This is a genomic window from Micromonospora sp. II (genome assembly GCF_001709195.1).
Taxonomy (GTDB): Bacteria; Actinomycetota; Actinomycetes; order Mycobacteriales; family Micromonosporaceae; genus Micromonospora; species Micromonospora chalcea.
In genome coordinates, this window is record NZ_LYXF01000015.1 from 56,956 (window position 1) to 100,256 (window position 43,301).

The 43,301-nt window shown below is 73.3% G+C and carries 44 protein-coding genes and 1 riboswitch (1 of these 45 running past the window's edge); of the genes, 14 read left to right on the forward strand and 30 right to left on the reverse strand.

Going from position 1 to position 43,301, the window contains the following annotated elements:
• The 3 genes from A8711_RS09025 to A8711_RS09035 all read right to left on the reverse strand — a co-directional run.
• Positions 1-1,249, reverse strand: partial view of an MFS transporter gene (locus A8711_RS09025; protein WP_064446594.1) — the 5' portion only. It extends 119 nt beyond the left edge of the window; 1,249 of the gene's 1,368 nt are visible here — the first part of the coding sequence; it begins with the start codon at positions 1,247-1,249; the stop codon falls past the left edge of the window.
• A gap of 121 nt (positions 1,250-1,370) precedes the next feature.
• Complete coding sequence (locus A8711_RS09030) at positions 1,371-1,664, reverse strand: type II toxin-antitoxin system PemK/MazF family toxin (RefSeq protein ID WP_043328292.1); 294 nt, start codon at positions 1,662-1,664, stop codon at positions 1,371-1,373.
• Positions 1,654-1,911, reverse strand: a complete 258-nt coding sequence (locus tag A8711_RS09035) for a DUF6364 family protein (RefSeq protein ID WP_030501570.1) — start codon at positions 1,909-1,911, stop codon at positions 1,654-1,656. Before A8711_RS09035 ends, A8711_RS09030 begins: the two co-directional genes overlap by 11 nt.
• A 170-nt stretch (positions 1,912-2,081) precedes the next feature.
• Here A8711_RS09035 and A8711_RS09040 point away from each other — a divergent pair, with 170 nt between their 5' ends.
• Complete coding sequence (locus A8711_RS09040; RefSeq protein WP_043328291.1) at positions 2,082-2,549, forward strand: helix-turn-helix domain-containing protein; 468 nt, start codon at positions 2,082-2,084, stop codon at positions 2,547-2,549.
• A gap of 40 nt (positions 2,550-2,589) precedes the next feature.
• Positions 2,590-3,189, forward strand: coding sequence for a PIN domain-containing protein (locus A8711_RS09045; protein ID WP_083296964.1), 600 nt, complete (start codon positions 2,590-2,592; stop codon positions 3,187-3,189).
• On the opposite strand, the gene A8711_RS09050 is transcribed toward A8711_RS09045, so the two are convergent.
• The gene (locus A8711_RS09050; protein WP_043328289.1) at positions 3,162-3,872 is read right to left on the reverse strand and encodes a class I SAM-dependent methyltransferase; all 711 of its coding nucleotides are present in this window, start codon (positions 3,870-3,872) and stop codon (positions 3,162-3,164) included. The genes A8711_RS09045 and A8711_RS09050 overlap by 28 nt on opposite strands.
• Positions 3,873-4,019: 147 nt before the next feature.
• Here A8711_RS09050 and A8711_RS09055 point away from each other — a divergent pair, with 147 nt between their 5' ends.
• From A8711_RS09055 to A8711_RS09075, 5 genes are read left to right on the forward strand one after another with little or no spacing between them, the layout of a single operon-like run.
• A complete protein-coding gene (locus A8711_RS09055) occupies positions 4,020-6,128 on the forward strand; it encodes a molybdopterin oxidoreductase family protein (protein ID WP_069087947.1) in 2,109 nt (702 codons plus the stop codon).
• On the forward strand, positions 6,125-7,597 hold the full coding sequence (locus A8711_RS09060; protein WP_069087948.1) for an FAD-dependent oxidoreductase: 1,473 nt from the start codon (positions 6,125-6,127) through the stop codon (positions 7,595-7,597). Before A8711_RS09055 ends, A8711_RS09060 begins: the two co-directional genes overlap by 4 nt.
• Complete coding sequence (gene nirB, locus A8711_RS09065) at positions 7,594-10,101, forward strand: nitrite reductase large subunit NirB (RefSeq protein ID WP_069087949.1); 2,508 nt, start codon at positions 7,594-7,596, stop codon at positions 10,099-10,101. Before A8711_RS09060 ends, nirB begins: the two co-directional genes overlap by 4 nt.
• A complete protein-coding gene (gene nirD / locus A8711_RS09070) occupies positions 10,098-10,445 on the forward strand; it encodes a nitrite reductase small subunit NirD (protein ID WP_064446599.1) in 348 nt (115 codons plus the stop codon). Before nirB ends, nirD begins: the two co-directional genes overlap by 4 nt.
• Positions 10,445-11,533: a uroporphyrinogen-III synthase gene (locus tag A8711_RS09075; RefSeq protein ID WP_030501576.1), complete on the forward strand. Its 1,089-nt coding sequence runs from the start codon at positions 10,445-10,447 to the stop codon at positions 11,531-11,533. Before nirD ends, A8711_RS09075 begins: the two co-directional genes overlap by 1 nt.
• Before the next feature lie 11 nt (positions 11,534-11,544).
• Here A8711_RS09075 and A8711_RS09080 read toward each other — a convergent pair whose 3' ends face one another.
• Genes A8711_RS09080 through A8711_RS09095 form a run of 4 tightly spaced genes read right to left on the reverse strand, consistent with a single transcriptional unit; the run spans position 11,545 to position 16,038 of the window.
• A complete protein-coding gene (locus tag A8711_RS09080; protein WP_030501577.1) occupies positions 11,545-12,162 on the reverse strand; it encodes an ATP/GTP-binding protein in 618 nt (205 codons plus the stop codon).
• Entirely contained in the window at positions 12,143-12,505 is a 363-nt protein-coding gene (locus tag A8711_RS09085; protein WP_030501578.1) for a DUF742 domain-containing protein, read from the reverse strand. The genes A8711_RS09080 and A8711_RS09085 overlap by 20 nt, the downstream gene beginning before the upstream one ends.
• Positions 12,506-12,565: 60 nt before the next feature.
• Entirely contained in the window at positions 12,566-12,973 is a 408-nt protein-coding gene (locus tag A8711_RS09090; RefSeq protein ID WP_013288588.1) for a roadblock/LC7 domain-containing protein, read from the reverse strand.
• Complete coding sequence (locus A8711_RS09095) at positions 12,970-16,038, reverse strand: nitrate- and nitrite sensing domain-containing protein (protein ID WP_069087950.1); 3,069 nt, start codon at positions 16,036-16,038, stop codon at positions 12,970-12,972. Before A8711_RS09095 ends, A8711_RS09090 begins: the two co-directional genes overlap by 4 nt.
• A gap of 447 nt (positions 16,039-16,485) precedes the next feature.
• Here A8711_RS09095 and A8711_RS09100 point away from each other — a divergent pair, with 447 nt between their 5' ends.
• Positions 16,486-17,667: an ABC transporter substrate-binding protein gene (locus tag A8711_RS09100; protein WP_043328278.1), complete on the forward strand. Its 1,182-nt coding sequence runs from the start codon at positions 16,486-16,488 to the stop codon at positions 17,665-17,667.
• A gap of 158 nt (positions 17,668-17,825) precedes the next feature.
• Here A8711_RS09100 and A8711_RS09105 read toward each other — a convergent pair whose 3' ends face one another.
• Entirely contained in the window at positions 17,826-18,659 is an 834-nt protein-coding gene (locus tag A8711_RS09105) for an ABC transporter permease (protein ID WP_043328276.1), read from the reverse strand.
• Positions 18,660-18,761: 102 nt separating this feature from the next.
• A complete protein-coding gene (locus tag A8711_RS09110) occupies positions 18,762-19,790 on the reverse strand; it encodes an ABC transporter substrate-binding protein (protein ID WP_043328275.1) in 1,029 nt (342 codons plus the stop codon).
• A 284-nt stretch (positions 19,791-20,074) separates the two neighbouring features.
• Between A8711_RS09110 and A8711_RS09115 the strand changes: the two genes are divergently transcribed.
• The 4 genes from A8711_RS09115 to A8711_RS09130 all read left to right on the forward strand — a co-directional run bounded on the left by A8711_RS09115 (position 20,075) and on the right by A8711_RS09130 (position 24,823).
• Positions 20,075-20,860 carry an ABC transporter ATP-binding protein gene (locus A8711_RS09115; RefSeq protein ID WP_069087951.1) on the forward strand — a complete coding sequence of 262 codons (786 nt, stop codon included), beginning with the start codon at positions 20,075-20,077 and terminating at the stop codon, positions 20,858-20,860.
• A 2-nt stretch (positions 20,861-20,862) separates the two neighbouring features.
• Positions 20,863-21,813: an LLM class F420-dependent oxidoreductase gene (locus A8711_RS09120; RefSeq protein ID WP_069087952.1), complete on the forward strand. Its 951-nt coding sequence runs from the start codon at positions 20,863-20,865 to the stop codon at positions 21,811-21,813.
• On the forward strand, positions 21,810-22,118 hold the full coding sequence (locus A8711_RS09125) for a cupin (RefSeq protein ID WP_069087953.1): 309 nt from the start codon (positions 21,810-21,812) through the stop codon (positions 22,116-22,118). Before A8711_RS09120 ends, A8711_RS09125 begins: the two co-directional genes overlap by 4 nt.
• 74 nt (positions 22,119-22,192) lie before the next feature.
• Entirely contained in the window at positions 22,193-24,823 is a 2,631-nt protein-coding gene (locus A8711_RS09130) for a hypothetical protein (protein WP_069087954.1), read from the forward strand.
• Positions 24,824-24,869: 46 nt separating this feature from the next.
• Here A8711_RS09130 and thiC read toward each other — a convergent pair whose 3' ends face one another.
• The 7 genes from thiC to thiE all read right to left on the reverse strand — a co-directional run bounded on the left by thiC (position 24,870) and on the right by thiE (position 30,812).
• Positions 24,870-26,453 (reverse strand): phosphomethylpyrimidine synthase ThiC, encoded by a 1,584-nt coding sequence (thiC, locus tag A8711_RS09135; protein ID WP_083296965.1) that lies wholly within the window; start codon positions 26,451-26,453, stop codon positions 24,870-24,872.
• 17 nt (positions 26,454-26,470) lie between these two features.
• On the reverse strand, positions 26,471-27,259 hold the full coding sequence (gene thiD, locus A8711_RS09140) for a bifunctional hydroxymethylpyrimidine kinase/phosphomethylpyrimidine kinase (RefSeq protein ID WP_069087956.1): 789 nt from the start codon (positions 27,257-27,259) through the stop codon (positions 26,471-26,473).
• Positions 27,256-28,029, reverse strand: a complete 774-nt coding sequence (locus tag A8711_RS09145; protein ID WP_083296967.1) for a thiamine phosphate synthase — start codon at positions 28,027-28,029, stop codon at positions 27,256-27,258. The genes thiD and A8711_RS09145 overlap by 4 nt, the downstream gene beginning before the upstream one ends.
• A gap of 62 nt (positions 28,030-28,091) precedes the next feature.
• On the reverse strand, positions 28,092-28,865 hold the full coding sequence (locus tag A8711_RS09150; protein WP_069087957.1) for a thiazole synthase: 774 nt from the start codon (positions 28,863-28,865) through the stop codon (positions 28,092-28,094).
• A gap of 5 nt (positions 28,866-28,870) precedes the next feature.
• Positions 28,871-29,071 (reverse strand): sulfur carrier protein ThiS, encoded by a 201-nt coding sequence (gene thiS, locus A8711_RS09155; RefSeq protein ID WP_013288601.1) that lies wholly within the window; start codon positions 29,069-29,071, stop codon positions 28,871-28,873.
• Positions 29,062-30,192: a glycine oxidase ThiO gene (gene thiO, locus A8711_RS09160; RefSeq protein ID WP_069087958.1), complete on the reverse strand. Its 1,131-nt coding sequence runs from the start codon at positions 30,190-30,192 to the stop codon at positions 29,062-29,064. The genes thiS and thiO overlap by 10 nt, the downstream gene beginning before the upstream one ends.
• On the reverse strand, positions 30,186-30,812 hold the full coding sequence (thiE, locus tag A8711_RS09165) for a thiamine phosphate synthase (RefSeq protein WP_069087959.1): 627 nt from the start codon (positions 30,810-30,812) through the stop codon (positions 30,186-30,188). Before thiE ends, thiO begins: the two co-directional genes overlap by 7 nt.
• Positions 30,807-30,918, reverse strand: a riboswitch (TPP riboswitch). (Overlaps the previous gene by 6 nt.)
• Before the next feature lie 118 nt (positions 30,919-31,036).
• On the opposite strand from thiE, the gene A8711_RS09170 reads away from it, so the two are divergent.
• Positions 31,037-31,948 carry a DUF559 domain-containing protein gene (locus A8711_RS09170; RefSeq protein ID WP_043328255.1) on the forward strand — a complete coding sequence of 304 codons (912 nt, stop codon included), beginning with the start codon at positions 31,037-31,039 and terminating at the stop codon, positions 31,946-31,948.
• A 679-nt stretch (positions 31,949-32,627) separates the two neighbouring features.
• On the opposite strand, the gene A8711_RS09175 is transcribed toward A8711_RS09170, so the two are convergent.
• From A8711_RS09175 to A8711_RS09185, 3 genes are read right to left on the reverse strand one after another with little or no spacing between them, the layout of a single operon-like run.
• A complete protein-coding gene (locus tag A8711_RS09175; protein ID WP_176722774.1) occupies positions 32,628-33,590 on the reverse strand; it encodes an aldo/keto reductase in 963 nt (320 codons plus the stop codon).
• 37 nt (positions 33,591-33,627) lie between these two features.
• Positions 33,628-35,307 carry an ABC-F family ATP-binding cassette domain-containing protein gene (locus A8711_RS09180; protein WP_069087960.1) on the reverse strand — a complete coding sequence of 560 codons (1,680 nt, stop codon included), beginning with the start codon at positions 35,305-35,307 and terminating at the stop codon, positions 33,628-33,630.
• 41 nt (positions 35,308-35,348) lie between these two features.
• Positions 35,349-35,954, reverse strand: coding sequence for a class I SAM-dependent methyltransferase (locus A8711_RS09185; RefSeq protein ID WP_069087961.1), 606 nt, complete (start codon positions 35,952-35,954; stop codon positions 35,349-35,351).
• Between the two features lie 125 nt (positions 35,955-36,079).
• Between A8711_RS09185 and A8711_RS09190 the strand changes: the two genes are divergently transcribed.
• Positions 36,080-37,291 (forward strand): hypothetical protein, encoded by a 1,212-nt coding sequence (locus A8711_RS09190; protein ID WP_233607764.1) that lies wholly within the window; start codon positions 36,080-36,082, stop codon positions 37,289-37,291.
• A gap of 7 nt (positions 37,292-37,298) precedes the next feature.
• Here A8711_RS09190 and truA read toward each other — a convergent pair whose 3' ends face one another.
• From truA to A8711_RS09240, 10 genes are all read right to left on the reverse strand, one after another.
• Positions 37,299-38,132 (reverse strand): tRNA pseudouridine(38-40) synthase TruA, encoded by an 834-nt coding sequence (gene truA / locus A8711_RS09195; protein WP_069087962.1) that lies wholly within the window; start codon positions 38,130-38,132, stop codon positions 37,299-37,301.
• A 70-nt stretch (positions 38,133-38,202) separates the two neighbouring features.
• On the reverse strand, positions 38,203-38,763 hold the full coding sequence (gene rplQ / locus A8711_RS09200; protein ID WP_030501600.1) for a 50S ribosomal protein L17: 561 nt from the start codon (positions 38,761-38,763) through the stop codon (positions 38,203-38,205).
• A gap of 34 nt (positions 38,764-38,797) precedes the next feature.
• Positions 38,798-39,820, reverse strand: coding sequence for a DNA-directed RNA polymerase subunit alpha (locus tag A8711_RS09205; RefSeq protein ID WP_007073009.1), 1,023 nt, complete (start codon positions 39,818-39,820; stop codon positions 38,798-38,800).
• A 95-nt stretch (positions 39,821-39,915) separates the two neighbouring features.
• Positions 39,916-40,542, reverse strand: a complete 627-nt coding sequence (gene rpsD / locus A8711_RS09210; protein ID WP_018784565.1) for a 30S ribosomal protein S4 — start codon at positions 40,540-40,542, stop codon at positions 39,916-39,918.
• 14 nt (positions 40,543-40,556) lie between these two features.
• Complete coding sequence (rpsK, locus tag A8711_RS09215) at positions 40,557-40,964, reverse strand: 30S ribosomal protein S11 (protein WP_013288613.1); 408 nt, start codon at positions 40,962-40,964, stop codon at positions 40,557-40,559.
• An 18-nt stretch (positions 40,965-40,982) separates the two neighbouring features.
• Entirely contained in the window at positions 40,983-41,363 is a 381-nt protein-coding gene (gene rpsM / locus A8711_RS09220) for a 30S ribosomal protein S13 (RefSeq protein ID WP_013288614.1), read from the reverse strand.
• Positions 41,364-41,573: 210 nt separating this feature from the next.
• On the reverse strand, positions 41,574-41,687 hold the full coding sequence (gene rpmJ, locus A8711_RS09225) for a 50S ribosomal protein L36 (RefSeq protein ID WP_012184307.1): 114 nt from the start codon (positions 41,685-41,687) through the stop codon (positions 41,574-41,576).
• 92 nt (positions 41,688-41,779) lie between these two features.
• On the reverse strand, positions 41,780-42,001 hold the full coding sequence (gene infA, locus A8711_RS09230; RefSeq protein WP_007073013.1) for a translation initiation factor IF-1: 222 nt from the start codon (positions 41,999-42,001) through the stop codon (positions 41,780-41,782).
• A gap of 232 nt (positions 42,002-42,233) precedes the next feature.
• The gene (locus A8711_RS09235) at positions 42,234-42,752 is read right to left on the reverse strand and encodes a DUF1707 domain-containing protein (protein ID WP_069087965.1); all 519 of its coding nucleotides are present in this window, start codon (positions 42,750-42,752) and stop codon (positions 42,234-42,236) included.
• 83 nt (positions 42,753-42,835) lie between these two features.
• On the reverse strand, positions 42,836-43,301 hold a 466-nt coding region (locus A8711_RS09240; RefSeq protein ID WP_141707655.1), incomplete at its 5' end, for a M24 family metallopeptidase.

Below are 43,301 nucleotides of genomic sequence, written 5' to 3' on the forward strand. Positions count from 1 at the left end.
GGAACGACTGCCGGAACGCCACGTTCACCAGCACCCCGCCCGAGGCTCCGACCGCCCCGGCGATGCCGATCACCGCCCCGGACAGGCGCCGGGCCCGCCGCTGCGCCGCCTCCGGGTCGCCGGTCAGCTCGCTCTCCGCGACGGCCCGGGCCCGGAAGATCGCCGGGATCATCTTGTACGTCGAGCCGTTGCCGATGCCGGAGAAGACGAACAGCGCCAGGAACCCGGCCAGGTAGAGCGGGAACGAGCGCTCCCGGGCCGCGTACAGCACCAGCCCGGCTCCGGCGGCCATGGCCACGAAGTTCCAGAACGTGACCCGGGCCCCGCCCAGCCGGTCGGCGAGCTGGCCGCCCACCGGCCGGATGAGCGACCCGATCAGCGGCCCGAGAAAGGTCAGCCAGGCGGCGTCGACGGGCGTCGGGAACCGCTCGTGGAACTGGAGTTGGAGCACCTGGCCGAAGGCGAACCCGAAGCCGATGAACGAGCCGAACGTGCCCACGTAGAGCAGCGACATCACCCAGGTGTGCGGGTCGCGGGCCGCCGCGCGCAGCGCGCCCGGCTCGTTGCGCGCCCCCGGAACGTTGTCCAGCCAGCGGGCCGCGGCCAGCGTGGCCAGCACGATCAGCGGCAGGTAGACCGCCGGCACCAGCCGGGGGTACGCGGCGCCGGCCGTCGCCAGCACCGCCAGCCCGACCAGTTGCACGGCAGGTACGCCCAGGTTGCCGCCGCCGGCGTTGAGCCCCAGCGCCCGGCCCTTGAGCCGCTCCGGGAAGAACAGGTTGATGTTCGCCATCGAGGAGGCGAAGTTGCCGCCGCCGACGCCGGACAGGCAGGCCAGCACCATCAGCGTGGCGTACGACACCCCGGGCTCGATCAGCACCGCCATCGGCACCGCCGGCACGAGCAGCAGCAACGCGCTCACGATGGTCCAGTTCCGGCCGCCGAAGCGGGCCACCGCCAGCGTGTACGGCAGCCGCAGCACCGCCCCCAGCGCGGCCGGTACGGCGGTGAGCAGGAACTTCCCGGCCGGGTCGATGCCGTACTCGGGACCCAGGAACAACACGGTCACCGACCAGAGGCTCCACACGGAGAAGCCGACGTGCTCGGCGAAGATCGACACGTACAGGTTGCGCCGGGCGACCCGGGCGCCCCCGGCGGCCCAGAACGCCGGGTCCTCCGGCCGCCATTCGGTGAGCCGTCCGGCGGTGCGGGCCGACGGCCGGGTCGGTGCGGAAACGAGCGTGCTCACGGCGACTCCTCCTTGTCGATGACGAGGGGACGCTCTCAGCCGGCGGTTTCCCCGGCGTACCCCGCGCGCGTCGGCGCGGCAACGGAGATCGCACGTCCGCCGGAGGGCGCCGGTGAGGCGGTCACAGCTCCTGGAGGATCCGCAGGGCCCGGCCGACCCGCTGCATGGTCTCGGTGTCGGCCACGTCCACGCACTCGGCGAACCACTTCTTCATCGGTGCGGAGATCCGGTCGGGCATCACCACGTACGGGCCCATCGGCACGGCCAGCGGCGAGTCGCGCAGTAGCGACTCCTCGACCACCTCGGCCACGATCACGATGGGTACCGCAGTGGCGTTGTAGACGTCGGAGCTGATCACCAGACCGAACCGTTCCCGGGCGCCGGAGATGCGCCAGACCTCGCCCCTACGCAGCACGCGGACGCCCGCCGAACAGGGCGTCGTCGACGAGCGCGGCCTCCTGGGCGTCGGCCAGGGCGGCGGCTTCCAGGTCCAGGCCGGCACGGCCGACCGCGTCGGCGTGCGCGGTGAAGACCTCGCGCAGCGCCTTCTCCCGGGCGGCCTGGTCCATCCAGGCGGAGAGGGAGAGCCCTTCCCGCTTGGCGAACCGGCGCGCTTCCTCGATCGTCTCGTCGGAGAACGACAGTGTCACCTTGGCGGTCATGCCGGGAAGACTACCCAGCGGTATGACCAGCAGTCATCCTCGTTCCCGCCGGACGAGGAATCGGACACCAGCAGGTGAAACAAGTGAAGCTGGTTGCGGATATTGCACTTGGACGCGACCATGGAGGAGGTCCGAACGGACGCGAGCCACATCTGCCACAGGGAGCCGCGATGAGCCTCAGCACCGGCATGGCCGCCTCGGTCATGCCCACCGAGGGAGCGGAGCGCCGGAAGGCGGCCGCCATGGAGGAGTTCCTCGTACGGCATCCCCTCGCTGCGGGCGAAGGCGTGGCCCGACTCGTCTCGGCGGACGGCGAAGAGGTCGAGGTTCCCGCCCAGATGTTCGACGTCCTCCATCAGATCTCGGCGATGCTCGCCCGCGGCGACGGCGTCGCGATCAGCGCCATCTCCCGCGAACTGACGACGACCGAGGCGGCGAGGCTGCTGGGCATGTCCCGCCCCACACTCGTCCGTCTCCTGGAGAACGGATCGATCGCCTCCCACCGGGTCGGCAGCCACCGGCGCCTCTTCCTCCGCGACGTCCTCGCATTCCGGCAACGACAAATGGAAGAGCGACGGAAGTCGTACGAGGCCCTGATGTGGGAGTCCGACGCGCTGGGTTTCACCGACGACGTGTAGTTCCGGGCCCGGCCAGTGGGCGCTGGGTAGGGTGTCCACTGTGATCCCCAGCGCCCCACTGGTGTTCCTGGACGCGAACATTCTCTATTCCAGGACCCTTCGCGACTGGATCAGTCTTCTCGCGCTCGAAGGCGACTGCGCCGTCTTCGATCTGCGGTACAGCGAGGACGTTCTGGCGGAATGGATGTATCGCCTGCGCCGTAAGCGGCCCGAGCATTCCGAGCAGGCGATCGGCGGCCAGCGACGCCGCTTCGTCCAGGCGTTCCCGTACGGCCTCGTCACCGGCTATTCGCCGAACGACGTCCCGTGCCCGCCGGACCCGGACGACCGGCACGTGCTGGCCGCCGCCGTGCACAGCCGCGCCGACATCCTGGTGACCGACGACCGGCGCGCCTTTCCGCCGGAATGCGTACGGGAATCGCTGTCGGTCCGCACCGGCGACGAGTTCCTCAACTGGGTGGCCGACCGTTCGATGCCTCTGGTCATGAGGACGTTGGCGCGGCAGATCGACTACTACCGGCGCAGCCTGGTCGCCGAGGACAAGGACGCGGTCGAACTGATCACCCATCTACGGAAGGCCGGCGCGCCCCGTTTCGCCGATCGGCTCGAGAATCACCTCGCCGAACCGTCCGGCCGCTGACCGCCGAAGACCGCGAAACGCCATTCCTTGAAGAAGCAGTCCACGTCCACCAGACCCGCCTCGGTCAGCCACCGGCACTGGTCTGCCACCGTGGCCGGCCGGTCGTGCCGCATCCGCTGCCGGGCGCCGGCGATCTCCTCGGCGTCCGAGCCCAGCTCGGTGATCCGCGCCGTCCACACCTCGTCGTAGCGGCGGTCCAGCGCCGGCGTCGGCCCGGCCACCTGCTCGGCGTTGACGAACACGCCGCCCGGCGCCAGCGCGCCCGCGGCCCGCTTGTACAGCGCCCGTTTGCCCTCGTCGTCGAGGTGGTGGATGGCCAGCGCGGAGACCACCGCGTCGTACCGGCCGGCGGGCAGCGGGTCGGCCAGGTCGGCGTGCACAGTGCGGTGCGCCACGCCGCGTTCTGTCAGGTGTCCGGCGGCCACCGCGAGCATGCCGGGGGCGCCGTCCACGAGCGTCAGGCGGACGCCGGGCACGGCCGCGGTCAGCAGCAGGGACAGCAGGCCGGTGCCCGCGCCCAGGTCCAGCACCTCGGGGGTACGCCCGGCGGCGAGCGCGGCACGCAGCGGCGGCGCGGCCACCTCGACGGCGGTGCCGTAGAAGGCGTCGAAGCAGGGCACCAGGCGGCGTCGGGCCTGGTCGTAGCTGCCGGCCACCGCGTCGAACGCGTCCGCCACGCCCATCAGAGCCTCCCGTTATTTGAGACAATTTTCCCACATTGTAAACCCCGCCGGGGACGACGTCACCTACGTGCGGTGTGAAGCGCTCGTGACAGGACCGAAACAGAGCAGACCCGGACCGGAAACCGCCCGACGGCACGCTTTTCCGACATGACAGACGGTGCACGCACGGCGACGCGAACGGGTTCAGGCCCCGCGCAGGCCGCCACGCACTGCCCGTACTGCGCCCTGCAGTGCGGCATGGTGCTGCGCGCCACCGGCGACGGCGTCGAGGTCGGCGCCCGGGACTTCCCGACCAACCGGGGCGGGCTGTGCCAGAAGGGCTGGACCGCCGCCGACCTGCTCGACCACCCGGACCGGCTCACCACCCCGCTGCTGCGCGACCGGCCCGGCGGCGAGCTGCGCCCGGCGACCTGGGACGAGGCGCTCGACCGGATCGCCGCCGGGGTGCGGGACGTGCAGCAGCGCCACGGGCCGCACGCGGTAGCGGTCTTCGGCGGTGGCGGCCTCACCAACGAGAAGGCGTACGCGCTGGGCCGCTTCGCCCGGGTGACGCTGCGGACCCGGCACATCGACTACAACGGACGCTGGTGCATGTCCTCGGCCGCGGCGGCCGGCAACCGGGCGTTCGGGATCGACAGGGGGTTGCCGTTCCCGCTGGCGGACCTCGGCCGCGCGGACACGCTGCTGCTGGTCGGCGCGAACCCGGCCGAGACCATGCCGCCGCTGATGCGGCACGTCACCGACCTGCGGGAACGCGGCGGCCGGCTGATCGTGGTCGACCCGCGCGCCACGGCTACCGCCCGCCAGGCCGACCTGCACCTGCAACCGCTGCCCGGCACCGACCTCGCGGTGGCGAACGCGCTGCTGCACATCGCACTCACCGAGGGCTGGCTGGACCGGGCGTACGTGGCGGAGCGGACCACCGGCTTCGACGAGGTCCGGCGGACGGTGGCCGGCTACTGGCCGGCGGAGGTGGAGCGGCTCTCCGGCGTGCCGGTGGCCGACCTGTACGCGACCGCCCGCGCGCTGGCCACAGTGGACCGGGCGATCATTCTCACCGCGCGGGGCGCCGAGCAACACGCCAAGGGCGTGGACACGGTCACCGCCCTCATCAACCTGGCGCTCGCCCTGGGCCTGCCCGGCCGTCCCGGCTCCGGCTACGGCTGCCTGACCGGGCAGGGCAACGGGCAGGGTGGCCGGGAACACGGGCAGAAGGCCGATCAGCTCCCCGGCTACCGGCGTATCGACGACCCGGCGGCCCGCGCGCACGTCGCCGGGGTGTGGGGCGTCGACCCGGACTCGCTGCCCGGGCCGGGGGTGCCCGCGTACCAGCTCCTGGACGCGCTGGGCACGCCGTCGGGCGCGCGGGCGCTGCTGGTGTTCGGCTCCAACCCGGTCGTGTCCGCGCCCCGCGCCGCGCGGGTCGAGTCCCGGCTGCGCGCCCTGGACCTGCTCGTGGTGGCGGACTTCGTCCGCTCCGAGACGGCCGAGCTGGCCGACGTGGTGCTGCCGGTCGCCCAGTGGGCCGAGGAGAACGGCACGATGACCAATCTGGAGGGCCGGGTGCTGCGCCGCCGGGCGCTGCGTGAGCCACCCGCCGGGGTCCGTACCGAGCTGGAGATCCTCGCCGCGCTCGCCGGGCGGCTGACCGACGGCGCGCCACTGCCGAGCGACCCGCGCGAGGTGTTCGCGGAGCTGGGCCGGGCCTCGGCCGGCGGTCCGGCCGACTACGCCGGGATCACCTGGGACCGGATCGACGCCGACACCGGCGTGTTCTGGCCCTGCCCGGACCGGGACGGCCCGGACACCCCCCGGCTGTTCGCCGACCGCTTCCCCACCCCGGACGGCCGGGCCCGGTTCCACGCCGTGACCCACCGGCCGGCCGCCGAGCCGGTGTGCGCCGACTACCCGCTGCACTTCACCACCGGCCGGGTGCTCGCGCAGTACCAGTCCGGCGCGCAGACCCGGCGGGTCGCCGCGTTGCGCCGGGCCGCGCCGGGCGGCTTCGTCGAGCTGCACCCGGACCTGGCGGCACGGCTCGGCGTGACCGAGGGAGCGCCGGTACGTGTGGTCTCCCGCCGGGGCGAGCTACGGGCTCCGGCCCGGCTCAGCACCGCGATCCGGCCGGACACCGTCTTCGCCCCGTTCCACTGGCCCGGCGCGCAACGCGCCAACTCGGTCACCAACGACGCGCTCGACCCGGTCTCCGGGATGCCCGAGTTCAAGATCTGCGCGGTCCGGGTGGAGCCGGCATGAACGAGCGCATCGTCGTCGTCGGCCACGGCATGGCCGGCGCCCGGCTCGCCGCCGAGCTGCACGCACGCGGCGGGGACCGGCGGATCACCGTGCTCGGGGCGGAGCCGCACCGCGCGTACAACCGGATCATGCTCTCCACGCTGCTCGCCGGACGCATCGGCGAGCCGGACGTGGAGCTGGTCGAAGCGGTGGGGCCGGGCGTCGAGGTGCACACCGGCGCGGCGGTCACCGTCGTGGACCGCGCCGCCGGCGAGGTGGTCACCGACGACGGCGAGCGACACGGGTACGACCACCTGGTGCTCGCCACCGGCAGCCGGGCCGTGGTGCCGCCGCTGCCGGGCCTCGCGCCGATGCCCGAGCGGGTCGTCCCGTTCCGCACGCTCGGCGACTGCCGGCGGATCCTCGCCGCCGCCGAGGGCGCGCGCCGCGTCGTCGTGCTCGGCGGCGGGCTGCTGGGCCTGGAGGCGGCCCGCGGGCTGGCCGCGCGGGGTCTCGACGTGACAGTGGTCCACCCGGTCGGGCACCTGATGGAACGTCAGCTCGACCCACCGGCCGGCGCGGTCCTCGCGGGCACGCTCGCCGGCCTGGGCGTCCGGTCCCGGCTCGGCGCGGCGGCCACCGCCGTGACCGCCGACGCCGACGGCGTCCGCCTGCACCTGGGCGACGCCGGGACGCTCGACGCCGACCTGCTGGTGCTCTGCTGCGGGGTACGCCCCGACACCGCGCTCGCCGCGTCCGCCGGGCTCGCCGTCGAGCGGGGCGTGGTGGTGGACGACCGGATGCGGACCAGTGACCGGCGGATCTCGGCGATCGGCGACTGCGCGCAGCACGACGGCACGCTGACCGGGCTGGTCGCGCCGGCCTGGGCGCAGGCCCGGGTGGTGGCCGACGTGCTGACCGGCGCGGACCCGCTGGCCCGCTACCGGCCCCGCCCGGCGGTGACCCGGCTCAAGGCTGCCGGCATCGATCTGGCCGCGATGGGCGACGTGGCCGGAACCGGCGACGCGGGCGGGCCGGTCGAGGAGCTGACCTTCGCCGACCCGGCCCGGGGCACGTACGCCCGGCTGCGCATCCGGGACGAGCGGCTGACCGGCGCGATCCTGCTCGGCGACAACCCGGCGGTCGGCACTGTGGTGCAGCTGTTCGACAGGGGCGCGCCGGTGCCGGCGGACCGGCGTTCGCTGCTGCTCGGCCGCGCGTTCGGCGAGGCGCCGGCCGGGCCGGCCGCGTCCCCGGCGCTGATGCCGGACGCCGCGACCGTGTGCCGGTGCAACGACGTGAGCAAGGGCGCGCTGGTGGCGTGCTGGCGGGCGGGCACCCGGACGGCGGCGGCGTTGTCCGCGTCGACCCGGGCCGGCACCGGCTGCGGCAGTTGCCGGGACGCGGTGGCCGGCATCGCCGCCTGGCTCGCCGAGGCCGATCCGCAGGCGACCGACGCGGTACGCGAGACGGTGGAGGTGGCGTCATGAGTGAGCTGATTGTCGTCGGGAACGGCATGGTCGGGCAGCGCTTCGTCGAGGCGCTGCGGGCCCGGGACACCGGCGGGCGGTGGCGGGTCACGGTGCTGGCCGAGGAGCGGCGTCCGGCGTACGACCGGGTGCGGCTCTCGGCCGTCTTCGACGGGGTGGACGCCGACGAGCTGACTGTGCACACCCCCGACGCCGGAGTGGACCTGCGCCTGGGCGAACCGGTCACCGGCGTCGACCGGGCACGGCGTGTGGTGACCACGGCGGCCGGCGAGTACCCGTACGACGCGCTGGTGCTCGCCACCGGCTCGTACGCGTTCGTGCCGCCGGTCGACGGCACCGATCTGCCAGGCGTCTTCGTCTACCGGACACTGGACGACCTGGCCGCGATCCGGGAGCACGCCCGGGGCCGCCGCACCGGCGTGGTGATCGGTGGCGGGCTGCTCGGGCTGGAGGCGGCGAACGCGCTGCGGCTGCTCGGGCTCACCACGAGCGTGGTCGAGTTCGCGCCCCGGCTGATGCCGGTGCAGGTGGACGAGGCGGGCGGGTCGATGCTGCGCCGCTACGTCGAGGAGCTGGGCGTCACGCCGTACCTCGGGGTGGCCACCACGGCGCTGCGTCCCGGGCCGGACGGCACGGTGGCCGCGCTCGACCTCGCCGACGGGCGCACGCTGGACGCGGAGCTGGTGGTGGTGGCCGCCGGGATCCGGCCGCGCGACGAGCTGGCCCGGGCGGCCGGGCTGCCGCTCGGCCCGCGCGGCGGCGTGCTGGTGGACGCCTCCTGCCGTACCGCCGACGAGCGGATCTGGGCGGTCGGTGAGTGCGCCGCGGTGGACGGGGTCTGCCACGGGCTGGTCGCGCCCGGGTACGCCACCGCCGAGGTGGTCGCGGACCGGCTGCTCGGTGGCGCGGCCACGTTCCCCGGCGCGGACACCGCCACGAAGCTCAAGCTGCTCGGCGTCGACGTGGCCTCGTTCGGCGACGCGCACGGCGTCACCCCCGGCTGCCTGGACGTGACGTTCACCGACCCGGCCACCCGCGCGTACGCGAAGCTGGTCCTCTCCGACGACGCGCGGACGCTGCTGGGCGGCGTGCTGGTCGGGGACGCGAGCGCGTACCCGGCGTTGCGGGCCAGTGTCGGCGGGCCGCTGCCCGCTCCCCCGCTGGCGTTGCTGGCGCCGGCCGGCGGCGCGGGCGCCGGCGCGGGGGCGCTGCCGGCCGCCGCCCAGGTCTGCTCCTGCAACGCGGTGACCCGGGCCGACCTGGACGCGGCGATCGCCGGCGGGGCGACCGACGTGCCGGCGTTGAAGGCGTGCACCCGCGCCGGTACGAGCTGCGGCTCCTGCGTGCCGATGCTCAAGCAACTGCTGGACGCCGCCGGGGTGCGCCAGTCCACCGCGTTGTGCGAGCACTTCGACCTGAGCCGGCAGGAGCTGTTCGACCTGATCCGGGTGCGGGGCATCCGCACGTTCTCCCGGCTCGTCGCCGAGCACGGGCGCGGGAGCGGCTGCGACATCTGCAAGCCGGTGGTGGCCTCCATCCTGGCCTCGCTCGGGGCCGGTCACGTGCTCGACGGCGAGGCGGCGTCACTGCAGGACACGAACGACCACTTCCTGGCCAACCTGCAACGCGACGGCAGCTACTCGGTGGTGCCCCGGATCCCCGGCGGGGAGATCACCCCGGAGAAGCTCATCGCGATCGGCGAGGTGGCCCGCGACTTCCAGCTCTACACGAAGATCACCGGCGGGCAGCGGATCGACCTGTTCGGCGCGCGGGTCGACCAGTTGCCGCAGATCTGGCGCCGGCTCGTCGACGCGGGCTTCGAGTCGGGCCACGCCTACGGCAAGGCGCTGCGTACCGTGAAGTCCTGCGTCGGCGACACCTGGTGCCGCTACGGCGTGCAGGACTCGGTCGGGCTCGCCGTCGCGCTGGAGCTGCGCTACCGGGGGCTGCGCGCGCCCCACAAGCTCAAGTCCGCCGTCTCCGGCTGCGCCCGCGAGTGCGCCGAGGCCCGCAGCAAGGACTTCGGCGTCATCGCCACCGAGGGCGGCTGGAACCTGTACGTCGGCGGCAACGGCGGCTTCCGGCCCCGGCACGCCGACCTGTTCGCCACCGACCTGAGCACCGCCGAGCTGGTCACGCTGATCGACAGGTTCCTCATGTACTACATCCGCACGGCCGACCGGTTGCAGCGCACCGCCGCCTGGATCGAGGCGATGGACGGCGGCCTGGACCACCTCCGGTCGGTGATCGTGGACGACTCGCTCGGCCTCTGCGCCGACCTGGACGCGGCGATGGCCCGGCACGTCACGAGCTACTCCGACGAGTGGCGCGACGTGCTGGAGGACCCGGACCGGCTGCGCCACTTCACCTCGTTCGTCAACGCGCCCGGCGTGCCCGACCCGTCCATCTCGTTCACCCGGGAGCGGGGCCAGCCGGTGCCGGCCCGGGACGCCGGGCACCGCCGCCAACCCGTAGCGCTCGGACTGCCGGAGGTACGCCGATGAGCCCCGTCGTCACGCTGGACTGGACGCCGGTCTGCCCGCTGGACCGGCTCGACCTCGACCGGGGCGTGGCCGCGCTCGTCGACGGCGTGCAGGTGGCGGTGTTCCGCACCGCGCACGGCCTGTACGCGGTGGACAACCTCGACCCGGTCGGCGGCGCGTACGTCATGTCCCGCGGTCTCGTGGGCAGCCGGGGCGGCGTGCCGACGCTCGCCTCGCCGCTGCACAAGCAGGTCTACGACCTCACCACCGGGCGGTGCCTGGACCTGCCCGGCGTGACGTTGACGCGGCACCGGGTGCGCTGCCGGGACGGCCAGGTCGAGGTGCGGTTACGGCAGGAGCAGTGATGCGCGACGAGCTGGCCGGTTTCACCATCGGGGTCACCGCGGACCGGCGGCGCGACGAACTGGCCGCGCTGCTCCAGCGGCGCGGGGCGCGGGTGGTGCTCGCCCCGGCGCTGCGGATCGTCCCGCTCGCCGACGACACCGACCTGCGTGAGGCCACCCGGGCCTGCCTGGAACATCCGCCGGACGTGCTGATGGCCAACACCGGCATCGGCATGCGGGGCTGGCTGGAGGCGGCCGAGGGCTGGGGGCTGGCCGAGCCGCTGCGCGCCACGCTCGCCCGCGCGTACGTGGTGTCCCGGGGCCCGAAGGCGACCGGGGCGATCCGCGCCGCCGGACTGCGCGAGCACTGGTCGCCGGGCTCGGAGAGCTGCGACGAGGTGGTGGAGCACCTGGTCGCGCGCGGCGTGGCCGGCCAGGTGGTGGCGATGCAACTGCACGGTGAGCGGCAACCCGAGTGCACCGACGCGCTGGTGGCGGCCGGGGCCACGGTGATCGAGGTGCCGGTCTACCGGTGGGCGCCGCCGGCCGATCCGGCGCCGCTGCACCGGCTCATCGACTTGGTCGCCGGGCGGCTCGTCGACGCGGTCACGTTCACCTCGGCCCCGGCGGCCGAGGCCCTGCTGCGGGCGGCCGGGGACCGTACCGAGACGGTGCTGGAGGCGCTGCGCGGCGACGTGCTGGCCGGGTGCGTGGGCACCGTCACCGCCGAGCCGCTGGTCCGGCGTGGGGTGCCGGTGAGCGCGCCGAGCCGGGCCCGGTTGGGCGCGCTGGTCCGCACCATCGTCGAGGAGCTGCCCCGGCGCACGGTCTCGGTGAAGGCGGCCGGGCACGTGCTGACGCTGCGCGGCCACGCCGCGGTGGTGGACGGGGAACTGCGCCAGCTCGCGCCGGCCCCGATGGCCGTGCTGCGGGCGCTCGCCGCGTCACCCGGCAAGGTGCTCTCCCGCACCGCGCTGCTGCGTACGCTGCCGCGCGGCGCCGACGAGCACGCCGTGGAGATGGCCGTCGCCCGGCTGCGGGTCGGCCTCAAGGCGCCCCGCGTGGTGCAGACGGTCGTCAAGCGGGGGTACCGCCTGCGGGTCGACTGACCCGCAGGCGGTCAGCCCACCGAGGCCGGGTAGCCGTGCTCGGCCTGGAGGCGGAGCATCGCGTGCTCGACCACTGTCACCAGCACCTGCTTGACCGAGTCGCGCCGACGGGCGTCGCACAGGACCATCGGCACGTCCGGGGAGATGGCGAGCGCCTCCCGGATCTCCTCCATCTCGTAGTGCGGCGCGTCGTCGAAGCGGTTCAACGCCACGACGTACGGCAGCTTGCGGTTCTCGAAGTAGTCCAGCGGCGCGAACGCGTCGGTGATCCGCCGGGTGTCCACGAGCACCGCCGCGCCCACCGCGCCCCGGATGATCTCGTCCCACATGAACCAGAAACGGGTCTGGCCCGGGGTGCCGAACAGGTAGAGGATCAGGTCTTCGGCCATGGTGATACGGCCGAAGTCCATGGCGACCGTGGTGGTCTCCTTGCCCGGCACCTTCGACGGGTCGTCGATGCCCACGCCGGCGGCGGTCATCAGCGCCTCGGTGGTCAGCGGCTGGATCTCGGAGATCGCACCGACCAGCGTGGTCTTGCCCACGCCGAAGCCGCCCGCGACCACGATCTTCGCGGAGATGATCTCCCGGCCGCGGTTCACCCCGTCGGGGTCATAGTTCGCGAAGTCCACTTAGCACCCTTCCAAGCAGGTTCATCCGCGCCGCGAAACCCGTCGCGGGAGCGGCAGTGTGTAGCGTCAGCAGGCCCTCGGCCACCATGTCGGCGACCAGCACCCGGGTGACGCCCAGCGGCATCCGGGTGTAAGCGGCGATTTCCGCCAGCGACTGTGCCCGGCCTTCACAGACCGAGGAGATGCGGTACTTGTCGTGCCCGGCGAACCGCGCCTCGGCCGACTGCGTGGGCGTGCTGGACAGCACCGCCTCGAGCGCGATGTTCTGCAACGGCTCGGTGCGGCCCCGGGTGACCGCGTACGGTCGCACCAGCGCGCCACGCGGATCACGTCGCGGTTCCATCTCGCGATCACCTCCCCTCGTACGGAGCGCAGCGGCTCCGGCTCATGTCGGCGGGCCCGGTCAGGACCGGACGGCGTCCCTCGGCAGCGGGACCAGCGCCTGCCCGACCCGTTCCACGAGCAACGCCATCTCGTAGCCGACCTGGCCCACGTCGCAGCTGCGCGCCGCGAGCACGGCCATCGACGAGCCGTCGCTGATGGACATCAGGAACAGGTAGCCGCTGTCCATCTCGATCACGGTCTGCAGCACCCCGCCGGCGCTGAACATGCGCGCCGCGCCCTCGGTCAGGCTCACCACGCCGGAGGTGATCGCGGCAAGCTGGTCGGCCCGGTCCCCCGGCAGATCCCGGGAGGAGGCGAGCAGCAGCCCGTCCGCGGAGACCGCCACCACGTGGGCGATGCCCGCCACGCTGTCGGCGAAGTTGGTGAGAAGCCAACCCATGTCCTGCATGGCCGCCGGCCTGTTCATCGGTTCGTCTCCTTGGTCGAGGTGCTGTTCAGGTCGGCGCCGGCCGTACGGCCCCGCTGGACGCCACGGTGGTAGGCGGAGAGCAGCCCCCGGACCTCGTCCGGCGTGCGCCGGCTGCGGTCCCGGCCGCTCTTCGGCTCTATCCCACCAGGCACGAGCTGGGCCTGCGGCACCCGCTTGGGCAGGCCGGAACGGGTGGTGCCGCCGGTGGTGGGCTCCGCGGCCCGGCTGGCCCGCGTCCAGCCCTCGTCGGCCGCCGTACGCCAGGCGCTCGGGTCGATGGCGGGAGCAGGCTCGGCGGCGGGTGGCGGCGCCGGGGCGGCCGGTGGCGGCGCCGCGGCGACCGTGGGCGGCGAAGCGACGGCGGGCGACGACGGGGCGGCGTCCGCGGGTGACGCGGACGGCACGGCCGGTGCGTGGTACGCGGCCGGCGTGCTCAGCCCCGACGCCTGGGCGCCCGGGGTACGGGTGGGCAGGGGCGGGCGAGCCGACGCCGCGGGCGGCGGCACGGCCGGCTGGGCCGGCGCGGGCGGCTCGTCGAAGGTGGGCCGAGTGAAGATCGTGGTCTCGTCCTCTCCGTGCGAACGGAACCAGACCGCCTCCATCTCCCGGAATATCGGGGCCTCGGCCCGCTGCTCGGGACGGGCCACCACGGGCGTCGCCGGGGTGGTCTCCACCGCCGGCGCCGCGGCGAGCGGCTGGTAGGCCGGAGGTGCGACCGGCTGGGCGGCCTCGACGCCCGGCGACCGCTTGGGCAGCGGGTCCAGCGCCGGGTACGCCACCGTCGGCCCGCCGGCCGACCAGCCCGCCCCGGAGACCGGGGCCGGCGTTGCCGGAGGCGCCGGGACCGCCGGCAACGTGCCGGTCGCCCCGCCCAGCTGTACGGCGGGAGTGGTGTCCCGCGCCTCGGCGGGCGCCTGCCACCTGGCGGGCGGGGCGGTGGTCGCCCCGCGCCACCCGTCGGCGAGCGTCGCGGTGGCGGCGCCCCGGCCGGCGCCGGCAAGCGCGTCGGCGACGCCGACCTGGCTCAGCGGTGACTGCTCGACGGCCAGCGGCTGGCGCGGCCGGGTCAGCGGGGCCTGACCACGGTTGGCCGGCAGCACCACTGTCGAGTTCGGCAGCGTGACCTGGGCGACAGTGCCGCCCTCGACGTTGCGGCGCAGCTCGACCCGGATCCCGTACCGGGAGGCGAGCCGGCTCACCACGGCCAGACCCATCAGCCGGAACGCTGCCACGTCGACGGTCGGCGGCGCGGCCAGTCGCCGGTTGAGCGAGTCGAGCTGTTCGTCGCTGAGGCCGAGCCCCCGGTCCTCGATCTGGATCAGCACGTAGTCGCGGATCCGGCGGCCGTCGGCCACCACCGAGGTGTTCGGCGGCGAGAACCGGGTGGCGTTGTCGAGCAGCTCGGCGACCAGCCGGACGACGTCGTTGACGGCGTGGGCGGCCACCGAGATGTCGGTGTCGACGGTGCCGAACTCGATCCGGTTGTAGAGCTCCACCTCGGACTGCGCGGCGCGCAGCACGTCGACCAGGAGCGCGTCGTCGCGACGCGGCACCGCCGAGTCGGCGCCGGCGAGCACCAGCAGGTTCTCGTCGTTGCGGCGCATCCGGGTGGCCAGGTGGTCCAGCTCGAACAGCTGCGCGAGACGCTTCGGGTCCTCCTCGGACCGCTCGATCGCGTCCAGCTCGCCGATCATGCGGTCGACCAGGCTCTGCGAGCGGCGGGCCAGGTTGAGGAACATCGCCGAGACGCTCGTGCGCAGCGCGGCCTGCTCGGCCGCCACCCGCACCGCCTCCCGGTGGACCACGTTGAAGGCGACGGCCACCTGGCCGACCTCGTCGCGGTTGGTCAGCTTGATCGGGTCCCGGACCTGCTGGACGATCTCGTCCACGCCGCCGTCGCCGATGGCGTTGACGTTCTGCAGCCGGCTCACCGCGTCCGGCAGGTCGTGGTTCGCCACCGCGAGCGCGCCCTCACGCAGCCGGCGCAGCGAGTCGTTCAGCGACCGGGCGAGCACCACGGCGAGCGTCACCGCGACGGCCAGCGTGATCAGCACCAGCAGGCCCTCCACGACCGCCTGCTGGATCACGTCGGCGCGTACCTCGTCGGCGTCGGCGAGCAGGTCGTCCAGGAGCTGGATCTCCGCCCACCGCATCAGCTCGTCGACCGCGCCGATGGCGTCGGACGCCTCCTGGCGGGTGACGAGCGCGGGACGCCCGACCGAGCGGGACAGGTCGGCGGCGACCCGGTCGGCGAGCTGGACGGCGTCACCGGACACGGTGCGGTCCACCAGGGCCCGCTGGGCCGGCGTCGCGGACCGGGAGAACGTGAGCAGCGCCTCCTGCTGACCGGTCAGGGTGGCCACGAAGGAGGAGAACTGCTCCTCGTCGATCCGGCCGGCGCCGAGCGCGGTGAAGGCGACCGCCTGCTCCTCGGCCACCTCGGCCTTGGCGTGGGCGAACGCGGCCACCGCGCGGCGGGCGTCGGCCAGGCTCTCCGCGCCCGGCTGCTGGGCCAGCGCGTCGCTGTACGCGACCAGGTCGTCCAGGACGATGCCGTAGCGCAGGCTGGCCTCGGCCACCGGCATCTGCGACCGGTCCAGCACCTCCTGGCGCGTGCCGTTCAGCGTGGACAGGTGGGCGTCGATGACCTTGAGCTGGCTGCTCACAGCGCCCGGCACGTCGCCGAGGCGGCGCCGCTCCTCCTGGTACGCCGCGATCCGCTCGTCGGTCTGGCGCACCCGCAGGTTGTACGCGTCCGGCTTCTCGTCCGGCTTGGCCAGGAAGACCGCCGCGGCCATCCGCTCCTTGTGGAGGTCCTGGGTGAGCGCCGAGATGTCGACCGACACGGCCGTCAGCGACCGGACCCGGTCCGCCTCGTACGCGCCCTGACCCACCGAGACGAGTCGGATAGTTGCCAGTGCGATGACAGCCGCGACCGGAACGACCAGGATGAGGGCGAGTTTCGAGCGGATCCGCGCGTCGCGCAGCCTCGGCAGGCGCCGTCGCCGGTTCCGCTGTTCGGCGTTGGGGCTCCCGGGCAGGGTCGTAGGTCCGGTGCTCACGACATCGCCTCCGTCGTTTCTTCCACGCGCGACCCACTGACCCGTGCCTGGTGCAGCGGCCAGCGCCACGCGCGGCACGGCCGCGATTTCATCAGACGAGATCGTGTTTGGGAAGCCGCAGGGAGGCAGGAAACGGTCGGGGTCGGCGCAACCCGTGATCCGATCACCTAATACCTTCTTTTCTCCAACCCCCTGATCAGGGGATGTCACTCCAGAGTGGTCACACGCTTCTGTGCAGTAATTGTCAGTTAATGTTCCGTGTCCCCAGCATGTGGGATGGCTGTCCCGAAACARCACTCGAGATCCCGGCTTGACCACAGGCCCCGGCATTGGCAAGGTTTTGCAGGCTTCGCGCACACCGTACGGCACACCAATCCCGTTCCTCCACTGAGGACGGACTAGCGGCGGTGATCGGGCGTCGGCCCGCGCCGCACCTGGAGGACTGAGTTGAGCCCCATCCGCTCCGCGAGCATCGCGGCGCTCGCATCGGCCGTGCTGGCCACCACGCTCACCGGCTGCGGGATCGGCGGGGAACCGCAGGACACCAGCCCCATCGTCATCGCCGCCGACCTGGAACTCTCCGGCGCGTCGGCGCCGGTCGGCAAGGTGTACCAGCGGGCGCTGGAACTGAAGGTCGAGCAGTTGAACTCGTCCGGTGCGCTGGGCGGCCGGAAGATCGATCTGCGGGTCAAGGACAACCGCTCCGACGCTGCGGAGTCCTTGCGGAACATCAATGATTTCAGCGGCGACTCACGGGTGAGCGCCGTCATCATGGGCGGCTGCAACGAATGCGCGGTGGGCGCGGCCCGCACCATCGGCGAGAAGCGCATTCCGACGATCGCACTGGCCTCCTCGAGCGCGGTCACCGAACCGGTGGGCGAACGGCGATATGTCTTCAGGCTCGCCCCGAACGCCGCCGACAGCGCCGCCGCGCTCGCCACCGAACTGGACCGGCGCGACATCCGCAAGGTCGCGCTGCTGCACAGCGCCGACGGTTACGGCCAGGAAGGGCTCACCGCGCTGCGCCGGGAACTGGAAAAGACCACCGTGCGGCTGGTCGGCAACGAATCGGTGCGGCTCACCGACACCGAGGTCGGCACGCAGGTCAACGAATTGATCGCCGCCAAGCCGCAGGCCCTGATCCTCTGGACCACGCCGGAGCAGGCGACGCTGGCCGCGACCACGGCCCGGCAGAGCAAGTTCCGCGGGTCGCTGTTCTTCGACGCCGCGGCCGCCGGCGACCTCTTCCTGGGCCCGTCGGCCCGCTCCACCGAAGAGGCCACGCTGATCTTCACGCAGACCATGGTGATCGACGACGTGATCGCCACCACACCGGCCAAGGCGGCGCGCCGGCAGTGGTTCCAGGAGTACACCGCCCGCTTCGGCGGCTACAACGGCTTCTCCTCGTTCGCGGCCGACGCGGTCCAGCTGATCGTGGACGCCGAGCAGCGCGCCGGTGGCGAACCGGGCACTGTCGACCGGGACGCGCTGCGCGACGTGCTGGAGACCTCGCAGCTGGACGGGCTGTCCGGGCCGATCCGGATGACGCCGGACAACCACTCCGGGTTGATGCCGCAGGCGTTGACGACGCTGGTGGCGCGTGGTGGGCGTTGGCGGCTCGCCGGTTAGTCACTGTTGGGGCGTGGCCCCACCGCAACCGGCTCCGGGCGGTCAGGCTTGATCCCTGCGCCGGTTGCGGTGGGGCCACGCCTGTCGTGGTCGGCCGCCATCCGTGGGTTGAGGTTTCCTTCTGGGTTCTCGGCCGACGTCGGGTTACCTGGTTGTGGTCAGCGGGCTGAGGTGGTGGCCTTCACCCAGGGCAGGGCCAGGCGCTCGACGAGGCTGAGGGCGGCGTAGAGCGCGATGCTCATCAGGGCCACCAGCACGATCGCCGCCCAGGCGGTGGCGGTGTCGCCGACGCCGTTGTACTGCAGGATCTGGTAGCCCAGACCGGGACGGTCCGAGTAGAACTCGCCGATCACCGCGCCGATCGCGGCCAGCGGCATGGCCACCTTGAGCCCGACGAAGATCTGCGGCAGCGCGGACGGGAAGCGCACCTTGCGGAACGACTGCCACCACGAGGCGTTCAGCGACCGGCTCAGCTCCGCCAGGTCCGCCGGCGTGGTGGTCAGGCCGGTGGCGGTGGAGAGCACGATCGGGAAGAAGCAGAGCAGGAACACCATGGTCAGAATGGGTTTCTGACCCCAGCCGACGGCCACCACCAGCAGCGGCCCGAACGCGATCTTCGGGACCGCGTTCACGGCCACCAGCAACGGCGCGAACATCCGCTCGACCCGGCGGGACGCGGCCAGCGCCATCCCGATCAGCACCCCGGCGGCCGACGAGAGCAGGAAGCCGAGCACTGTCATCCAGGTGGTGATGCCCAACGCGGGCAGCAGCACGTCGGTGGCGTTCGCGAGGGACTCCCCCACCGCCTGCGGCGGCGGCAGCGCGGCCGGGTGCACCAGGTTCAGCCCCGAGGTGACCAGCCACCAGCCGGCCACCGCGATCACCAGGCCGAGCGCCGGCAGCCCGACCGCAGCCGGACGCTCGGCGAACCCCCGCCGGACCGCCGGGCGCGGCTGCGGCGCCTCCGGCCGGGCCTCGGTCAACTGTGTCAACGTGTCCTCCTCTCTGCGCCGGTCGGTGCGACCGGCACGGGAAGGGGGTGCGCCCCGCCGGGTGTCCGGCGGGGCGCACCCCCGTTGGCCCGAGCGGACCGGTCAGGCCTTCGGCGCGAGGTCGAAGTCGATGATCTGGTCCGGGGTGAGGTCCTGCTTGAGCGCGCCCGCGCCCTTCAGCAGGGCGATGCTCTTGGCCACCCGGCCACTGTCCAGCGTGCCGATCGCGGTGCCGGAGTTGCTCGACCGGACGTACGCGGCCATCAGCTGAAGCTCGGCGGAGGCCGCGGCCGGGACGGCGGCCGGCACGTTCTTCTTCAGGATCTCGGCGGCCTCGTCCGGGTTCGCCAGCGAGTACTCCAGGCCCTTGAGCAGCGCGGCGGTGAACTTCTTCACCATCTCCGGCTTCTCCTTGGCGAGCTTCGTGGAAGTGATCAGCGCGTTGCCGTAGAGGTCCTGCATCACGTTGCTGTACGGCAGGATGACCGGCTTCTTCTTGGTCACCGTCTCCACCGTCGGCTGGCCGACGACGAACTGGCCGATGCCGTCCACCGAGCCGGAGCCGAGCATCGGCATCAGGCTCTGCGCCTCACCGTTGACCCAGGTCACCTTGCTGCCGTCGATGCCGGCGAGCCGCGCGTACGTGGGGAAGAGGTTGCGCACGACGGAGGAGGGGGTGTCCGCGAGCTTCTTGCCCTCGAGGTCCTTCGGGGTGGCGATGTTCTTGCCCTCGACCGTGACGATCGCGGCCATGGTGCGCTGCTGGATCGCGGCCACCGCCACGAAGTCCTTCGCCAGGCCGTTGCCGAGCTGGAGGATGCCACCGGTCAGGTCGATCGGGCCGAACTGGGCCTGCCCGCCGGTGATGGTCTGGATGACGGAGCCGGTGCCCTGGCCGGGCTTGATGTCGACGTCGAAACCGGCCTCCTTGAAGAAGCCCTTGTCCTTCGCCACCCAGGCGTAGGAGTCACGGCCGAAGTTGCCGAACGAGGTGAGGTACGTCACCTTTTCCAGCGCGCCGCCGTTTCCGCCGCCGCTCTCGGACTTGTCCGAGTCGCTGCTGCAGCCGCCCACGAGGGCGAGGGCGGTAGCCAGAGCCGCGGCGGCGACCGTACGGGTCAGCCTTCTCATCAGTGCACCATGTCCTTTCCGACCAGGACTTTCTCGCCGGTCGGGTCGTGGGTCCGACGGGGCCGGCAGGAGGGTTGGGCCGACTGGACCGTCGTGAGGGGACTCTTCGCGCGCAACAGCGTACGAGAAGGCGGATGGTGTGCCCCCTCCGTCCCGGTTGCGGAACGGAAACGAAGTTGCGTGACGGAAAGCGGACTGACGTCCACCCCGGACAGTGCTATAAGCACCGTCCGCTACGCTAGCCCGGCTCGCATTCGGACGACGTGGAAGGGAGCCGGCGGAAGATGATCCGACTGTCCGGGGTGTCCCGCACCTTCGACGGCCGATCCGGGCAGGTGGAGGCGCTGCGCGGCATCGACCTCGACGTCGCCGAGGGCGAGTTCGTCGCCGTACTCGGCCGGTCCGGCTGTGGCAAGTCCACGCTCCTGCGCATGATCGCCGGCCTGCTCCCGGTCAGCGGCGGCGAGATCACCGTGGCCGGTACGCCGATCACGAAGCCCCGCCGCGACGTGGCCATGCTGTTCCAGCGGCCGGCCCTGCTGCCCTGGCGCACGGTGCTGGACAACGTGCTGCTGCCGGTGGAGATCTTCGGCTGGCGCCGGGCCGAGCACCGCGACCGCGCCCGCCAGCTGCTGGAGATGGCCGGGCTGGGCGGCTTCGAGAAGCGGCTCCCGCACGAGCTGTCCGGCGGCATGCAGCAGCGCGTCTCGCTCTGCCGGTCGCTCATCGGCTCACCCCGGGTGATGCTCATGGACGAGCCGTTCTCCGCGCTCGACGCGCTCACCCGCGAGGAGCTCTCCGGCGAACTCCAGCGGGTGCACATGGAGACGAAGGCCACCATCGTCTTCGTCACCCACTCGATCGACGAGGCAGTGCTGCTCGCCGACCGGGTCGTCGTGCTCAGCCCGCGCCCCGGCCGGATCCGCGAGGTGGTCGAGGTGAACATCCCCCGGCCCCGCACGCTCGGCCGGCACGAGCACCTGGCCGACGTCGCGCGGATCAGCGCCGAACTGCACGAACTGCTGATGGAGCGGGACGCCCCGGGCGTACCCGCGGCGGGAGGACGGTGACCATGCGGGTATCGGTCTTCACCGAACCCCACCGCGGAGCGGACTACGACGACCAGCTCCGGTTCGCCCGGCTGGTCGAGGAGACCGGCTTCGAGGGCTTCTTCCGGGCCGACCACTACCGGGCGATGGGGGACGAGCCGGCGCTGCCCGGCCCCACCGACGCCTGGCTGACGCTCGCCGCGCTGGCCCGGGAGACCTCCCGGATCCGGCTCGGCACCCTCGTCACGTCCGCCACGTTCCGGCTCCCCGGCCCGCTGGCGGTCATGGTCGCCCAGGTCGACCGGATGAGCGGCGGCCGGGTCGAGCTGGGCATCGGCGCCGGCTGGTACGAGCGCGAGCACACCGCGTACGGCATCCCGTTCCCGCCCGTCGCCGAGCGCTTCGACCGGCTCGCCGAGCAGCTGGAGATCGTCACCGGCCTGTGGCGCACCCCGGCCGACGAGACGTACAGCTTCACCGGTGAGCACTACCGGCTGGCCGACGCGCCGGCCCTGCCCAAGCCGGTGCAGCAGCCCGGCCCGCCGGTGATCGTCGGCGGCCGTGGACCGAAGCGCACGCCCGAGCTGGCCGCACGCTACGCCGACGAGTTCAACATGCCGTTCAAGAGCGTGGCCGAGACCGCCTCCGCGTACGACCGGGTCCGGGAGGCGTGCGACCGCACCGGCCGGGACGCCTCCGGCCAGGCCCCGCTGACGCTCTCCGCCGGCATCGTCGTGGCGATCGGGCGCACCGACGCCGAGGCGCAGCGCCGGGCCGCCCCGCTGCACGTCACCAGCGCGCTGCCGCCGGAGGACCCGGTGGTCGGCTCCCCCGCCCAGCTCGTCGAGCGGATCGGCGAGTTCGCCGCGATCGGGGCCACCCGGGTGCACCTGCGCCTGATCGACTTCGACGACCTCGACCACGTGGAGCTCATCGCCGCCGAGGTGCTCCCCCAACTGGACGGACCGCGATGACCGAACTCTCCGCCGACCTCGAACTCGGCCCGGTGGGCCAGGAGATCGTGTACGAGAACGACCGGGTACGGGTCTGGCACATCCGGCTGGAGCCGGGTGAGCGGCAGCCGCTGCACCGCCACGACCACCCGTACCTGGTGGTGGCGGTCCAGGGCGCGAAGAACGTGGTGCAGACGATCGACGGCACCACCATCGACGCCGACGAGCCGACCGGCGGCGTCGTCTACCGGGATCCGGGCGCGGTGCACATGCTGACCAACGTCGGCGACACCACCTACCTCGCCCGCCTGGTCGAGCTGAAGTAGCCACGCCGGCAGGTTCGCCGCGCCGCGCGGCGGCAAGGTGGCGATCGGGGGCACCGGGCCGTAACGTGCCCGACATGGCCTTTCGGACGTGGGGCAGGCTGCTGCTCACGGCGCTCGGGGTGAGCGTGCTGGCCGGGGCCGGCCAGTTGGGGATCGCGTACGGCTTCGGAGTCGTACGCCTCGACGGCGCGTTCGTGGACGTCTCGGTCAACCGGTGGCCCGCCCAGCTCGTCTGGGTGGGCTGGTTCGCCGCTGTCGCCACGGTCGCCGGAGCCGTCCTCACCGAGCGCTTCGCCCGCCGCGACGACAGTCCCGGCGGCACCACCGAACTGCTCTCCATCGCCGGCGTCAGCGCGCTGGGCGCGACGGTGGTCGCCCCGCTGTGCATGCAACCGGCCCGCGCGGCCGAGCTGGGCGGATCCGTCGACCCGGTCTGGGCCGCAGGCATCTGCGCCGCCCTCGGCGCGGTGGTCGGAGCGGGCGCCGCGATCGCCGTCCTGCTCAAGCCGCCGTTCGGCTGGGGCGTGGCGGTCACCGCCGGGATCGTCTGGCTGATGGCGCTGCTCTCAGTCGCGCCCACGATCGTGTCCAGCCGGCCGCTGGCCACGGTACGGCTCGGCGTCCTCGAACCCTCCTGGCTGGATCCGGAGGCGGCGCAACGCCTGTCCATGCTGCTGCTGCCGGTGCTCACGCTGCTGGCCGGCGGGGCGGTCGGCGTGCTCGCCCGCCGGGCCGAATGGCCGCCGCTGGTGGGCGGCGCGGCCGGGGCGGCCGGCCCGGTGCTCGTCGCGTTCGCCTACCTGACCGCCGGTCCCGGCTCGGCCACCGACCGCTACCAGGTCGCGCCCTACTACGGCGCGCTGATCGCCGTGATCGCCGGTGCGCTCGGCTCGACCGCCACCACAGTGCTGCCCCGGCCGGTCACCGCCATCGGTGACCCCGACGCCGTCGAGGCCACCGACATCCTCGCGCCGCTGCCGCACTCGTCCACTCCGGGCGTCCCGGCCGCCCCGCCCGCGCCTCCGGTGACGAGCGGCGCCGCCGCGCCGGCGCACTGGAACTGGCCGGAGCCCGGCGGCTCGGCCACGGCGACGGCTCCGGCCGGTACCGATCTTCCCGCCGCCGGCCGGCCGGCCCTCGCGGATCGGCCCGCCGTCGATCAGCCGGCCGTTGCGGAACGGCCGGCGGGTGAGCGCCCGGCCGTCGCCGACACGGGCCACGGCCAGCCCATGCCGGGTCTGCTGCCCCCGGGGCGCCGGACCTCGGCCATCGACGTCCTCGCCGCGGGCCGCCCCGACCCGGTCCCGGTCCCGGGTCCAGGTACGGACATGGGCACGGGTCCGGGCACGGACATGGGCACCGCCCACGCGGGCGGCACCGGCGAGGCGGTCATGACGGACCGCGCAGGCACCGCCGACCGGGCCGTTGCCGGTTCCGAACCTGCCGATGCAACGTCCGGGCAGGCGACCGGCGTCCCGGACAGCGAGGCCGCCTCAGGCACCGGCTCGGCAGCCGGCACGGACGATGCCGCACCGGAACCGCCCCAGGAAGCGGCGGCGACCACGCCACGGGTGACCCGGCCGCGCCGTACCCGCGCCAGCCGGTCCAGCGGCACCACCGACGGATCGACGTCACCCGCCGACGCCACAGCACCCCGCCCAGCGGATGCCGCCTCCCCGAGCGCCGCTGCGGGCACCACCTCGGAAGCCACGTCACCGGCCACCGGCGGCACCGCCGAGGGCCACGTTCCCGGCCCGCGTACTGACAGCGGCGCGCTCGCCGGACCGGTCACGGCCGACGCGGACAGCGACACCCCCGCCGCGCCACCGGCCGAGGCCACCGGAGACACCGGCGCCACGGGCCGCTCCACCCGCTCCCGGCGCCCCCGCGCCCCGAAGGCCGGACCGCGTGCCACCGGCCCGGCCTCCCCCGGCTCCGGCCCGGCCGACGTCGCGCCGACGCCGCCGATCGAGCAGGCCGACGCCAGGTCGACGACGCCGAGCAGCCCGGCTCCCCGCACCGATGCACCCACGGGGGATGTCGCACCGACCGGGCGTCCCGGACGCAATTTCTTCTTCGACGACCCGGCGCCGACCCCGTCGTCCCGGCCCCGGTTCCCGATGTTCGAGGACGTCACCGGAGCGCCCGGCGAGGTACGCCCGGCCTGGCCGATCACCCCGGCGGCCCGCCCGCACCGCGCCACCACCGAACCGGACGCACCGGCCCGGGACGACGCGGAGGCGTCCGCCCCGGCCGAGCCGGCGCCGCGCCCCCGCCACCGTGGCCTGCCCGAGCCGGGCGCGAGCACCGGATGGGACGCGCTCGCCACGAACGCCCGCCCGGCGGGGCCGCTCGCCCGGCCGGAGGCGGGGAGACCTGTCGCCCGGCCCGAGGCGGCGACCGCCGCACCGGGCGAGGCGGGTGCCGCGCTGCCCGAGGCCGCCGCCGCGGAGACGGAGGCGGACTCCCGGCGCGGGCGGCACGCCGAACCGGACGACGCCGACGCGTCCGGCGGGAAGCCGAAGACCCGGCGCGGCCTGTTCCGGCGCAACCGGGCCAAGGGCGACCCGGAGCCGACCGACCGTACGGCCGAGCCGGGTGCCGAGGCCGACGACGAGTACGTGGACTGGGTCGCCGGTCTCGCCTCGGACGACAACGCCGACGACGCCCGCTCGCTGCGTACCGGGCGGCACCACCGCGAGTGAACGGCGGCCCGGGGGCGGGCCGGAAGCGACCCGCCCCCGGCCTCGCTCACGCCAGCGGCAGGTAGACCCGTGACCCGGAGGCGACGAACTCCTCCGACTTGCCGCGCATGCCCCGCGCCGCGTAGTCCTTCAACTCCTGCGTGATCTTCATGGAGCAGAACTTCGGCCCGCACATCGAGCAGAAGTGCGCGGTCTTGGCGGGCTCGGCGGGCAGCGTCGCGTCGTGGTACGCCCGCGCGGTCTCCGGGTCCAGCGCCAGGTTGAACTGGTCTTCCCAGCGGAACTCGAACCGGGCCTTGGAGAGCGCGTCGTCCCACGCCTGCGCGCCGGGGTGCCCCTTGGCCAGGTCGGCCGCGTGCGCGGCGATCTTGTACGCGATCACGCCCGCCTTCACGTCGTCGCGGTCGGGCAGCCCGAGGTGCTCCTTCGGGGTGACGTAGCAGAGCATGGCGGTGCCGAACATGCCGATCATCGCCGCGCCGATCGCCGAGGTGATGTGGTCGTACGCGGGCGCGACGTCGGTGGTCAGCGGCCCGAGCGTGTAGAACGGCGCCTCGTGGCACCACTCCTGCTGGAGGTCCACGTTCTCCTTGATCTTGTGCATCGGCACGTGCCCGGGGCCCTCGATCATCACCTGGACGTCGTACTCCCAGGCGATCTTCGTCAGTTCGCCGAGCGTGCGCAGCTCGGCGAACTGCGCCTCGTCGTTGGCGTCCGCGATGGAACCGGGGCGCAGCCCGTCACCGAGGGAGAACGTCACGTCGTACTTCGCGAGCAGCGAACACAGCTCCCGGAAGTTGGTGTAGAGGAAGTTCTCCTCGTGGTGCGCCAGGCACCAGGCCGCCATGATCGAGCCACCCCGGGACACGATGCCCGTCACCCGGTCCACCGCCAGCGGCACGTACGGCAGCAGCACCCCGGCGTGTACGGTCATGTAGTCGACGCCCTGCTCCGCCTGCTCGATGACGGTCTCGCGGAACACCTCCCAGCTGAGCTTCACCGGGTCACCGCCGACCTTCTCCAGCGCCTGGTAGATCGGCACCGTGCCGATCGGCACCGGCGCGTTCCGCACGATCGCCTCGCGCGTCTCGTGAATACGCTTGCCGGTGGACAGGTCCATCACGGTGTCCGCGCCCCACCGCGTGGCCCAGGTCAGCTTCTCCACCTCCTCGGCCACCGACGAGGTGACAGCCGAGGTGCCGATGTTCGCGTTGACCTTCACCAGGAACGCCTTGCCGATGATCGCCGGCTCGCACTCCGGGTGGTTCACGTTCAGCGGCAGCACGGCCCGACCGGCCGCGATCTCGTCCCGCACGAACTCCGGCGACACCGACTCCCGGATCGCCACGAACTCCATCTCCGGCGTGACGATCCCGGCCCGCGCGTACGCGAGCTGAGTCGGACGGGTTCCGGCCAGCGGCGTGCCGGCACCGCGTACCGGGGCGACGTCGCCGCGCTCGGCGATCCACGGCCCGCGCAGCGCGGGCAGCCCCACCTCCGGGTCGGAGCCGGGACCGGAGGTGTCGTAGAGCCGTACCGGTGGGTTGTCCCCGGTCAGCGGCACCTCGGCGAACGGCACCCGGATGTCCGGGCGTGACCCTTCCACGTACACCTTGCGACGTGCCTGCATGACAGCCTCCCTGTCGCTCATGCGGACCAGCCGAAGTGGTCCAGCGGGCCGCGTCCCGCGCCCAGCTCCCAGGTCCGCGCGCCGGTCAGCGCGCGGGTGACGTACTCCTTGGCGGCCGCCACCGCGACCGGCACCGCGTCACCCGCGGCGAGCCGGACCGCGACGGCGGCCGAGAACGAACAGCCGGTGCCGTGGTTGTGCCGGGTGTCCACCCGGGGCGCGCGCAGCAGCCGAGTGGTTCCGCCGCCCGACAGCACGTCCACCGACTCGCCGTCGGCGTCCACGTCACCGCCGGTCACCACCACGAACGCCGGTCCGCGCGCCGCCAGCGCCTCGGCCGCCGCCACCATTTCCTCGACCGTGCCCACCGGGCCTCCGGTGAGGGCCGCGGCCTCCGCGCAGTTCGGCGTCGCCACTTCCGCGTACGGCAGGAGCCGCTCGACCGCCTCCACCACGCCGAGCCGGTGCCCACTGGTGGCGACCAGCACCGGGTCGACGACCAGGTGTGGCAGCCGCCCGGCCCGGGCCGCCTCGGCCACCGCGTCGGCGACCGCCGGGGTGCCGAGCATGCCGCTCTTCACGGCCCGCACGTCGAAGTCGCCGAGCACGCTGTCCATCTGGTCGCGCACCGTCTGCGGGGGCAGCGGCAGGACGGCGTCCACGCCCCTGGTGCTCTGCGCGGTGACAGCGGTGAGCACGCTCGTGCCGTACGCGCCGAGCGCGGCGAACGTCTTGAGGTCGGCCTGAATGCCGGCGCCTGCTCCGGAGTCGGAGCCGGCGATCGTGAGGACTGTTCTCGGCTTCACTGGTCTTCTCCGGTGGTTTGACGGCTGCGGCCGACAGTGGTTGCGGTTCGGGGCTGCGGCCGACCGTGCCCACTCCGGGCGGTCAGGCTTGATCCCTCCGTGGGCACGGTCGGCCGCAGCCCTGTCGCGTGCGGGCTTGCGTCGGATCGCGCGGGGTGGGTGCGCGCCAAGTGGGTGGCCGCCTCCTGGAAGGCTCTGCCCAGCGTGGTGGCGGTTTCTCTCGGGTCGTCCGCGCGCATGATCGCGCCCAGCACGGCTACTCCGGCGGCGCCCGCCTCGACGCATGCGTGGACCTGGTCCGGGTTCTCGATGCCGCCCAGCGCGAGGACGGGCACGGGGCTGACCGCGATCAGCTCGCTCAATCCGCCCGGTCCCAACACAGGGCCGTAGCCGGGTTTTGTCTTTGTCTCGTAGAGCGGGGACAGGGTGGCGTAGTGCTCGGTGGTGAGGCGGGCCAGCTCGGCGGTGTCGTGGCAGGAGCGGCCGACCAGGCCGACGGCGGGCGGCGGGTACGGGCCGGCAGCCGGTAGGTGCACCGCGTCCCCGTCGAGTGGGTCGGGTCCGGCGACGACGAGCGTGCCGCCCGCGTCGGCGAGGATCGCGCGCAGGTCGACGGCGAGCGCGAGGCGTTCGGCGCGCGGCAGGTCCTTTTCCCGCAGCACCACCCACCGCACTCCCCCACCCACGGCAGCCGCCACCACGTCGACGAGCGCCCCCCGGGCCACCCGCCGATCGGTCAGCAGCACGACCCCGCTCGGCCCGCCCTGGATCTTGGTACGCGGCCGCCCCTCGGGGGGCGCCTCCGTACCAAGATCCGCTACGCGTGAGGCGGTCACAGGTCGGGCCGTCCCTCGTCGGGGGTGGACGGCAGGGCGTGGAAGCGGCGGGTGATGCGGCCCGCGCCGTACGCGAGGCGGCCGGCCTCGACCGCGTAGCGCATCGCCGTGGCCATCGCGACCGGGTCGGCGGCCCGGGTCACGGCGCTGGCGAGCAGCACCGCGTCGCAGCCCAGCTCCATGGCGAGGGCGGCGTCGGAGGCGGTGCCGATGCCCGCGTCGAGCACCACCGGCACGTCGACCGCCTGTCGGATCAGCCGGATGTGGTGCGGGTTGCCGATGCCCAGCCCGGAGCCGATCGGCGACCCGGCCGGCATCACCGCCGCGCAGCCCACGTCGGCCAGCCGCCGCGCGAGCACCGGATCGTCCGACGTGTACGGCAGCACGGTGAACCCGTCCGCGACCAGCTCCTCGGCGGCGCGCAACAGCTCCACCCCGTCGGGCAGGAGCGTGCGCTCGTCGCCGATCACCTCAAGCTTCACCCAGTCGGTGTCGAACGCCTCCCGGGCCAGGTGCGCCGTCTTCACCGCCTCCACCGCGGTACGGCAGCCGGCGGTGTTCGGCAGCAGCCGTACGCCGCACCGCTCCACCAGGTCGAGCAGGCCACCCGACCCGCCGGGCGTGGTGTCGACCCGGCGCAGCGCCAGCGTCACCAGCTCGGTGCCGGACGCGCGGATCGCCGCCTCCAGCACGTGCAGGTTCGCCGCGCCACCGGTGCCGAGGATGAGCCGGGAGCCGAACCCGACCCCGCCGATCTCAAGCGTGGACATCCTGCTCACCCGCCCTGGGTGGCGCTGAGCACCTCGACCCGGTCGCCGTCGCGCAGGACGCTCGCCGACCAGCCGCCGCGCGGCACCACCTCGCCGTTCACCGCCACGGCGAGCCCGCGCTCCCGGTCGGTGACGGTGCGGACCACCTCGGCGACGGTGACGCCCTCGGGCAGCGTCCGGCCGGTGCCGTTGACGATCAGTTCCACGTGCGCTCCTTCCCGAAGCGGTCCGGGGTGAAGGGGGCGAGCGCGGGATCCGGCTCGCCGGTGACGATCAGCTCGGTGACCAGGTCGGCGGTGACCGGGGTGAGCACGATGCCGTGCCGGTGATGTCCGGTCGCGGCGAGCACACCCGGCTGCCCGGGCAGCGGCCCGATGATCGGCGCGTTGTCCGGCGTACCGGGGCGCAGCCCGGCGACTGCCTCCACCAGCTCGTACTCGACGAGTTCCGGCACCAGCTCCGTGGCGGCGCGCAGCAGTGTCAGCACGCCACCGGCGGTGACAGCGGTGTCCGCGCGCTCCTCGACCGTCGCCCCGACCACGACCTCGCCGCTGTCCCGGGGCACCAGGTAGACCGGCTCGCTGTCCGCGTACCCCCGGATCACGTGCCGGAAGCCCGGCGGACCGCCGCCCGGCGCGCGCAGCCGCAGCACCTGGCCCTTCACCGGGCGGACCGGCAGGCCGGTCAGCGCCGCCGCGCCGCAGCCGGCCGCGACCACTGTGACCCGCGCGTCCACCTCGGACAGCGCGCCGACGCGCGCCGGGCGCAGCTCCACGCCGGCGCGTTCCGCGGCCGTGCGCAACGCGGCGACCAGCCGCCGCGGGTCGACCTGGTGATCACCGGGGGCCACCGCGCCGCCGCGCACGCGCGGCGCCAACGCCGGCTCGCGGTTGCGCAGCTCCGACGGGCGCAGCGGCGTGATCGGCAGTTCCAGGCCCTGCTGGTACGACCACAGCCGCCTCGCCTCGGCCAGGTCGTCGGCGGTGAGCCCGACGACGAGCGTGCCCTCGGTGCGGTAGCCGATGTCGACGCCGCTCGCCTCGGCCAGCTCGGTCGCGAAACCGGGCCAGCGGGCGGCGGACTCGACGAGCAGCGCGGTGAGTTCGTGCTCACCGAAGTACGCCTCGGCGACCGGCGACAGCATCCCGGCGGCCACCGACGACGCGCCCGACCCGGGCCGGTCGTCGTGCACCACCACGCGCAGTCCACGTTGCGCGCACCGCCACGCGATCGCCCACCCGACAGGCCCGCCCCCCACCACCGCCACGTCGTTAAGGAAGGGCCCCCTGTTAACGCCTCCGGTAGAGGAAGGGCCCCCTGTTAACACGTCAGGGCCCGCAGCAGCTCGGCGGTGGCGTGCGCGGGATCGGCTGCCCCGCTGAGCGCGCCGACCACCGCCACCCCGTACGCCCCGGCGGCCCGCAGCGCCGGCACGCTTGAGGCGGTCACCCCGCCGATCGCGATCACCGGCACGGTCACCGCTTCGGCGACCGCGCGTATCCCCTCGGGGCCGATCGGTTCCGGCAGGCCGAACTTGGTGGTGGTGACGTGGCACGGGCCCACGCCCAGGTAGCTCGCGCCCGCGTCCACCGCGGCCCGGGCGGTCACCGGTTCGCGGGCGGTCGCGCCGAGCACCGCGTCCGGGCCGAGCACCCGGCGCGCGGCACGCACCGGCAGGTCGTCCGCGCCGACGTGGCCACCGGCGGCGTCCACCGCGAGCGCCACGTGCAGCCGGTCGTTGACCAGGCACTGTGCGCCGTACGGCCGGCAGGCGTCGACCACCAGCCGGGCCAGCTCGTACGCCTCCCGGTCGGTGGCGTCGTCCTCCACGCGCACCTGCACGACGAGGTCTGCGCCCGCCACGGGCAGTGCGGCACGCAGCACGGCGAGCGGGTCACGCCCCGGCCGGGTGTCGGTGATGAGATGCAGTCGTCCCAGGGACAGCACGGCAACGCTCCTCCCTGCGCCGGCATTACCCGGATCAGGTTCGACGGTCGGGGGCTCCCAGCCCCCCTCTCAGCCCGGTCCGCACCGGGCTCCCGTGGGTCACTTGCGGCCTACCGTACGACGCCTCCCGCCCGTACGGAAGCCCGGGTGAGGTTTTTCCCAGGAACCAGCCGTCCGCCGGATCGGGGCAGCGGGTGACCGTCCCGTCACGACACGCTGCCTGGGTGTCCGTTCCCGCCCGTGTTCCGCGCCGCCTGGCGATCCTGCCGTTCCGGGGCAGCCGTGCCGTCTCCGAAGGGCTACTCACCTGGACGATGCTGCGCGGGCAGACCTGGATCCGCCTGCGGCCGGACGTGTACGTGCACCGGGACGGGTACCGCGCCGACGACCACCGGATGTGGTGCGAGGCGGTGGCGTTGCGCCTGCCGCCGGGTGCCGTGCTGGCGGGGCGCAGCGCCGCGTGGTTGTTCGGCGCGGACGTGCTCCCCCGCGACGCGCCGGTGACAGTACTGTTGCCGACTGCTGCGCGGCTGCGACCGCACCCACGGTTGCGGTTGGTCCGGTCACCGCTGCCGGAGCGGGACCGCACCCTCGTCGGCGGGCTGCCGGTCACCACGCCCCTTCGCACGGCGTTCGACCTGGGCCGGCAGGGCTCACTCGCCGAGGCGTTGGTCGCCGTCGAGGCGCTGCTGCGTCGCCGGGCCGTGAAGCTGCCCGCCCTGCGGGCCTACGCCGCCGCCCGGCCGGGCTGGCCGGGCGCTCCGCTGTTGCGCGAGGTGCTGGCGCTGGCCGAGCCGTTGAGCGAGTCCCCGATGGAGACTCGCCTGCGGCTGCTCCTGCTCGACGCCGGCCTCGGCCCGCTCACCGCCCAGCACGAGGTACGCGCCGGTGGACGCTTCGTGGCCCGGGTGGACCTGGCCTGGCCGGCGCTCCGCATCGCGGTCGAGTACGACGGCGACCACCACCGCGAACGGGCTCACTTCCGCCGGGACGTGGCTCGCCTGAACGCGCTGCGCGCGGCCGGGTGGCTCGTGCTCCGCTTCACCGCCGACGACGTGCTACGCCGGCCCGACGCCACAGTGGCCCTGGTACGCCAGGCCTTGGCAGAACGTCGTGCCACCGAGGCGAACCACTGATCCGCGCCCGCCGCCACGAGCCTCACCCCGCTACGCCCCCGGCCCGCCACACGTCACCGCTGGCCCCCATTTCGCCACCTACCACCCACCGGGCCACCCACCACCCACCACCCACCGGGCCCCCGGTTACGCCACCTACCACCCACCGGGCCCCCGGCTCGCCGCCCGCCACCCGTTGGTCCCCGGCTCGCCACCCGTCGAGCCGCCCGAGACACCACGGGCGTCAGAGGCCCGCCCTCAAACACCCATCGCGTTCCACTCGTCGCCAGATCCAGCCCCGAGTGGAACGCCATGGGTGTCTCAAGGCCCTTATGACACCCATGGTGTTCCACTCGTCGTGAGCGCTGCCTGTGGGTGGCACGCCATGGGTGGCTGACGCGTGGGCGAGCCTTGATGGGGCGCAGGCCGCGCCGGCGCGCCCCCAACCGAGGGCGCACAGTCCACGTGCGGGCGGAGCCGAACGCGTGGGTGAGCTGAGCGCGCGGGCAGCCCGGTGTGCGCAGGCCCAAACGGGTGAGCACACGCCCCGACGCACACACCCGACACACGAGCACACGCCCCGACGCGCCAGCACACGCCCGGCGTGCAGGCCCGAGCGCGCCAGCACACGCCCGACGTGCAAACCCGAGCGCGCCAGCACACGCCCGACGTGCAAACCCGAGCGCGCCAGCGCGGACAGTCAGAGGATGGCGTCCAAGGCGGCCAGGTCCTCGTCGGACGGCTGCCACGTGCCGGCTTCGGCGTTCGCCTTCACCTGGTCGGGAGTGGTGGCGCCGGCGATCACGGACGTCACCGCGGGACGGGCCGCCAGGCCGCCGATGGCCACGTGCAGCATGCTGATGCCGCGCTCGGCCGCGTACGCATCGATCGCCTCGATGACGTCCCAGCGCGCGGCGGCCAGCCGCTCGGCGTACCGGCCGCCGCCGGCCAGCCGGCTACCGGCCGGTGGTGCTTCGCCGCGCTTGTACTTGCCGGTGAGCAGCCCGTTGGCCAGCGGGAAGAACGGCAGCATGCCGAGGCCGAACCGCTCGCACGCCGGGATCACCTCGGCCTCCACCCCGCGTTCCACCAGCGAGTAGTGGTTCTGCGCGGAGATGAACCGGGTACGCCCCTGCGACGACGCGGTCCAGTCGGCGTCGGCGATCTGCCAGCCGGCGAAGTTGGAGTTGCCCAGGTAGCGCACCTTGCCGGCGGTCACCAGGTCGTCGAGCGCGGCGAGCGTCTCGTCGATCGGGGTGCCCGGGTCGGGCTCGTGCATCTGGTACAGGTCGATGTGGTCGGTGCCGAGCCGGCGCAGCGACGCCTCGACGGCGCGGGCGATGTAGCGGCGGGCACCCCGGGCGTCGTGGTCCGGCCCGTTCGCGCCGTGCATGTCCATGCCGAACTTGGTGGCCACCACCACGTCGTCGCGGCGGCCTTTGAGCGCCTGGCCGAGCAGTTCCTCGGAGGCGCCCTGCGGCTCGCCGTAGATGTCGGCGGTGTCGAAGAAGTTGATCCCGGCGTCGAGGGCGGCGTCGACCACCGCCCGGGTGCCGTCGAGGTCGAGTTTGCGGCCGAAGTTGTTGCAGCCGATGCCGACCACTGACACCACGAGCCCGGAGTCGCCCAGCCGGCGATAGGTCATCTCACTCACGAGATCCACCCTATGCCCGCTCCCCGGAGCCCACCCGGGGAGCGGCTCAGGCCACGTCCCAGACCGGCTCCGGCGTCTCCACCACGTCACCGTCGCCGCGGAACAGCACGAACCGGTCGAAGGTACGGGTGAACCACCTGTCGTGGGTGACCGCGACGACAGTTCCCTCGAACGCGGTCAGCCCGGCCTCCAGCGCCTCGGCCGAGGCCAGGTCGAGGTTGTCGGTGGGCTCGTCGAGCAGCAGCAGCGTCGCCCCGGACAGTTCCAGCAGCAGCACCAGGAAGCGGGCCTGCTGACCGCCGGAGAGCGTGCCGAACCGCTGGTCGCCCTGCCCGGCCAGCTCGTACCGGGACAGCGCCGCCATGGCCGCGTGCCGGTCCATGCCGGCCCGGTGCTCGTCGCCGCGCCACAGCACCTCGACCAGCGTCTTCGCCATCAGCTCGGGGCGGTCGTGGGTCTGCGAGAAGTGCCCGGGCCGCACCCGCGCGCCGAGCCGGACCACGCCGCCGTGCGCGACCGGCGCGAGCGCGGCGGCGCCGTCGACCGGGGTGTTGCCGGGCTCCGGGTCGGTGCCGCCGCGGGCCAGCAGGCGCAGGAAGTGCGACTTGCCGGTGCCGTTCGCGCCGAGCACCGCGACCCGGTCGCCGTACCAGAGTTCCAGGTCGAACGGGTACGTCAGGCCGTCCAGCTCCAGCTGCTCGGCGATGACCGCGCGCTTGCCGGTCCGCCCGCCGGTCAGGCGCATCCGGATGTCCTGGTCCTTCGGGGGTACGGGCGGCGGCCCGGCCTCCTCGAACTTGCGCAGCCGGGTCTGCGCGGCCTGGTAGCGGGACGCCATCCCGTCGTTGTACGCGGCCTTCTGCTTGTACATCAGCATCAGCTCGCGCAGCTTCTGGTGCTCCTCGTCCCAGCGTTTGCGCAGCTCGTCGAGGCGGGCGTGCCGGGCGACCCGGGCGTCGTGCCAGCTCGCGAAGCCGCCCGGGTGCACCCAGGCGCTGCCGCCCTCCACCGCGACGACCCGGTCGGCGGTCTGGGCCAGCAGTTCCCGGTCGTGTGAGACGTACAGCACGGACTTGACCGACTCGCACAGCCGCCCCTCCAGCCAGCGTTTGCCGGGTACGTCGAGGAAGTTGTCCGGCTCGTCGAGCAGCAGCACCTCGTCCGGGCCGCGCAGCAGCAGTTCCAGCGCGAAGCGTTTCTGCTGGCCGCCGGAGAGCGTGCGCACCGGCCGGTCCCGGGCACTGTCCCACGGCAGGTCCAGCACGATGGTGGCGACGGTGTCGAAGAGGACCTCCGCGTCGTAACCGCCGGTCTCGCCCCAGGCGGCGAGCGCCTCGGCGTACGCGAGCTGGGCCTTGGCGGCGGCGGAGCTGTACTTGCCGCGGACCTCGGCCGCCCGCATGGCCGCCTCGGTCTCGGCGAGCCGCCGCCCGGCGTCGCGCAGCGCGGGCGGGGCGAGGGAGAGCGCCAGGTCGGCGAGCGTGGACTCGTCGCCGATCATGCCGATGAACTGCCGCATCACGCCCAGCCCGCCGGAGCGCGCGATCGCGCCGGTCTTCACCGGCAGGTCACCGGCGACCATCCGCAGCAGCGTGGTCTTGCCGGCGCCGTTCGGGCCGACCAGCGCCACCTTGGCACCCTCACCGACCCGGAACGAGACGTCGCTGAACAGCTCACGCCCGTCCGGGAGGATGTGCCCGACCGCTGCCACGTCCACGTATCCCACGCGGGCATCCTGCCCGAGCCGGGCCGCTGGACGACACCGGATTACCGGGTGACGCGCAGCACCCGGTAGCCCTTCTGGCTGGCGTGCCGCTCGACGGACCAGCCCTGCTCGACCAGCCAGCGGTGCAGCGAGTCGCCGCCGAGGTGCCGGGCGACGACGAGCCAGGCCACGCCGTCCGGGGCGAGCCGGGGCAGCCAGCGCAGCAGCAGGCCGTGCAGTTCCGGTTTGCCGATGTGGATGGGCGGGTTGGACCAGATCTGGGTGAAGGTGACGTCGGCCGGCAGCTCGTCGGGCGCGACGGCGCGTACCCGGTCGGCGGCGCCGACCCTTGCCGCGTTGGCGGTGGTGAGGGCGCGGGCCCGCTCGTTGACGTCCACGGCCCAGACGGTGGCCTCCGGCGCGACAGTGGCGAGGACGCAGGTGATCGGGCCGAAGCCGCAGCCGATGTCGAGCAGCGCGCCGGTGACGTCGGCGGCCGGCAGGTCGGCCTTGCGCAGCAGCACGGCGGTGCCGGGGTCGAGCCGGTCGGCGGAGAAGACGCCACCGGCCGAGCCGAGCGTGTAGTCGCGCCCGGCGACTGTGAACTCGACCTCGCGCGGGCGGGCCGGGCCCGAGGGCTCAGCGGTGAAGTAGTGGTCGCCGGTCACGCAGGCATTCTCGCACCGGGCCGGGGCGGTTCCGGCAACGGTGTCAGAGGCGGAGCCGGACGCCACTCCGCCAGATTTTCCCGATATTACCCCTGAAAGGGACAATCAGTCCTACTCTATGCCACATGGTGTACCGGTACGAGTCCGATGAGGACGCCTTCCTGGAGTACCCGAAGCCCGGGTCGGCCCCGCACGGGCCCGCAGCCACGACGCCGCCGCCCGCGGGTCCGTCACGCTCCCGGTTCCCCACGCCGTCGCTGCCCCCGCCGCCGCGCCCGCAACCGGCGCTGCCGCCGGCCGGCGCGGCCGGGCAGGACGACCCCGACGGGCAGGCGGTGGCGGACGACACCCGCGCACCCGCTCCGGCGCCACCGACCCCGGCGCCGACACCGGGACGGCCCGCGCCACCACGGGAGCCGTCCCCGGTGCCGCAGCCCGCGCCACCCATGCCCGCGCCCGTACCGGCGGCGACGAACCGGCCGACAGTGCCGATCCCCGCCAACCCGACCGCCCGCGCCGGCGACGTCTCCGAACTGCCCCGGGCCCGGCGCGCCGACCGCCGCAACGGCGGCAGCCGGTTCTGGCAGACGCTCGTCGGTGGCGCCGCCGTACTGCTGCTGCTCTCGCTCACCGGGCTCGCCGTCGCGGCGCTGCTGGACGAGCGGACGGCCACGCCGTCCGCCGGCCAGCCGACCCCGCAGCCGAGCGAGTCGAGCACCCCGGCCGGCGGCACCGACCTGGACTCCCGGGACACCGACCAGGCGACGCTCACCGCCAAGGAGGTCTTCCCGACCAAGGACCTGGTGCTCACCGACGGGAAGCCGGCGTACCGGGTGCTCAAGACCCAGGCCAGTACGAAGTGTCAGGTCGCGGCCACCGGCGAGATCGCCGACCTGCTGGTCCGGCTCGGCTGCAACCAGGTCGTGCGGGGCACGCTCCGCTCCCCCGACGGCGACCACCTGATCACCGCCGGTCTGTTCAACCTCACCGACGTGGCCACCGCCCAGCGGGTACGCGACCGCATCCGGCCGCTGCTCGACGCGCGCCAGGGACGGTTCCGTGGCATGGCGGCGGGCGACGACACCGAGGTGGTGGAGAAGGCCGCGGCCCGGGTCGCCTGGCAGGTACGCGGACACTACGTCGCCTACTGCCTGGTCACGCGCGCCGACGGGGAACGCATCCCCAGCGACGACGCAGCCGCCCGCGAGATCATGTACGACATGGTCGAGCTGCACCTCAACCGGGCTGTGCTGGACCGTCGTGCGGCGGCCGGAACGGCCGGGCAGCCCGACGCGGAGTCGGCCGGGGACAGCGCCGGTCAGCGGGGCACCGACTGACCTCCGGTCAGCCCTCGGCCACCGGCACCCGCAACCGGCGGGTCAGATCGGCGCGGCGGGCGTACTCGGCCGGGTCGGCCGGGTAGCCCACAGCGACCAGGGCGAGGCCGTGCGCCGGCGCCACAGTCACCTCGCTGGAGCGCTCACGCCGGGTCAGCAGGCCGACCGGCCACTGCACCGGCCGCCGCCCGTCACCGGCCACCAGCATCGCCCCGACCAGGCTGCGCACCATGTTCTGGCAGAACGCGTCGGCCTGCACGGTGGCGACCAGGATCCCGTCCGGGTCGCGCCGCCAGTCCAGCCGGGTCACCTCGCGCAGCGTGGTGGCGTTCTCCTTGCGCCGGCAGTACGCGGCGAAGTCGTGCTCGCCCACCAGCCCGGCCGCGGCGGCGTTCAGCGCCGCGAGGTCCAGCGGCTTCGGCCAGGCCAGGGTGTCCCGGCGGCGCAGCGGCTCGGCGCCCCACGGGGCGTCGGTGACCCGGTACTCGTAACGCCGGAACGTGGCCGAGAAGCGGGCGTCGAAGTCGGCCGGCACCTCGGTCATGGCGCGTACCCGCACATCCGGCGGGAGGAGCCGGGCCAGCCGGCGCAGCAGCCGCCCCTCGTGCTCCCGCCACACCGCGGCGGGCAGGTCGAGGTGGCAGACCTGCCCGGTGGCGTGCACCCCGGCGTCGGTACGCCCGGCCACCGTCAGGCCGGTCGCCGTGCCCGCGCCGAGCACCAGGTCCAGCGTCTGCATGAGCACGCCGGCCACGGTGCGCCGGGTCGGCTGGGGCGCCCAGCCGGAGAAGTCCGTGCCGTCGTACGAGACGTCCAGCCGCAGCCGGATCCGCTCGTCCACCTCGTACCTCCTGTCGACGGCGACGGGCCCGGCACCCCCGAGGGGATGCCGGGCCCGGTCGAGCCTGATCTCAGGCCTTGTCGTTCTCGGTGGCCTCGTCGCTGTCCTCACGGGCGGCGGCGGTGTCACCCGACGCGGAGACCGGGGCCTCGGCGTCCTGGTCGCCCTCGCTGGAGCGCGGCTTCTCCTCGGCCGGGGCCAGGGCCTCGACCTTGTCCTGCTGCGCGGCCTTGCGGGCGGCGGTCTTCTTGTTCGCCTTCGGCTCGGCGACCTGAAGCTCCTCCACCAGCTCGATGATCGCCATCGGAGCGGCGTCACCCTTGCGCGGACCGGTCTTCACGATCCGGGTGTAGCCACCGTTGCGGTTGGCGTACCGGGGCGCGATCTGGTCGAACAGGGCGTAGACCACGTCCTTGTCCTTGACGACGCCCAGCACCCGGCGACGCGAGGCGAGGTCGCCGCGCTTGGCCTTGGTGATGAGCTGCTCGGCCAGCGGACGCAGCCGCCGGGCCTTCGTCTCGGTGGTCTGGATCTTGCCGTGCTGGAACAGCGCGGTGGCCAGGTTGGCCAGCATCAGCCGCTCGTGCGCGGGGCTGCCGCCGAGGCGGGGGCCCTTGGTGGGCGTGGGCATGCTTGGTGCTCCTCAGGTGTGGCGGCAGCGCGGACTAGAGCTGCTCGGTCTCGCGGTAGTCGTCGGTGTCGTAGTCCGCCTCACCGAAGGCGTCCACGACGTGCGCCGGGTCGAAGTTCGGAGCCGAGTCCTTCAGCCCCAGGCCCATCCCGGCGAGCTTCATCTTGACCTCGTCGATCGACTTCTGGCCGAAGTTGCGGATGTCGAGAAGGTCGGCCTCGGTACGCCCGATGAGCTCACCAACGGAGTTGATGCCCTCGCGCTTGAGGCAGTTGTAGGAGCGGACGGTCAGGTCCAGCTCCTCGATCGGCAGGGCCAGGTCGGCCGCCAGCTGGGCGTCCTGCGGGGACGGCCCGATGTCGATGCCCTCAGCGGTCTCGTCCAGCTCACGGGCGAGCCCGAACAGCTCCACCAGCGTCGAGCCGGCCGAGGCCAGCGCGGTACGCGGGCCCATCGACGGCTTGGTCTCGACGTCGATGATCAGCCGGTCGAAGTCGGTCCGCTGCTCGACACGGGTCGCCTCGACCCGGTACGTCACCTTGAGCACCGGCGAGTAGATCGAGTCGACCGGGATCCGGCCGATCTCGGCGCCCGCCTGCTTGTTCTGCGCCGCGGTGACGTAGCCGCGACCCCGCTCGACGGTCAGCTCCATGTCGAGCCGGCCCTTGCCGTTGAGGGTGGCGAGCTTCAGGTCCGGGTTGTGCACCGAGACACCGGCCGGGGGCTGGATGTCACCGGCGGTCACGTCGCCCGGGCCCTGCTTGCGCAGGTACATGCTGACCGGCTCGTCGTGCTCGGAGCTGACGCACAGCTCCTTGATGTTCATGACGAGCTCGACCACGTCCTCCTTGACCCCGGGGATCGTGGTGAACTCGTGCAGCACACCGTCGATCTTGATCGAGGTGACCGCCGCACCGGGGATGGAGGACAGCAGCGTACGCCGCAGCGAGTTGCCCAGCGTGTAGCCGAAGCCGGGCTCCAGCGGCTCGATGGTGAACCGGGAGCGGGTCTCGTTGATCGACTCTTCGGAGAGAGACGGTCGCTGGCTGATGAGCATCTTTTCTCTTCTCTTCCGGGGCGCCCGCTATTTGACGCCCACGACACAACTGTTCCGGTGGCCCGCCCCGGAGGACGGGCCACCGCAACGAGCCCTTACTTGGAGTAGAGCTCGACGATCAGCTGCTCCTGGACCTGGGTGTCGATCACCTGGCGGGCCGGGAGCGAGTGCACGAGGATCTTCAGCTGGCTCGGGATCGCCTCCAGCCACGCCGGAACGGTCCGCGAGCCGGCCTCACCCTGCGCCACGAGGAACGGGGTGAGCTCCTTGCTCTTGGCACGCACCTCGACGATGTCGTGCTCCTTGACGCGGTACGACGGGATGTCGACCTTCTTGCCGTTCACCGTGAAGTGGCCGTGCTTGACCAGCTGGCGGGCCATGTCCCGGGACTTGGCGTAGCCGGCCCGGTAGACCACGTTGTCCAGCCGCGACTCGAGGATCTGCAGCAGGACCTCGCCGGTCTTGGCCTCCTTGCTCACGGCCTCTTCGTAGTAGCCGCGGAACTGCTTCTCCAGCACGCCGTAGACACGACGGGCCTTCTGCTTCTCACGAAGCTGGAGCAGGTACTCCGTCTCCTTCGTGCGGCCGCGGCCGTGCTGCCCGGGCGGGAACGGCCGGGACTCGAACGGGCACTTCGGGCCATCGCACTTGCTGCCCTTGAGGAACAGCTTCATCTTCTCCCGCCGGCAACGGCGGCAGTCAGCACCGGTGTAACGAGCCATCTCTCTCTAACCTCTCAGACCCGGCGACGCTTCGGCGGACGGCAACCGTTGTGCGGCTGCGGCGTGACGTCGGAGATCTGCCCGACCTCGAGGCCCACTGCCTGCAGCGAACGGATGGCGGTCTCCCGGCCGGAGCCGGGGCCCTTGACGAACACGTCGACCTTGCGCATGCCGTGCTCCATCGCGCGGCGCGCGGCGGCCTCGGCGGCGAGCTGCGCGGCGAACGGAGTCGACTTGCGGGAGCCCTTGAAGCCCACCTGGCCGGAGGAGGCCCAGGAGATGACCGCACCGGTCGGGTCCGTGATGGACACGATGGTGTTGTTGAAGGTGCTCTTGATGTGCGCCTGCCCGTGGGCGACGTTCTTGCGTTCCTTGCGCCGGACCTTCTTGACGGCGGCTCCGGCACGAGCCTTCGGTGGCATAAGTCTGTGCGCTCCTAGTTACTTCTTGCCGGGCTTCTTCTTGCCGGCCACGGTCCGCTTCGGGCCCTTCCGGGTCCGCGCGTTGGTCTTGGTGCGCTGGCCACGCACGGGCAGACCGCGGCGGTGCCGGATACCGGCGTAGCAGCCGATCTCGACCTTGCGGCGGATGTCAGCGGCGACCTCGCGGCGCAGGTCGCCTTCAACCTTGTAGTTGCCCTCGATGTGGTTCCGGAGCTCGACGAGCTCCTCGTCCGTGAGGTCCCGAACGCGCTTGTCCGGCGAGATGCCGGTCGCGGCGAGCGTCTCCAGGGCGCGGGTGCGACCGACCCCGAAGATGTAGGTGAGCGCGATCTCCATCCGCTTCTCGCGGGGGAGATCCACGCCGACTAGACGTGCCATGTGCGGGCGTACTCCTCGTGATGTTGTGGCGGAGGTGTGGACCCGTCCCACCCCGCTACCCGACCGTCCCTGTCCTTCCGGCGACGAACGCCGGCGACCGGGACGGGTCGCTGCCCGAGCGGGCCCCGGCCTCCGACCGGGGGTCAACCACGAGGGGGTACGCGCTGCGCGCCCGACCGCGGCTGGGACGAGTTGGTGATGTGTGGGGCGTCAGCCCTGGCGCTGCTTGTGGCGCGGGTCGGTGCAGATGACCATGACCCGGCCGTGCCGGCGGATCACCCGGCACTTGTTGCAGATCCTCTTGACGCTCGGCTTGACCTTCACGGTTGCCTTACTTCCCATCTGGCCCGGAGGCGCGACGCAGCGCGACCCGGACGTCGAAGACGGACACGGGAACGTCCCGGCCGCCGTCAGGCTTACTTGTAGCGGTAGACGATGCGCCCGCGGGTCAGGTCGTACGGCGAGAGTTCGACGACGACCCGGTCCTCCGGCAGGATGCGGATGTAGTGCTGCCGCATCTTGCCGCTGATGTGAGCCAGCACCTTGTGACCGTTCGCGAGCTCCACCCGGAACATGGCGTTCGGCAGGGGCTCGATGACCCGACCCTCGATCTCGATGGCTCCGTCTTTTTTCGGCATGTCCTCCGCTGTCCTGACGTCGGTTACTCCGGACGGCCCACAACGTCTTACACGGGAGAACTGACCAAGATCAGGAAACCCGCGCCAGCCGCGGCTCCGACTCCCACCGAAGCGCAGGGTGGGCATGGCGGAGTGGACGCTGTGCGCCGATCTGAAAGTGTACGCCGACCCGCGCGCGCTCGCCAAACCGACCGGCGGGACCGTCACCCGCAGGGCGTGAATATGACGCAGCTCACGTCTCCGGCAGCTCCCGCTTCGCCCGGCGGCGCGCCTCCCGCTCGATCTGCTTGCGCCGCCGGCGTTCCGCGTCCTTCTCCGGCGCGCCGTGCGCCAGCCCCTGGATCGTCTGGTAGAGCACCACGGCGCCCCACGGGCCGAGCACCCAGATCGGCCAGTAGTCGTCGAACTCGCCCTCACCCAGCTGGGAGACGAACCAGATCGCGGTGAGGATCAGGGCCACCTTCAGCCAGGGCCCCCACACCCCCAGCAGCCAGACGCTGCGCGTGCTCTCGGCCGCCTGGTCCCGATCAACCGCCGGGCTCTTCCCGGCCGTGCGCGGAGCCGGCAGCGAAGTCTCCGCCGGCCGGGAACCGGGCAGGTCGGTCAGCAGCTCGTCCAGCTCGCCGTAGGTCTTCGCCCCGTACGCCCGGCGCAGCCGCTCGTCGTACTCGTTCAGGTCGAGCCGGCCCTCGTTCAGCGCCGCCCGGAGACGATCCGCGGTGGCCTCCCGGTCCGCGTCGGCCGCCCGCATCCGGTTGCGCTCATCCATGGGAGCAAGCATGTCATCCGGCCGCCAGGCCCGCAGCACGGCGCCCGGGACGGGCGTGCGCCCGCTCAGACCGCCGGAGAGTCGACAGACGTCTGCCGGGCGGTCACCAGGTCGCCCAGGCGACCCCGTCCGCCGTCCTCGGCGGTCAGCACCCACACGCCGTCGTCCAGCAGCGCCATCGAGTGCTCCACGTGCACCGCCATGGAGCCGTCCCGGGTCACCACGGTCCAGCCGTCGGCCAGCTCGACCGTACGCGGCGAACCCATGGTGATCATCGGCTCGATGGCGAGCGCCAGGCCCGGCACCAGACGCGGCCCCTTGCCGGGGCGCCCGTGGTTGAGCACGTGCGGGTCCTGGTGCATCTCGGTGCCGATGCCGTGACCGCCGTAGCCGTCGACGATGCCGTACCGGCCGCCCTTGCGGACCGCGCTCTCGACCGCGTGGGAGATGTCGGTGAGCCGGCCCTTGCCCGAGGCCGCCCCGCGCGCCGCCGCCGCGATCCCGGCCCACATCGCGTCCTCGGCCACCGCC

What these genes read in the sequence shown, in the direction of transcription:
- A8711_RS09035 (WP_030501570.1), bottom strand. Translation starts at nt 1,911, where the DNA reads ATGACCGCCAAGGTGACACTGTCGTTCTCCGACGAGACGATCGAGGAA.
- A8711_RS09040 (WP_043328291.1), top strand. Translation starts at nt 2,082, where the DNA reads ATGAGCCTCAGCACCGGCATGGCCGCCTCGGTCATGCCCACCGAGGGA.
- A8711_RS09050 (WP_043328289.1), bottom strand. Translation starts at nt 3,872, where the DNA reads ATGGGCGTGGCGGACGCGTTCGACGCGGTGGCCGGCAGCTACGACCAG.
- A8711_RS09055 (WP_069087947.1), top strand. Translation starts at nt 4,020, where the DNA reads ATGACAGACGGTGCACGCACGGCGACGCGAACGGGTTCAGGCCCCGCG.
- A8711_RS09060 (WP_069087948.1), top strand. Translation starts at nt 6,125, where the DNA reads ATGAACGAGCGCATCGTCGTCGTCGGCCACGGCATGGCCGGCGCCCGG.
- nirB (WP_069087949.1), top strand. Translation starts at nt 7,594, where the DNA reads ATGAGTGAGCTGATTGTCGTCGGGAACGGCATGGTCGGGCAGCGCTTC.
- nirD (WP_064446599.1), top strand. Translation starts at nt 10,098, where the DNA reads ATGAGCCCCGTCGTCACGCTGGACTGGACGCCGGTCTGCCCGCTGGAC.
- A8711_RS09075 (WP_030501576.1), top strand. Translation starts at nt 10,445, where the DNA reads ATGCGCGACGAGCTGGCCGGTTTCACCATCGGGGTCACCGCGGACCGG.
- A8711_RS09085 (WP_030501578.1), bottom strand. Translation starts at nt 12,505, where the DNA reads ATGGAACCGCGACGTGATCCGCGTGGCGCGCTGGTGCGACCGTACGCG.
- A8711_RS09090 (WP_013288588.1), bottom strand. Translation starts at nt 12,973, where the DNA reads ATGAACAGGCCGGCGGCCATGCAGGACATGGGTTGGCTTCTCACCAAC.
- A8711_RS09110 (WP_043328275.1), bottom strand. Translation starts at nt 19,790, where the DNA reads ATGAGAAGGCTGACCCGTACGGTCGCCGCCGCGGCTCTGGCTACCGCC.
- A8711_RS09115 (WP_069087951.1), top strand. Translation starts at nt 20,075, where the DNA reads ATGATCCGACTGTCCGGGGTGTCCCGCACCTTCGACGGCCGATCCGGG.
- A8711_RS09120 (WP_069087952.1), top strand. Translation starts at nt 20,863, where the DNA reads ATGCGGGTATCGGTCTTCACCGAACCCCACCGCGGAGCGGACTACGAC.
- A8711_RS09125 (WP_069087953.1), top strand. Translation starts at nt 21,810, where the DNA reads ATGACCGAACTCTCCGCCGACCTCGAACTCGGCCCGGTGGGCCAGGAG.
- A8711_RS09130 (WP_069087954.1), top strand. Translation starts at nt 22,193, where the DNA reads ATGGCCTTTCGGACGTGGGGCAGGCTGCTGCTCACGGCGCTCGGGGTG.
- thiC (WP_083296965.1), bottom strand. Translation starts at nt 26,453, where the DNA reads ATGCAGGCACGTCGCAAGGTGTACGTGGAAGGGTCACGCCCGGACATC.
- A8711_RS09150 (WP_069087957.1), bottom strand. Translation starts at nt 28,865, where the DNA reads ATGTCCACGCTTGAGATCGGCGGGGTCGGGTTCGGCTCCCGGCTCATC.
- A8711_RS09190 (WP_233607764.1), top strand. Translation starts at nt 36,080, where the DNA reads ATGGTGTACCGGTACGAGTCCGATGAGGACGCCTTCCTGGAGTACCCG.
- rplQ (WP_030501600.1), bottom strand. Translation starts at nt 38,763, where the DNA reads ATGCCCACGCCCACCAAGGGCCCCCGCCTCGGCGGCAGCCCCGCGCAC.
- A8711_RS09205 (WP_007073009.1), bottom strand. Translation starts at nt 39,820, where the DNA reads ATGCTCATCAGCCAGCGACCGTCTCTCTCCGAAGAGTCGATCAACGAG.
- rpsD (WP_018784565.1), bottom strand. Translation starts at nt 40,542, where the DNA reads ATGGCTCGTTACACCGGTGCTGACTGCCGCCGTTGCCGGCGGGAGAAG.
- rpsK (WP_013288613.1), bottom strand. Translation starts at nt 40,964, where the DNA reads ATGCCACCGAAGGCTCGTGCCGGAGCCGCCGTCAAGAAGGTCCGGCGC.
- rpsM (WP_013288614.1), bottom strand. Translation starts at nt 41,363, where the DNA reads ATGGCACGTCTAGTCGGCGTGGATCTCCCCCGCGAGAAGCGGATGGAG.
- infA (WP_007073013.1), bottom strand. Translation starts at nt 42,001, where the DNA reads ATGCCGAAAAAAGACGGAGCCATCGAGATCGAGGGTCGGGTCATCGAG.
- A8711_RS09235 (WP_069087965.1), bottom strand. Translation starts at nt 42,752, where the DNA reads ATGCGGGCGGCCGACGCGGACCGGGAGGCCACCGCGGATCGTCTCCGG.